Annotated in this window: 50 protein-coding genes, 1 tRNA gene and 2 pseudogenes (2 of these 53 running past the window's edge); 23 read left to right on the top strand and 30 right to left on the bottom strand. The window is 66.9% G+C overall.

Annotation, left to right across the window (positions count from 1 at the left end; translation table 11 throughout):
- From CLV01_RS02050 to CLV01_RS02040, 3 genes are all read left to right on the top strand, one after another.
- Positions 1-378, top strand: the end of a protein-coding gene (locus CLV01_RS02050; RefSeq protein WP_099732476.1) for an ABC transporter permease. 378 nt of this gene lie to the left of the window's left edge; only the last 378 of its 756 coding nucleotides appear in the window; the start codon falls outside the window, past its left edge; its stop codon occupies positions 376-378.
- Between the two features lie 72 nt (positions 379-450).
- Entirely contained in the window at positions 451-1,326 is an 876-nt protein-coding gene (locus tag CLV01_RS02045; protein WP_016448570.1) for a TauD/TfdA dioxygenase family protein, read from the top strand.
- A gap of 23 nt (positions 1,327-1,349) precedes the next feature.
- Positions 1,350-2,807 carry an aldehyde dehydrogenase family protein gene (locus CLV01_RS02040; RefSeq protein WP_099732477.1) on the top strand — a complete coding sequence of 486 codons (1,458 nt, stop codon included), beginning with the start codon at positions 1,350-1,352 and terminating at the stop codon, positions 2,805-2,807.
- Between the two features lie 10 nt (positions 2,808-2,817).
- Here the strand turns inward: CLV01_RS02040 and CLV01_RS02035 are convergent, their stop codons facing one another.
- The 3 genes from CLV01_RS02035 to CLV01_RS02025 form a co-directional block, all read right to left on the bottom strand.
- Positions 2,818-3,720: a M48 family metallopeptidase gene (locus CLV01_RS02035; RefSeq protein ID WP_013800201.1), complete on the bottom strand. Its 903-nt coding sequence runs from the start codon at positions 3,718-3,720 to the stop codon at positions 2,818-2,820.
- Positions 3,721-3,780: 60 nt separating this feature from the next.
- The gene (locus CLV01_RS02030; RefSeq protein WP_099732478.1) at positions 3,781-4,752 is read right to left on the bottom strand and encodes a DMT family transporter; all 972 of its coding nucleotides are present in this window, start codon (positions 4,750-4,752) and stop codon (positions 3,781-3,783) included.
- A gap of 72 nt (positions 4,753-4,824) precedes the next feature.
- Positions 4,825-5,553, bottom strand: coding sequence for a helix-turn-helix domain-containing protein (locus CLV01_RS02025; protein WP_013800199.1), 729 nt, complete (start codon positions 5,551-5,553; stop codon positions 4,825-4,827).
- Between the two features lie 86 nt (positions 5,554-5,639).
- Here CLV01_RS02025 and CLV01_RS02020 point away from each other — a divergent pair, with 86 nt between their 5' ends.
- From CLV01_RS02020 to CLV01_RS02010, 3 genes are all read left to right on the top strand, one after another.
- Positions 5,640-7,010 carry an AmpG family muropeptide MFS transporter gene (locus CLV01_RS02020; RefSeq protein WP_096914310.1) on the top strand — a complete coding sequence of 457 codons (1,371 nt, stop codon included), beginning with the start codon at positions 5,640-5,642 and terminating at the stop codon, positions 7,008-7,010.
- Between the two features lie 104 nt (positions 7,011-7,114).
- Positions 7,115-7,876, top strand: a complete 762-nt coding sequence (locus CLV01_RS02015; RefSeq protein ID WP_099732479.1) for a response regulator transcription factor — start codon at positions 7,115-7,117, stop codon at positions 7,874-7,876.
- Positions 7,877-7,884: 8 nt separating this feature from the next.
- The gene (locus tag CLV01_RS02010) at positions 7,885-9,111 is read left to right on the top strand and encodes an ATP-binding protein (RefSeq protein WP_063327723.1); all 1,227 of its coding nucleotides are present in this window, start codon (positions 7,885-7,887) and stop codon (positions 9,109-9,111) included.
- 15 nt (positions 9,112-9,126) lie between these two features.
- On the opposite strand, the gene CLV01_RS02005 is transcribed toward CLV01_RS02010, so the two are convergent.
- From CLV01_RS02005 to CLV01_RS01980, 6 genes are all read right to left on the bottom strand, one after another.
- Entirely contained in the window at positions 9,127-9,564 is a 438-nt protein-coding gene (locus CLV01_RS02005) for a hypothetical protein (RefSeq protein WP_099732480.1), read from the bottom strand.
- Positions 9,565-9,996: 432 nt separating this feature from the next.
- Positions 9,997-10,413 carry a GNAT family N-acetyltransferase gene (locus CLV01_RS02000; protein ID WP_099735003.1) on the bottom strand — a complete coding sequence of 139 codons (417 nt, stop codon included), beginning with the start codon at positions 10,411-10,413 and terminating at the stop codon, positions 9,997-9,999.
- A 103-nt stretch (positions 10,414-10,516) separates the two neighbouring features.
- Entirely contained in the window at positions 10,517-11,470 is a 954-nt protein-coding gene (locus CLV01_RS01995; protein ID WP_099732481.1) for a glycosyltransferase family 32 protein, read from the bottom strand.
- The gene (locus CLV01_RS01990; RefSeq protein ID WP_099732482.1) at positions 11,467-12,504 is read right to left on the bottom strand and encodes a glycosyltransferase family 2 protein; all 1,038 of its coding nucleotides are present in this window, start codon (positions 12,502-12,504) and stop codon (positions 11,467-11,469) included. The genes CLV01_RS01995 and CLV01_RS01990 overlap by 4 nt, the downstream gene beginning before the upstream one ends.
- On the bottom strand, positions 12,501-13,622 hold the full coding sequence (locus tag CLV01_RS01985) for a glycosyltransferase (RefSeq protein WP_013800191.1): 1,122 nt from the start codon (positions 13,620-13,622) through the stop codon (positions 12,501-12,503). Before CLV01_RS01985 ends, CLV01_RS01990 begins: the two co-directional genes overlap by 4 nt.
- Positions 13,619-14,887, bottom strand: coding sequence for an O-antigen ligase family protein (locus CLV01_RS01980; protein ID WP_099732483.1), 1,269 nt, complete (start codon positions 14,885-14,887; stop codon positions 13,619-13,621). Before CLV01_RS01980 ends, CLV01_RS01985 begins: the two co-directional genes overlap by 4 nt.
- A gap of 131 nt (positions 14,888-15,018) precedes the next feature.
- Here CLV01_RS01980 and CLV01_RS01975 point away from each other — a divergent pair, with 131 nt between their 5' ends.
- Positions 15,019-15,891 carry a glycosyltransferase family 32 protein gene (locus CLV01_RS01975; protein ID WP_099735005.1) on the top strand — a complete coding sequence of 291 codons (873 nt, stop codon included), beginning with the start codon at positions 15,019-15,021 and terminating at the stop codon, positions 15,889-15,891.
- A gap of 31 nt (positions 15,892-15,922) precedes the next feature.
- Here CLV01_RS01975 and CLV01_RS01970 read toward each other — a convergent pair whose 3' ends face one another.
- From CLV01_RS01970 to radA, 4 genes are all read right to left on the bottom strand, one after another.
- Positions 15,923-16,132: a zinc-finger domain-containing protein gene (locus CLV01_RS01970; RefSeq protein ID WP_012202256.1), complete on the bottom strand. Its 210-nt coding sequence runs from the start codon at positions 16,130-16,132 to the stop codon at positions 15,923-15,925.
- Positions 16,133-16,167: 35 nt separating this feature from the next.
- Complete coding sequence (locus tag CLV01_RS01965) at positions 16,168-17,106, bottom strand: branched-chain amino acid transaminase (RefSeq protein ID WP_034397818.1); 939 nt, start codon at positions 17,104-17,106, stop codon at positions 16,168-16,170.
- A gap of 42 nt (positions 17,107-17,148) precedes the next feature.
- A complete protein-coding gene (locus tag CLV01_RS01960) occupies positions 17,149-17,580 on the bottom strand; it encodes a glycerate kinase (protein ID WP_099732484.1) in 432 nt (143 codons plus the stop codon).
- A gap of 78 nt (positions 17,581-17,658) precedes the next feature.
- Positions 17,659-19,044, bottom strand: a complete 1,386-nt coding sequence (gene radA, locus CLV01_RS01955; protein ID WP_043821911.1) for a DNA repair protein RadA — start codon at positions 19,042-19,044, stop codon at positions 17,659-17,661.
- A gap of 143 nt (positions 19,045-19,187) precedes the next feature.
- Between radA and CLV01_RS01950 the strand changes: the two genes are divergently transcribed.
- A tRNA-Met gene (locus tag CLV01_RS01950) sits at positions 19,188-19,264 on the top strand.
- Between the two features lie 66 nt (positions 19,265-19,330).
- On the opposite strand, the gene CLV01_RS01945 is transcribed toward CLV01_RS01950, so the two are convergent.
- Entirely contained in the window at positions 19,331-20,143 is an 813-nt protein-coding gene (locus CLV01_RS01945) for a siderophore-interacting protein (protein WP_099732485.1), read from the bottom strand.
- 96 nt (positions 20,144-20,239) lie between these two features.
- On the opposite strand from CLV01_RS01945, the gene CLV01_RS01940 reads away from it, so the two are divergent.
- The gene (locus tag CLV01_RS01940) at positions 20,240-20,680 is read left to right on the top strand and encodes a MarR family winged helix-turn-helix transcriptional regulator (protein ID WP_012202251.1); all 441 of its coding nucleotides are present in this window, start codon (positions 20,240-20,242) and stop codon (positions 20,678-20,680) included.
- On the opposite strand, the gene alr is transcribed toward CLV01_RS01940, so the two are convergent.
- A complete protein-coding gene (gene alr / locus CLV01_RS01935) occupies positions 20,681-21,784 on the bottom strand; it encodes an alanine racemase (protein ID WP_034397810.1) in 1,104 nt (367 codons plus the stop codon). It abuts the gene before it with no gap.
- A 134-nt stretch (positions 21,785-21,918) separates the two neighbouring features.
- On the opposite strand from alr, the gene lplT reads away from it, so the two are divergent.
- Positions 21,919-23,220 carry a lysophospholipid transporter LplT gene (gene lplT, locus CLV01_RS01930; RefSeq protein WP_013800185.1) on the top strand — a complete coding sequence of 434 codons (1,302 nt, stop codon included), beginning with the start codon at positions 21,919-21,921 and terminating at the stop codon, positions 23,218-23,220.
- A gap of 196 nt (positions 23,221-23,416) precedes the next feature.
- The gene (locus CLV01_RS01925) at positions 23,417-24,316 is read left to right on the top strand and encodes a DMT family transporter (protein ID WP_034397804.1); all 900 of its coding nucleotides are present in this window, start codon (positions 23,417-23,419) and stop codon (positions 24,314-24,316) included.
- A 27-nt stretch (positions 24,317-24,343) separates the two neighbouring features.
- On the opposite strand, the gene CLV01_RS01920 is transcribed toward CLV01_RS01925, so the two are convergent.
- From CLV01_RS01920 to glcE, 5 genes are all read right to left on the bottom strand, one after another.
- Positions 24,344-24,862, bottom strand: a complete 519-nt coding sequence (locus CLV01_RS01920; protein ID WP_013800183.1) for an AmiS/UreI family transporter — start codon at positions 24,860-24,862, stop codon at positions 24,344-24,346.
- Between the two features lie 294 nt (positions 24,863-25,156).
- On the bottom strand, positions 25,157-26,023 hold the full coding sequence (locus CLV01_RS01915; protein ID WP_034397802.1) for a ProQ/FinO family protein: 867 nt from the start codon (positions 26,021-26,023) through the stop codon (positions 25,157-25,159).
- 84 nt (positions 26,024-26,107) lie between these two features.
- Positions 26,108-27,358, bottom strand: a complete 1,251-nt coding sequence (gene glcF, locus CLV01_RS01910; RefSeq protein ID WP_099735006.1) for a glycolate oxidase subunit GlcF — start codon at positions 27,356-27,358, stop codon at positions 26,108-26,110.
- Positions 27,359-27,419: 61 nt separating this feature from the next.
- Entirely contained in the window at positions 27,420-28,202 is a 783-nt protein-coding gene (locus CLV01_RS01905) for a YoaK family protein (protein ID WP_012202244.1), read from the bottom strand.
- Positions 28,203-28,227: 25 nt separating this feature from the next.
- The gene (gene glcE, locus CLV01_RS01900) at positions 28,228-29,370 is read right to left on the bottom strand and encodes a glycolate oxidase subunit GlcE (RefSeq protein ID WP_099732486.1); all 1,143 of its coding nucleotides are present in this window, start codon (positions 29,368-29,370) and stop codon (positions 28,228-28,230) included.
- 38 nt (positions 29,371-29,408) lie between these two features.
- Here glcE and CLV01_RS29035 point away from each other — a divergent pair, with 38 nt between their 5' ends.
- A complete protein-coding gene (locus CLV01_RS29035; protein ID WP_156179898.1) occupies positions 29,409-29,546 on the top strand; it encodes a hypothetical protein in 138 nt (45 codons plus the stop codon).
- A 16-nt stretch (positions 29,547-29,562) separates the two neighbouring features.
- On the opposite strand, the gene amt is transcribed toward CLV01_RS29035, so the two are convergent.
- From amt to CLV01_RS01885, 3 genes are read right to left on the bottom strand one after another with little or no spacing between them, the layout of a single operon-like run.
- A complete protein-coding gene (amt, locus tag CLV01_RS01895) occupies positions 29,563-30,936 on the bottom strand; it encodes an ammonium transporter (protein ID WP_170962109.1) in 1,374 nt (457 codons plus the stop codon).
- 31 nt (positions 30,937-30,967) lie between these two features.
- Positions 30,968-31,306, bottom strand: a complete 339-nt coding sequence (locus CLV01_RS01890) for a P-II family nitrogen regulator (RefSeq protein ID WP_012202241.1) — start codon at positions 31,304-31,306, stop codon at positions 30,968-30,970.
- 23 nt (positions 31,307-31,329) lie between these two features.
- A complete protein-coding gene (locus tag CLV01_RS01885) occupies positions 31,330-32,061 on the bottom strand; it encodes a TorF family putative porin (RefSeq protein ID WP_099732487.1) in 732 nt (243 codons plus the stop codon).
- A gap of 473 nt (positions 32,062-32,534) precedes the next feature.
- Here CLV01_RS01885 and tssI point away from each other — a divergent pair, with 473 nt between their 5' ends.
- The 5 genes and pseudogenes from tssI to CLV01_RS01865 all read left to right on the top strand — a co-directional run bounded on the left by tssI (position 32,535) and on the right by CLV01_RS01865 (position 42,194).
- The gene (gene tssI, locus CLV01_RS01880; RefSeq protein WP_099732488.1) at positions 32,535-34,883 is read left to right on the top strand and encodes a type VI secretion system Vgr family protein; all 2,349 of its coding nucleotides are present in this window, start codon (positions 32,535-32,537) and stop codon (positions 34,881-34,883) included.
- 78 nt (positions 34,884-34,961) lie between these two features.
- Positions 34,962-39,091 (top strand): annotated as a pseudogene (locus CLV01_RS01875) (RHS repeat-associated core domain-containing protein); the annotation flags it as partial.
- 411 nt (positions 39,092-39,502) lie between these two features.
- Positions 39,503-39,856: a hypothetical protein gene (locus CLV01_RS28610; RefSeq protein WP_143289993.1), complete on the top strand. Its 354-nt coding sequence runs from the start codon at positions 39,503-39,505 to the stop codon at positions 39,854-39,856.
- Positions 39,857-39,977: 121 nt separating this feature from the next.
- Positions 39,978-40,247: pseudogene (locus CLV01_RS29865) on the top strand (RHS repeat-associated core domain-containing protein); the annotation flags it as partial.
- Positions 40,248-41,330: 1,083 nt separating this feature from the next.
- On the top strand, positions 41,331-42,194 hold the full coding sequence (locus tag CLV01_RS01865; RefSeq protein ID WP_099732490.1) for a DUF4034 domain-containing protein: 864 nt from the start codon (positions 41,331-41,333) through the stop codon (positions 42,192-42,194).
- Positions 42,195-42,262: 68 nt separating this feature from the next.
- Here the strand turns inward: CLV01_RS01865 and CLV01_RS01860 are convergent, their stop codons facing one another.
- On the bottom strand, positions 42,263-43,591 hold the full coding sequence (locus CLV01_RS01860; RefSeq protein WP_012202235.1) for a sulfatase family protein: 1,329 nt from the start codon (positions 43,589-43,591) through the stop codon (positions 42,263-42,265).
- An 85-nt stretch (positions 43,592-43,676) separates the two neighbouring features.
- Positions 43,677-44,654: a tripartite tricarboxylate transporter substrate binding protein gene (locus CLV01_RS01855; RefSeq protein ID WP_013800171.1), complete on the bottom strand. Its 978-nt coding sequence runs from the start codon at positions 44,652-44,654 to the stop codon at positions 43,677-43,679.
- A 102-nt stretch (positions 44,655-44,756) separates the two neighbouring features.
- Between CLV01_RS01855 and CLV01_RS01850 the strand changes: the two genes are divergently transcribed.
- Positions 44,757-45,272, top strand: coding sequence for a MarR family winged helix-turn-helix transcriptional regulator (locus CLV01_RS01850; protein WP_013800170.1), 516 nt, complete (start codon positions 44,757-44,759; stop codon positions 45,270-45,272).
- A 21-nt stretch (positions 45,273-45,293) separates the two neighbouring features.
- On the opposite strand, the gene aldA is transcribed toward CLV01_RS01850, so the two are convergent.
- From aldA to CLV01_RS01830, 4 genes are read right to left on the bottom strand one after another with little or no spacing between them, the layout of a single operon-like run.
- Positions 45,294-46,727: an aldehyde dehydrogenase gene (gene aldA / locus CLV01_RS01845; RefSeq protein WP_099732491.1), complete on the bottom strand. Its 1,434-nt coding sequence runs from the start codon at positions 46,725-46,727 to the stop codon at positions 45,294-45,296.
- A 16-nt stretch (positions 46,728-46,743) separates the two neighbouring features.
- Positions 46,744-47,553 carry an HpcH/HpaI aldolase family protein gene (locus tag CLV01_RS01840; RefSeq protein ID WP_099735007.1) on the bottom strand — a complete coding sequence of 270 codons (810 nt, stop codon included), beginning with the start codon at positions 47,551-47,553 and terminating at the stop codon, positions 46,744-46,746.
- 11 nt (positions 47,554-47,564) lie between these two features.
- A complete protein-coding gene (gene rhmD, locus CLV01_RS01835; protein WP_016452099.1) occupies positions 47,565-48,752 on the bottom strand; it encodes an L-rhamnonate dehydratase in 1,188 nt (395 codons plus the stop codon).
- Positions 48,753-48,781: 29 nt separating this feature from the next.
- Positions 48,782-50,077 carry an MFS transporter gene (locus CLV01_RS01830; RefSeq protein WP_099732492.1) on the bottom strand — a complete coding sequence of 432 codons (1,296 nt, stop codon included), beginning with the start codon at positions 50,075-50,077 and terminating at the stop codon, positions 48,782-48,784.
- A 250-nt stretch (positions 50,078-50,327) separates the two neighbouring features.
- Between CLV01_RS01830 and CLV01_RS01825 the strand changes: the two genes are divergently transcribed.
- Positions 50,328-51,302, top strand: coding sequence for a LysR family transcriptional regulator (locus CLV01_RS01825; RefSeq protein ID WP_180288349.1), 975 nt, complete (start codon positions 50,328-50,330; stop codon positions 51,300-51,302).
- On the opposite strand, the gene CLV01_RS01820 is transcribed toward CLV01_RS01825, so the two are convergent.
- On the bottom strand, positions 51,290-52,696 hold the full coding sequence (locus CLV01_RS01820) for an aminotransferase-like domain-containing protein (RefSeq protein WP_013800164.1): 1,407 nt from the start codon (positions 52,694-52,696) through the stop codon (positions 51,290-51,292). The two genes, CLV01_RS01825 and CLV01_RS01820, sit on opposite strands and share 13 nt — an antisense overlap.
- Before the next feature lie 118 nt (positions 52,697-52,814).
- On the opposite strand from CLV01_RS01820, the gene CLV01_RS01815 reads away from it, so the two are divergent.
- The 4 genes from CLV01_RS01815 to CLV01_RS01800 form a co-directional block, all read left to right on the top strand.
- Positions 52,815-54,104: a hydroxymethylglutaryl-CoA reductase, degradative gene (locus tag CLV01_RS01815; RefSeq protein ID WP_099735008.1), complete on the top strand. Its 1,290-nt coding sequence runs from the start codon at positions 52,815-52,817 to the stop codon at positions 54,102-54,104.
- A 41-nt stretch (positions 54,105-54,145) separates the two neighbouring features.
- Positions 54,146-54,571, top strand: coding sequence for a hypothetical protein (locus CLV01_RS01810; protein WP_099732494.1), 426 nt, complete (start codon positions 54,146-54,148; stop codon positions 54,569-54,571).
- A gap of 1 nt (position 54,572) precedes the next feature.
- Positions 54,573-55,955: a tripartite tricarboxylate transporter permease gene (locus CLV01_RS01805; protein WP_017405458.1), complete on the top strand. Its 1,383-nt coding sequence runs from the start codon at positions 54,573-54,575 to the stop codon at positions 55,953-55,955.
- A gap of 178 nt (positions 55,956-56,133) precedes the next feature.
- Positions 56,134-56,156: the beginning of a YifB family Mg chelatase-like AAA ATPase gene (locus CLV01_RS01800; protein ID WP_099732495.1), read on the top strand. It continues 1,618 nt past the right edge of the window; only the first 23 of its 1,641 coding nucleotides appear in the window; the start codon lies at positions 56,134-56,136; the stop codon falls past the right edge of the window.

Below are 56,156 nucleotides of genomic sequence, written 5' to 3'. Positions count from 1 at the left end.
GCCGTGGGCTGCTCGCTGACCTTCTTCATCGTGCTGTCGGCCACGGTGGCAGGCATGCGGGGCGTCAGCCAGGACCATGTGACGCTGTGCCGCACGCTGGGCGCCAGCGCCGCCACCACCTTCTTCGAGGTCACGCTGCCCGGCGCCGTCCCGGTGATCTTCTCGGGCCTGCGCCTGGGATTGATCTATGCCCTGCTGGGCGTGGTGGGCACCGAGATCATCGCCAGCGAGAAGGGCCTGGGCCAGACCCTGGCCTACCTGGGCTCCACCTTCGACATCAATGGCGTCATGGCGCTGCTGCTGGTGCTGGCCCTGCTGGGCGTGGGCATGGTGCGCTTCATGTCCTGGGCCGAGAGGCGGCTGCTGCACTGGCAGTGAGCCCGCCAGCCCTCTCTCCCCATCTTCCTCCCTCTTCCTCCCCTTCCATCCGTTCCTTCAAGGAGTACCCCCATGGCCAATGCCGCCCCCATGCAGCTGATCGACATCGACGCCCGCTACCACCACATCCGCCCCGTGCCGCGCATGCCCAACTTCGCGGCCTGGATCGAGGGCGTGGACCTGACCCGGCCCCTGTCCCCCGAGGTGCAGGCGGAACTGCGACAGGCCCTGTACGACTTCGAGGTCATCTTCTTCCGGCCCCAGGCCATCACGGCCGAGCAGCATGTGGCGCTGGCGCAGGTGTTCGGCCCGCTGTCCAAGGGCTCGTACTTCGAGCGCAAGAGCGGCATGCCCGACGTGGAGATGATCATCTCCGACAAGGACCGCCCGCCCGCCATAGACAACTGGCACACCGACATCAGCTGGAAGCAGCAGCCGCCGCTGGGCACCGTGATCCAGATCGTGACCACGCCGCCGGCCGGCGGCAACACCTGCTGGACCAGCACCAGCAAGGCCTATGACTGGCTCTCGCCCGGCATGCAGCAGTACCTGGAAGGCCTGCAGGCGGTCCATACCTGGGAGGAATCGGGCTTCCGGGAATACCTGGGCCGCAAGGGCGAGGAGGCGCTGTTCGAGGCGCTGCGCCAGTTCAAGCCCGTGACGCATCCCGTGGTGCGCACCAACCCCGATTCAGGCCGCAAGTGCATCTTCGTCAATGCCGATTTCACGCGCCACATCACGGGCGTGGACCGGCACGAGGCGCGCGGCGTGCTCGCCTTCCTGCTGGACTGGCTGAAGAAGCCGGAGTTCATGGTGCATCATCAATGGGACGCGGGCGGCATCGCCATCTGGGACAACCGCAGCACGCAGCACTATGCTGTAGCCGACTACTGGCCCCACTACCGCGTGAACCAGCGCGTCACCTTCGACACCCCTTCCACCCAATGACAACGAGACACGGAGACAGCTTCATGAGCACGCAAGAGCACCTGCAGTTCTATATCGACGGCCAATGGGTTCCCCCGGCCGTGCCGCGCACGCTGGATGTGATCAATCCGTCCACCGAGGAGGTGGCGGCCCGCATCAGCATGGGCTCGGCCGCCGATGTCGATGCAGCCGTGGCCGCCGCACGCCGCGCGTTCGACGGCTTCTCGCAGACCACGCGCGACGAGCGGCTGGCCCTGCTGGACAAGGTGCTGGCGGTCTACATGCGCCGCATCGACGAGGTGGCGCAGACCATCTCGCTGGAGATGGGCGCGCCGCTGTGGCTGTCGCGCGCGGCCCAGGCCACCGTGGGCGCAGGGCACCTGAAGCAGACCCTGCAGGTGCTCAGGGACTTCGAGTTCGAGAGCGTGCGCGGCACCACCGGCATCGTGCATGAGCCCGTGGGCGTGGTGGGCATGATCACGCCCTGGAACTGGCCCATCAACCAGATCATGTGCAAGGTGGCACCGGCCCTGGCGGCGGGCTGCACCATGGTGCTCAAGCCCTCGGAGATCGCGCCGCTCAATGCCATCCTGGTGGCCGAGATCCTGCACGAAGCGGGCGTGCCGGCCGGCGTGTTCAACCTGGTCAACGGCGACGGCCCCTCGGTGGGCGAGGCCATGTCCGTGCACCCCGGCATCGACATGATGACCTTCACGGGCTCCACGCGCGCGGGCATTGCCGTGGCCAAGGCCTCGGCCGATACCGTCAAGCGCGTGACGCAGGAGCTGGGCGGCAAGTCGGCCAACATCGTGCTGGACGACGCCGACATCGAAAAAGCCGTTGCCCAGGGCGTGAACGCCTGCTTCACCAACTCCGGCCAGAGCTGCAACGCGCCCACGCGCATGTTCGTGCCGCGCGCCCTGCATGCGCGCGCCGTGGCCGCGGCCAAGGCCGCTGCCGAGGGCGTGAAGGTAGGCGATGCATTGGCCGACACCGGCGCCATGCACATGGGGCCCGTGGTCAGCGAGGCGCAGTTCCGCAAGATCCAGGGCCTGATCGAGGCCGGCATCGCCGAAGGCGCCACCCTGGTGGCCGGCGGCACGGGCCGCCCCGAGGGCCTTGCGCGCGGCTACTTCGTGCGGCCCACGGTGTTTGCCGACGTGCGCAACGACATGACCATTGCGCGCGAGGAAATCTTCGGCCCCGTGCTGGTCATCCTGCCCTACGACACGGAGGAGGAGGCCATCGCCCAGGCCAACGACACGCCCTACGGCCTGTCGGGCTATGTGCAGTCCGGCAGCCTGGAGCGCGCGCGCCGTGTGGCCTCGCGCCTGCGCACCGGCATGGTCCACCTCAACGGTGCAGGACCGGACTTCGGCGCGCCGTTCGGCGGCTACAAGCAGTCGGGCACGGGCCGGGAATGGGGCGAGCATGGCTTCAAGGAGTACCTTGAAGTCAAGGCCGTCATGGGCTACCAACCCAAGCAAAAAGCCGCCGCCTGAAGGCGGCTGCCTACCCGCGCCGTGCGGCCTCGTAGAGGCCTTCCACGCGCGGGATGTTGCGTTCCAGCTCGCGGATGCGCTCGGGGCCTGCGGGGTGGGTGGACAGGAATTCCAGGCCGCCGCGGTCGCCCGTGGCCTGGCCCATCTTGCGCCACAGCGAGACCGAGGCCTGGGGGTTGTAGCCGGCACGCGCGGCCAGTTCCAGGCCCACGAGGTCGGCCTCGCTCTCGTCGCCCCGGCTGAATTTCAGCGACAGCAACTGGCCGCCCAGGCGGGCCGCCGCATTGCCCAGGTCGCCCAGGCCCAGCAATTGGGCGCCCAGCGAGATGCCGATGCTGGTGGCCTGGTTCTTGGCCAACTGCTCGCGCGAGTGCTCGCGCAGCGCATGGGCCATTTCGTGGCCCATGATCATGGCGATCTCGTCGTCGGTGAGCTGCAGTTGCTCGATGATGCCCGTGTAGAAGGCGATCTTGCCGCCCGGCATGCAAAAGGCGTTGATCTCCTTGCTGCCGATCAGGTTCACCTCCCAGCGCCAGGCATTGGCACGCGGGTTCCATTGGGCGGTATACGGAATCAGCCGCCGGGCAATGGCGCGCAGCCGCTGCAGCTGGGGGTTGCTGTCGCCAGCCAGTGCGCCCTGGGCGCGGGCCTTGGCCAGCAGTTGCTGGTACTGGTCGGTGGCGGCGCCTTCCAGCGTCTCGGCCGGCACCAGCTTGCGCAGGCCCGAGGCACCGCCCACCTGCACCTGTGCCGCCACCGGCGCCGTGGCCAGGCCCATGGCCGCCGCGCTGCCGGCCAGCAGAAAACCGCGACGCGCGCGCCAGGGCGCGCAGGCACAGCCCCAGGCGGACGGGGCACAGGGTTCGGAGGAGAGATGGGATGGCTGCTGCATGCCGCCAAGTCTAGCGGCCATGCATGCCTGAAACATGCGGAGAACAGCGCATCGTGAAGAGCGGCGCCGGCCTACAAAGAGTTACACCATCTGCGCGGCCATCACGGCCCGTTGCGCCCGCATCTCGGCGCCGATCACCAGCATCAGCCCCGCCAGCACGGCCAGCAGCCCCAGCCACGATTGCAGCGGCTGCCGCTCGCCCACGACCCACACCGCCAGCACGAAGGCCGCCACGGGCTCGATCAGGCTCAGCGTCACGCCCGTGGGGCCGGAGATGCTGCGCAGCCCGATGGAAAACAGCATGTGCGCCAGGCCCGACACCACCACTCCCAGGTAGACCACCACCAGCACGGCCGCCAGGCTCCACTGCGGCAGGCCGCTTTGCACCAGCGCAATCGGCACCGCCATGCAGGCCGCCCCGGTGAAGACATAGAAATTCACCACGCGCGGCGACATGTGGGTGACCAGGCGCTTGTTGATCAGCGCATAGCCCGCGTACGACAGCCCCGCCAGCAGGCACAGGGCCAGGCCGCTCCAGGACAGCGTGGCGCCGCCCCGTGCCATCACCATGGCCGCACCTCCCGCCACGCTCACCAGCGTGCCGGCCCACCACAGGGCCGACAGGGGCGCGCGCAGCACCAGCGCCTGCATCAGCCCGGCCCAGATGGGGCCGCTGCCAATGGCCACGGCCGTGCCCACGGCCACGCCCGTGAGCGTCACGCCCTCGTAGAAAAAGATGCTGTAGCCGCCGATTCCCATGGATGCCAGCACGAACCAGGCCGGGCGCAGTCCCAGGTGCACCGGGTTGGGCAGCAGCGGCTGGACGGGCGCCACGCCCTGCCCGGCCCGCTCGCGCAGCCTCCAATGGGAAACCGCCAGCAGCGCCCCCAGAAACAGGCTGGAGACGGCCAGCTGCGCGGCGCCCACCCAGAACGGCGACAGCCCGCCTGCGCCCAGGCTTTGCGCCGTGCCCGTCGTGCCCCAGAGCACGGCAGCCACCGAAACGAAGGCGATGCCGACGGCCGAGGAAGAAGCGGAAGAATTGCGAACCATGGCGCCATGTTGCGCCGGGCGCGGCCGGGCATTTGTCGAGAAACGCTCGTAGTCCGGAGGACTGTGAACGGGCTAGCCGCGCAGCTGCCGCGCCGTCACGCCCCGGTCGCGCCGCAGCGCATAGGCCAGCGCGCTGGCCGAGGCATAGCCGCAGCGCAGCGCCGTGGCCTCCAGGGGCAGGCCCCGCGCCAGCCCGCGCTCGGCCGCATCCAGGCGCAGGCCGCGCAGCCAGGCCTGGGGCGGCTGGCCTGCCAGCTCCACGAAGCGCGCGTGAAAGCGCTGGGCGCTCATGTGGCACAGGGCGGCCAGCCGGGCCGTGGGCCAGTCCTCGTGCAGCGCGGCCTGCACCTGCGCGGCCAGCCCTTGCAGGTCCAGCCCCCGGCGCGCCAGCAGGCCGGGCGCCTGCAGCACCTGGGCCAGCTGCTCGGCGGCCGGGCCTTCCGACTCCCGGCCGCGCAGGGCCGGTGGCACGGAAAAGCGCCGCATCCGGTCCAGCCCCGGGCCGCTGGGCGCATCGATGACGAACACGCGCGAGCGCGGCGCCGCAAGGTAGCCGTGGTCCACGCCGGCGGGGATGAGCATGCCGCTGACGGCGTCCACAAAGGCGCTGCGCCCGCCCACCTCCAGCTCCATGCGGCCCTGCAGCGCATAGAGGATCTGCGCATGGCCGTGGGCATGGGCCTGGTGCTCGCCGCTGTAGCTGCGCACCGAGCTGTGCGGCGCGAAGGCGGTATCGGTGGCATCGGCCGCGCCGTCTTGCGCGGCGGCATCGCTGTGGAGGGAAGAGAGGGTGTAGGCCATGGCGGCATCCTGTGCCCGCGATGGTAGCGCGCGCCAGTCCGCGCCACCATGGGCCCGATAATGGCCGCAGCCTGCCGCAGCACAACATGACCGAGCCGTCCACCACCACCCCCTCCGCCCCCTCCACCGCCGCCGAAACGCCCCGCCGCAGCTGGGGCCAGACCCTGCGCGTCTATGCCGAGCCGGCCAGCCTGCGCATGCTGGCCCTGGGTTTTTCGGCAGGCCTGCCGCTGCTGCTGGTGCTGGGCACACTGTCGTTCTGGCTGCGCGAGGCCGGCGTGGACCGCACCACCATCGGCTACCTGAGCTGGGTGGGCCTGGCCTATGCCTTCAAGTGGGTCTGGTCGCCGCTGGTGGACCGCATGCCGCTGCCGCTGCTCACGCGCTGGCTGGGGCGGCGGCGCGGCTGGCTGCTGTTCGCGCAGATGCTCATCGTCGCCGGGCTGTGCGGCATGGCATTCAACGATCCGCGCGTCTCTCTCACGCCGCTGGTGTGGTGCGCGCTGGCCGTGGCCTTCGGCTCGGCCACGCAGGACATTGCGCTGGACGCCTACCGCATCGAATCTGCCGACACCGAGCGCCAGGCCGCGCTGGCCGCCACCTACCAGACCGGCTACCGGCTGGCCATGATCTGGGCCGGCGCCGGCGTGCTGTGGCTGGCCGCCCGCGCCGAGGTGGCGGGCACGGCGGGCTACCAGAGCGGCGCCTGGCAGGTGGCCTACCTGGCCATGGCCGCCTCCATGGCCGTGGGCATGCTGACCGTGCTGCTCTCGCCGGAACCGGTGCCGCGCCCGCTGGCGCCTGCCCGCAACGCGGCCGAGTGGCTGCACAGCGCGCTGGTCGAGCCCTTTGCCGACTTCCTGGGCCGCTACCGCTGGCAGGCGCTGCTGGTGCTGGGCCTGATCGCCATCTACCGCATCAGCGACGTGGTCATGGGCATCATGGCCAACCCCTTCTACGTGGACATGGGCTTCACCAAGGACGAGGTGGCCGCCGTGACGAAGGTGTACGGCGTGATCATGACGCTGGCGGGCGCCTTCCTGGGCGGGGCGCTGGCCATGCGCTGGGGCGTGATGCGCGTGCTGATGCTGGGCGCCGCGCTGTCGGCCGCCACCAACCTGCTGTTCGCCTGGCTGGCCACGCGCGGCCATGACGTGAACGCGCTGGTCTGGGTGGTGAGCGCGGACAACCTGGCCGGCGGCATCGCCTCGGCGGCCTTCATCGCCTACCTGTCGGGGCTGACCAATGTGCAGTACTCGGCCACGCAGTACGCGCTGTTCAGCTCCATGATGCTGCTGGCGCCCAAGTGGCTGGCCGGCTTCTCGGGCGCCTTTGTCGATGCGCACGGCTACGTGAGCTTCTTCCAGGCCACGGCCCTGCTGGGCCTGCCCGTGCTGGTGCTGATCGCGCTGGCCTCGCGCGTGCATGCGGTGCGGCCCGCGCAACGCGGCAGTTGAGCGGCTGGCCGCAGGCTGCGCTGTTTTACCGAACTTTACGCAAGCGACAAGCACGGCTGACGGGGCGCTGCGAGCATCGTCGCAATACGACGCCAGGCCCCAGCATGAATACACTGCCCTCCATGAGTACGCACCATCTTCTGATGATCGAAGACGACACCCGCCTCGCGCAGATGGTGGGTGACTACCTGGGCAACAACGGCCTGCAGGTCACGCACATGGGTGATGCCCGCAGCGGCCTGGAGCAGCTGCAGCCCGCCGACGGCGTGGCCGGCGCCGACCTGCCCGACCTCGTCATCCTCGACCTCATGCTGCCCGACATGGACGGCCTGGAGGTCTGCCGGCGCATCCGCGCCCTGCCCGGCCCCGCAGCCCAGGTGCCGGTGCTGATGCTCACGGCCAAGGGAGACCCCATGGACCGCATCATCGGCCTGGAGATCGGCGCCGACGACTACCTGCCCAAGCCCTTCGAGCCGCGCGAGCTGCTGGCGCGCATCCGCGCCATCCTGCGCCGGCGCGGCGGCGGCGGCGAGGGCTCGGCCGCAGGCCAGCCGACCACGGCACTGCGCTTCGGCAGCCTGGAGATCGACCGCGACGCGCGCAGCGTCACCGTGGCGGGCCAGCCCTGCGAGCTGACCTCCTACCAGTTCGACCTGCTGGTCACGCTGGCCGAGCGCGCGGGCCGCGTGCTCACGCGCGACCAGATCATGGAGGCCGTGCGCGGCCGCGAGCTGGAGGCCTTCGACCGCTCCATCGACGTGCACATGGGCCGCATCCGAGCCGCCATCGAGGCCGACCCCAAGGCGCCCAAGCGCATCCTGACCGTGCGCGGCGTGGGCTACGTCTTCGCCAAACAACAAGACTAGCCAAGCGAATGAAGCTGCTGTCCCTCTTCTCCCAGCGCCTGTACCTGCGCATTTGGCTGGCCGTGGTGGGCGGCGTGGCCGTGCTCACGCTGACGGTGGCATGGGCCTGGCAGATCGCGGCCGAGCAGAACGCGCAGAACGTGCAAAGCGCCAGCTCGCCGCCCTCGCGCGACGTGGCCATGCGCGACGGCCAGGGCAACGTGATCGCCCAGGGCCGTGCGCGGCGCCTGCCCGGCCCGCCCGAGGAGGGCCTGCGCTTCGAGATCGAAGGCACGGACGGCCAGACCTACATGCTGCACATGGCGCCGCGCCCGCCGCGCGGCGACCGCCCGCCGCACGACGGCGCAGCCGCCTTCTGGCTGCGCCCGCCCTTCGGCTTTCTGTGGCTGCTGGGCCTGGTGGGCGTGGCCGTGGCAGTGGGCGTGTTCCCCATCATCCGCCGCCTGCTCAAGCGGCTGGAGAACCTGCAGCGCGGCGTCAAGCGCTTTGGCGAGGGCGACCTGTCGGTGCGCGTGCCCGAGCACGGCAGCGACGAGGTGGCCGACCTGGCCCACCAGTTCAACGCCGCCGCCGCGCGCATCGAGACCCTGGTGACCTCGCACAAATCGCTGCTGGCCAATGCCTCGCACGAGCTGCGCTCGCCGCTGACGCGCATCCGCATGGGCCTGGAATTCATGGGCGACGACCCGGCCAGCGCCCGCGCGCGCGCCGAGATCCAGCGCAACATCAGCGAGCTGGACCAGCTGGTGGACGAGATCCTGCTGGCCAGCCGGCTGGAGACCTATGAGGGCGACGTGGGCACGATCGAGCCCGTGGACCTGATCGGCCTGGCCGCCGAGGAATGCGCGCGCGTGGATGCCGACCTGGACCTGCAGTCCACCGACGCGCTGGAAGTGCCCGGCATCTCCAAGCTGCTGCGCCGCGCCGTGCGCAACCTGCTGGAGAACGCGCGCCGCTACAGCCAGGGCGCCATCACGCTGGAGCTGGCGCGCCAGGACGCCATGGCCGAGATCCGCATCTGCGACCATGGTCCCGGCGTGGCGCCGGCCCACCGCGAGCGCATCTTCGAGAAGTTCTTCCGCCTGCCCGGCGCCAGCGAGCGCTCGGGCGGCGTGGGCCTGGGCCTGGCCCTGGTGCGCTCCATCGCCCAGCGCCACGGCGGCAGCGTGCACTGCGAAGGCCGTGCCGACGGCCAGCCGGGCGCCTGCTTCGTGCTGCGGCTGCCGCTGGCCTGAGCTGCCGCCTGCGGCTCAGCCGCGCCGGTGCTGCCACTCCACACGTTCCACCAGATCCCTGAGCAGGTCGAAATGCCAGCGGGTGCGCTTGAGCAGGCGGCCGTAGCGCGAGCGGGGGAAGCGGTAGGCGCCATCGGCCAGCTCGATGACGCAGGAGGCCAGGTGCCACTGCTGCTCGAACGCCTGGTGACTGTCCGGCGGGTCGGCGCGCATGCGGCGTATGTGCGCCAGCGCCAGCTCCACCGCGCATTCCACGTCGAACTGGCGGGCCTTGCGGTCGGGCTTTTTGCCACAGACCTCGGCCAGGGTGACCAGCCGCCCCTCGATGACGACCAGACAGACATGCATGGCCTGCCAGGCGCTGGGCCAGTCGGAGGGCCTTGCGGCTGGCGGCCGCAACGGCAACGGCTGCGCCTGCACTGCCGCGCCGGCAGTGTTTTTGCGGGATGTCATGGGGTCAGCCCTCCTGATAGAGAAGAGGGCTGGAAGGGGCAAGCGCAGCGCTGGGGCTGGCAAGGATGGGGAGGGTCATGGTCTGTTTTCCTACGAGATCACAGAAAACCACCGGTTGAGTTTCTACGCACAACAGGTGGGCGTGGTGGTTAGAAACACGTCCGTAGCCGTGCGGGCGTCCTTGCGGATAGCCCCCACCACGCCCGAAACCATGCGGACAGGCGCAAGCAAATGCGCCAATCCGACGAGATAAGGCATGACAAAGCCCCGCTTTAAGGTGGGGGCTGCAACCTCACGGAAGGTGTTTCTACGCACCGGGCCTTTCGGCTTGCGGCCAGTTTAACGGGGCCAGGGCGGGCCGGCCAGCCGAGCCCTGGCAGCCATACCCGTTTGATCGCTGGCCGTGCGGTGCGTGCAGTGCTCGGCGGCGGGTCAGCCAAGCGTTTTTGTCCTCGAGTACACCCTCAGATTCCGGCTTTCGCCAAACCCATGCCGCTCCAAAAGCTGGGCAGCCTGAGGATTGAGGGCCTCTGCATAAATGGTGGTGTGGCCAATATCCTGCAGGAATTTCTGCATGAGGAGCCTGCCGATGCCCCGCCGCTGCAGCCCGGGGTCCACGACGATTGCACTGAGGTGCGTGACCATGGCGCCGTCGGTGAAGCCGCGCAGGAAGCCGACAGCACCGCTGGTGGTCGTCGCCAGCAGGTAGTAGGAGGCACTGAACATCTGACGAAGCAGGCCTTCCGGATAGCTGCTGCCCCAGCCATTGGAGACGTATATCTTCTCTATATCTTTGAAATACGCATCGATATTGTCCTGGCGCTTCAGGATGGCGTAGTCCTGGTGCATATGCATCTCCCCCATTCAAACGCAATCCCACGATGATGGTGCACCGGATCGGGCACATCGTCGCAGACAGCTCTGGCTCGCCATGGAAGGCGATGAGCGGGATTCAGCCCCGCAGGTAGCGGTCGGCGATGCTGCCGGGCACGTAGAGGCCGCGCTCCAGGTAGAAGTCCAGCTTCTTGCGGTCGGGGGCGCGCAGCTTGATCAGCGGCACGGGCGCCTGTTCGGTGCGGGAGAACATCAGGCGGATCTTGAGCGGGGTGCGGCCCCAGTTACCCTGCACGTGCAGGAAGAAGGGGCCGTCCTCGGCCTTGGCCAGCCGCAGGCGGTAGCTGCCGCCGGCGCGCAGCACGCGCTGCATGGCCAGGTGCATGCTGAGGTAGGCGGGCATGTCGATGCCCTGGCGCAGTTGCTCGTATTCGCCGGCCTGCTGGAGCTGGGCGATATAGGCCTCGCCCGTCTGCGGCAGGACCTGCTCCACGTATTCCTTGTGCAAGGCCGCGATGAAGGCGCTGCCCGGGGGCGCAGCCATGAGCCAGTTCTCGACCACGGGCACCTGCGGGTCGCGGGTGTAGCGCTCCAGGTAGTAGGCAACGAGGTCGGCGCCGCTGCGCTGCTGCTGCTCCAGCAGCCAGTCCAGCGGCTCGGTGAGGATGGTGCTGGCATCCAGCCAGATGCCGCCATGGCGGTGCAGCAATTCCAGGCGCAGCCAGTCCGAGCGCTTGGCCACGGGCAGCTGCTGCAGGTTGCCGGGCAGTTGCGGCACGTACTGCGGCAGTTGCGCGTCGTTGAGGATGCGCAGGCTGTAGCCGGGGTTCAGGCGGGCCCAGTTGTCAAAGCAGCGCTGTATGAGCAGGGGCACCGAGTCGCCGTTCCAGTAGGCCCAGATGATGCGGGGAATGGGCGTGGAGACGGGCACGGGCGCCGCAGGCCCGATGTCATGGCTGCGGAAGTCGGGCGCGGGGCCCTGCTCCAGGCGGCGTGGGAAGGTGGCGTAGAAGCGGCGCATGCCGGCCGCCAGCCACAGCTCGCCCCGGGTTTTCAGTTTCAGGCCGCTCATGCAGGGGCTCCCGGTGTTCCCAGTTGCTGCGCGCGGCGCTCCCAGTTGCGCAGCTTCCATGCGCGCAGCCACCCGCCGCGCCGCAGATAGACCTGGCGCAGGGCGGGCAGGGACAGCGGGGAGATGCGGCCGAAGTCCGCCAGGAACTGCTGGGCCAGTGCCTGCCGCTGCGCGGGCGGCATGTCCCGCTGCCGGTCGAGAAAGCGCAGGGCGCCGATGAGGTTGCGCGCGGCCTGGTGCGCCCAGGCGAAGTGCAGGCGCCCGTCGTTGCGCAGCGCATCATCCTGCAGGGCTTGCACGGCCTGCGCCAGCGGCCACAGGGCGGCGGACTGGTCTGCCGCCTTGGCAGGCGTCATGGACGCAAGGATGGAGTTGGCACGCTGCCGGTAGGCCACCCAGGGCTGGGGGTGGTAGTAGAAGCTGCTGCAGCGCAGCGCCATCTGCGGCATGGTCATCATGTCTTCGAAGTAGCGGCCCGCAGGAAAGCGCAGGCCCGCATCCCACAGGCTGCGGCGCGAGATCTTGGACCAGGCATGCAGCTGGCCCCTGCGCAGCAGGCCGGCCAGCAGGGCACCCCGGTCCTGCGAGCGCTGCAGCGTGGGGCCCTGGAAGCTGTGCCGGTGCGCCTCGCCGCGCAGGCGGTGCTTGAGGCGCGGGGCCTCGCGCCAGACGGAGAAGTCGCAGAGCACGGCATCGGGCGCATGTTGTTTCACGATGGCCGACAGCCCGGCAATCGCGCCGGGCAGCAGCTTGTCGTCGGAGTCCAGGAACCACAGGTAGTCGCCCGTGGCCGCATCGATCATGGTGTTGCGCGCCGCGCTCAGGCCGGCGTTGCGCTCGTGCTGCATGAGCTGCAGGCGGCCGGGCCAGCGCTGGTCCAGCTGCTGCATCAGGGCCCAGGAGCCATCGGTGGAGCAGTCGTCCAGCACCAGCACCTGCACGCCGGCATCGGACTGGTCCATGACGGACTGCAGGCATTCCTCCAGGTAGGGCAGCACGTTGTAGACGGGCACCAGGATGCTGAGCCAGGTCACGGACGCTCCCCCTGCAGCAGGCGGGCGAACAGGTCTTCGTACTGGCCGGTCATGCGCTGCAGGCTGTAGTGCGACAGGGCTTCCTGCCGCGCGGTGGCGGCCATGCGCACGGCGGCCTCGTCATCCTGCAGCGCCTGCTGCAGGGCGTCGGCCAGCGATTCAGGGTCGGCGTGCGCGGCCAGCAGGCCGTTGTCGCCGGGCCGCACCACTTCCTGCACGCCCACCACGCGGCTGCCCACCACCACGCAGCCCGCCGCCATGCCTTCCAGCAGGGACAGGGGCATGCCCTCGTAGTGCGTGGACAGCACGCAGACGCGGTGCGCACGCAGCAGGCCGGGCACGTCGTTGCACATGCCGATGAATTGCACCTGGTCCTGCAGGCCCAGTTCGGCGCTGAGCCGCTGCGCCGCCTGCTGGGCGCGCGCCTTGCCGCCGCCGGCCAGGGTCAGCGTGGGCTTGAGGCCGCGCTGGCGCAGCACGGCCAGCGCGCGCAGCAAGGTGGCATGGTCCTTTTGCCGCGCAAAGCGCGCGGCCATGACGATGTCCGGGCGGCGCTGCAGCAAGGGGGGTGGCTCCTGCAGATAGGGCTCGGGCCGGATGCCGTTGCTGATGGCCATGAGCTTGGCCGCAGGAAATCCACGGTCCTGCAGGCTCTGGCGCACGCCCTCGGAGCAGCCGACGATGGCGGCCGTGCGCTCGGTCAGCCACAGGGCCTGCGCCAGCCGCCAGCGCGTGTAGCGCTCGCGCGAGTTGTGTTCCACATGCACCAGGCAGGGCACGCCGGCCCACAGCGCGGCAAAGCGGCCCCAGAGGTGGTCGCTGAACCCATGGGCGACCACGATGTCCGGCCGAAAGTCCAGGCAGATGCGGCGCAGTTGCCAGACGGTGGCGGCATGGGACCAGCCGGCCACCACGTCGACATCGATGCCGCCGTCGCGCAGCTTCTGCACGCGTTCATCGGAGGTATTGCGCTTGCGCCGCAGCACCAGCCTGGCGTCGAAGCGGCCCGACGCGCGGTGCGCCGACACCAGATCCACCGCCACCTGGGTGGCACCCGAGAAGCCGCCCGTCACGAAGTGCAGCACCCGGGGCCGGGCCGTGGTGGCGCGCTCCGTCACCGCACGGCTCCGCTGGCCCTTTCCAGGCCATGCAGCGATGACCACAGGGCCACCACGAGGAAGACGAAGAAGACGATGCCGCTGTTGTGCACGAAAAATTGCTGTGACATGCCGAACGCCAGGTACATGGCTGGCATCAGGCTGCCCAGGATACGCAGCAGTAGGGCCTCGCGCCAGGGGGTGCTGTCCGCAGGCCACAGCGCCATGCGCCGCCGCGAGGGCCAGAACAGCCACAGCAGCGAGATGAATAGTGCCGCCTGCAGCAGCACGCCCGGCACGCCGAGCTTGACCCAGATGTCCAGGAAGTCGTTGTGGATGAAGTTGTATTCGCGGATGGACTGGCCATAGCTGCCGGCGTCCACGCGCCGGTGCATCTCGTCCACATAGCCCTGCATGCCCCAGCCCAGCAGCGGCTTCTCGCCGATCATCTGCACGGCCAGCCGGTACTGCTCCAGCCGGGTGCCCAGCGAGGTGTTGGAGTTGCCGGCATGAAGGTAGGTGCTCACATCCAGGTAGACCTCATCCACGCGCTCGCTGACGCGCGGGATGAAGGCCATCACGGTGGCCAGCGCCACCACAATTGCAGCGCAGCCCAGCAACAGGCGCCCGAAGTACTGCGGGCGGTACATGCGCACCAGGACCATCAGCATGAAGAACATGGGCAACAGCGCCAGCCACCCGCCGCGCGAGCCCGACAGCAGCGAAGCCAGCGCCCCCAGCGCGGCAGCCGCCAGCACCAGCAGGCGCCAAAGCAGGGAGCGCTGGTGCCAGAAGGACACGGAATAGATGCAGGAGAAGCAGCCCAGCAGCAAGGCCATGTTGCCCCACTGGATGGCATTGGTGTAACCCGTGGCCCGTTCCATGCCCAGCACGCAGACCTGCCACAGGGCCATGAAGCCCGCGCCTGCGCTGCCCAGCGGAATGCCCCACAGGAAGATCCGCGCCGTGGGCGGATAGCACATGGCGAACAGCAGGCTGACCGCGCCCAGGATGAATTTCACGGGCCGGTCGAACTGCCCGGTGCCCCCGTCCAGCACGGACAGGAAGTACCACATCACCGCCATGCCCAGGAACAGCGCGACCAGCAGCCAGGTGCCGTTGGACTGCCGGTATCTGACCCAGCGATGCAGAAAACACAGGGCGCCCAGGACCATGAGGCCGGCGCCATAGGAATAGCCCGAGCGCAGCCACAAGGCCAGCCCGGGCACCAAAATAGCGGCCAGGGTCGTGAGGAGCCCTGGCAGCTTCGACTTGTCAAATCTCATCAAGACCGCAACTTTCTGCCCCAAAATGCGGGCATTCCGCTTTCCATCCGCTCATGAAAAAAATTCCTGCGGTCTTATTCAGGCTGCTCCATCGCTGGGCGGCGCCTTCCAAAATCGGCGCAGATTACACCATGCCTGCGCCCTTGCAGCTGCCCCCATCGCCCCCGGCAGCCGATGGTCTTGCAGCGGAAATTCCGAAGACGATCTGGACGTACTGGAATCACCCGGAGCCCGATGCCTTCGTGCTGTCCTGCATCCAGAGCTGGCGTGTGAACTGCCCCGGATATGCAGTCCATCTGGTACATCCGGGGAACCGGGGTCAGCACGTTCCAGAAGAGGCGCTGCCCGAAAATTTCGCGCGATTATCCCCCACCAAGCAAGCCGACTGGATCCGCTTGTATCTGGTTGCACGCCATGGAGGCTTCTGGCTGGATGCCAGCATTTTGCTGACCCGCTCGCTGGACTGGATGTTGCCTGCCCGAGGTCCGGCCGAGTTCGTCGGCTTTTATCTGGAAGGTTTCACCCAGGACCCTGAATACCCAGTGATTGAAAACTGGCTGTTTGGCGCGCCAGCAGGTTCGTCCTTCGTGACAGCCTGGCAGCAGGAGTTCCACCAAGCGCTGGTCATTGAGGGTACGCAGAAGTACCTGGAACGTGCCCAGGCAGACCCGAGTTGGGAAGCCACTCGACAGGGGATCCCCGACCCAGACTACTTGCTATGCCATATCGCGGCCCAGCAGGTGCTGCGCCGTCAGACCCATGGCCAACTGGTGCTGTACAAGGCCGAAGACACGGCCTTCATCTACCACCGAGCCCTCCGCTGGAAATGGTATTTGCTCTACCCGCAACTGTGCCTGGTGCCAGCAGCTGCCAGCGTTGCCCCTCTGGTCAAGCTGCGTGGAGGCGAACGCCGTCACTTTGCCGAGATGCAGGCACTGCATGGCGGTGCTGTTCCAGGCAGTCTTTGGGACCAGGCTTTGCAATTGCGGCCGGCAGCATCCTGAAACAAAAAAGGCGGGCCGAGGCCCGCTTTGTTCAATGCCCGCCTGCGAAGACTTCGCCGGCTTTCAGGCGGTACAGCGTGCCGCAGTAGGGGCACTTGGCTTCGCCGGTGTGGGCCACGTCCAGGTAGACCTTGGGATGGCTGTTCCACAGCTTCATGTCGGCCTTGGGGCTGGGGCAGAACACGCCGCCCTGGGCGTTGAGGTCCTTGGCCGCCAGTTCGACGGTGGCATTCGTTGTCATGCTTGCTTATCTCTTTCGTGGGTCTCTAGGGATGTTCAGACCCGAGTCAGCCAATGGGCGTACTTGGGGTTGCGGCCGTTGACGATGTCAAAGAAGGCCTGCTGGATCTTTTCGGTGAGAGGGCCGCGGCTGCCCGCGCCGATCTCGATGCGGTCCACCTCGCGGATGGGCGTGACTTCGGCGGCCGTGCCGGTGAAGAAGACTTCATCGGCGATGTACAGCTCGTCGCGCGTGATGCGCTTTTGCACCACTTCCAGGCCCAGGTCCTTGCAGATGTGCATCACGGTATTGCGCGTGATGCCGTTGAGCGCGCCGGCCGACAGGTCGGGCGTGTAGACCACGCCGTCCTTGATGACGAAGATGTTCTCGCCCGAGCCTTCGGAGACGAAGCCCGAGGCGTCCAGCAGGATGGCCTCGTCGTAGCCGTCGTCCAGCGCCTCGGTGTTGGCCAGGATGGAGTTGGTGTAGTTGCTCACCGCCTTGGCCTGGCTCATGGTGATGTTCACATGGTGGCGCGTGAAGCTGGAGATCTTCACGCGGATGCCGCGCTGCATGCCTTCTTCGCCCAGGTAGGCGCCCCAGGCCCAGGCCGCGACCATCAGGTGGATGGTGTTGCCCTTGGGGGAGACGCCCAGCTTGCGGTCGCCGATCCAGGTCAGCGGGCGCAGGTAGCACGATTCCAGCTGGTTGGCGCGCACGACCTCGACCTGTGCCTGGTTCACCGCTTCCTGGGTGAACGGGATCTGCATGCGCAGGATCTTGGCGCTGTTGAACAGGCGCTTGGTGTGGTCTTCCAGGCGGAAGATGGCCGTGCCCTGCTCGGACTTGTAGGCCCGCACGCCCTCGAATGCGCCGCAGCCGTAGTGCAGCGTGTGGGTCAGCACATGGATCTTGGCATCGCGCCAGTCCACCAGCTGGCCATCCATCCAGATCTTGCCGTCACGGTCGGCCATCGAGGGAACAACGGGGCTCATAGGAACATCCTTGGGGTATTGAACAGAACACCAACCGGTATTTTAGGGCGCAGGGGCTGCCTCGGGGGCCGCAGACGCCGGCTCGGGCGTGGGGCGTACCAGGGTCCACTTCATGAGACGGCCACTCTTGAACTCGCAGGTCACATGCGACTGCGTGCCGTCGGTCCAGCGGTAGATCTCGGGCTGCTGGCCCTCCTCGGACAGGCGCTCGCCCAGGGAGCGCGTCATGGCCACCACGTGCATCAGCGACACCTTGGGCTTGAGCTTGACGTTGAGCATGACGGCGCTGCCCACATAGCCCATGGGCCGGTCCGAGGCCTTCCTCATGATGGACATCAGCCGCGTGAAATGCAGCAACAGCCACATCATGATGCCGCCGCCCACGGCGACCACACCCATCCAGCCATAGGACTGGTGCGCAGCCACCAGCAGTACGAGCAGGCCCAGAGGAATCAGGATATTGCGCAAATTCATGGCGCCGATTGTCTTAGGAGGCGCCGCAGGGCCGCTGCGGACAGTGCGTATGCCCCCGCAATGCGCTCGGCAAGCGCGTCAGCCCATCCCTCGGACGATGTTCATGGCCTCGTCCACGCGTTCGACGGCATGAACGGTCAGACCAGGGATGGCCTTCTTGGGCGCATTGGCCTTGGGTACCACGGCCATGGTGAAGCCCAGCTTGGCCGCTTCCTTCAGGCGCTCCTGGCCGCGCGGCGCGGGGCGCACTTCGCCGGCCAGGCCCACTTCGCCAAAGGCGAGGAATCCCTTGGGCAGGGCGCGGCCACGCAGGCTGGAAGTGATGGACAGCATGACGGCCAGGTCGGCCGCAGGCTCGCTGATGCGCACGCCGCCCACGGCGTTGACGAACACATCCTGGTCCGCGCAGGCCACGCCCGCGTGGCGGCTGAGCACGGCCAGCAGCATGGCCAGCCGGTCGCGGTCCAGGCCCACGGACAGGCGACGCGGCGCGGGGCCGCCCTGATCGACGAGGGCCTGTATCTCCACCAGCATGGGGCGCGTGCCCTCCAGCGTGACCAGCACGCAGGAGCCGGGCACGGGCTCGCTGTGCTGGGACAGGAAGATGGCGCTGGGGTTGGTCACGCCCTTGAGGCCCTTCTCCGTCATGGCGAAGACGCCGATCTCGTTGACGGCGCCAAAGCGGTTCTTGATGGCGCGCACCAGGCGGAAGTTGCTGTGCGTATCGCCCTCGAAGTACAGCACCGTGTCCACCATGTGCTCCAGCACGCGCGGTCCGGCCAGTGCGCCTTCCTTGGTCACGTGGCCGACCAGGATCACGGTGATGCCCGTGGTCTTGGCCGCGCGCGTGAGGTGGGCCGCGCATTCGCGCACCTGGGCCACCGAGCCCGGCGCCGAGGACAGCTGGTCCGAGTACACGGTCTGTATGGAGTCGATGACGACCACGGCCGGCTGGGTGGCCTCCATGGTGGCGAGGATTTTCTCCAGCTGGATCTCGGCCAGCACGTTGACCTGGCTGGCCTCCAGCCCCAGGCGGCGCGAGCGCAGCGCGACCTGGGCACCGCTTTCCTCGCCCGTGACATACAGCGTGGGCAGGCCGACGCGGTGCAGCGCGTCCATGGCCTGCAGCAGCAGGGTGGACTTGCCGATGCCGGGATCGCCACCAATCAGTACCACGCCGCCTTCGACAATGCCGCCGCCCAGCACGCGGTCCAGCTCCTCGATGCCGCTGGGCGTGCGCGCCACGTCCTGGGCCTCGATGGCCGACAGCGGCATCACGGCCTGGACATTGGCCAGGCCCGCATAGCCCTGGGGCTGGCTGAGCCGGTTCTTGCCCGCGCTCGCAGGCTCGGCAACGGCCTCGATCAGCGAGTTCCAGGCCCCGCAGGCCGGGCATTTGCCCAGCCAGCGCGGGCTGGTGCCTCCGCAGGCATTGCAGATGAACGTGGTTTTGTCTTTGGCCATGGGGTGAGCACTATACCGAGCAGTGGCTGCCGCCCTGGCACGCATGTTTCGCGCCTATCGCAGTTGCGTGACGGAAAGATATCGGTTATAGTTCACTTCTTCGCTGCAGAAAATGCAGTGAAAACGAAATTACTGCGGATTACCGCGCGATGGAGCAGTCTGGTAGCTCGTTGGGCTCATAACCCAAAGGTCGGAGGTTCAAATCCTTCTCGCGCAACCACCACGAAAAAAGCCCACTTCGGTGGGCTTTTTTTCGTCTGTACTTCCGTTCTTTTCTCCAGGCAGGTCAGCTGGGATCGTTCAGGTCTTCATGGTGGTCAGCCGTGCCCTGCTTCCAGTAAGAGGCCACGCGCATGCGCTTGGGCGATGCGCCCTTGGCCAGCAGCAGGCGACGCAGCTCGGCCATGGCGCTGTGCTCGCCCGCCGCCCAGATGTAGCCGTCGTCCTGGGGCAGCTCCAGCGCCTGAACGGCGTCGGCCAGCGATTCGACCCAATCGCAGTCCAGCCGGGCCGTGCTGCTCCACTGGCGGCGGTCGGCCGGGTTGCGCAGCTGCACGCGCACCACGGCGCGGCTGCCGGCGGGCAGTTCGGCCAGGCGCCGCTCGATGGCGGGCATGGCGGTCTCGTCGCCGAACAGCCAATGCCATGGCAGGTTGGCCGAGATCACCAGGCTGCCGCGCGGACCGGCCAGGCCCACCCACTGGCCCAGCGGGGCGGTCACGGCCCATTCGGTGGCGGGGCCGGCATCGTGCAGCGCGAAATCCATGATGAGGTTCTGGCGCGCGGCGTCGTAGCGCAGCGGCGTGTAGTCGCGCAACGTGGGGCGCTCGTCCTCCACGAAGGTCGGGCGGCCATCGAGCAGCACGGGAAGCGCGGGCAGTTCGCGCCCGGCCTGCGGCAGGATGAGCTTGACGTGGTCGTCAAAACCGGCGCTCACGAAGTCCTCCAGATCGGGGCCGCCCAGGGTCAGGCGGACAAAGCCGGGGCTGGGCTGCTCGCGCGAGAGCAATTGCACATGGCGGGCGCGGAAGGAATGGCGGACACGGTGGACGACGGGGGCCGGTGTCACGGCAGAGGTGGCTGGATTGGGCAAGTTCATTGGCGAAACGGCCTGCGACGGCCTAGAATGTTGATTTAGTCCACCAATTCTCTGTCATCCGTTGACTTTGTCAACGTATTTCCACAAGACCCTGCCATGAATGCCTCCCTGCCCGCCGATATCTTCGAGGCCATGCACGAGCTGCTGCACCTGTTCCGCTCGCGCATGCGCGAGGACATGGAGTCCATGGAGCCCGGGCTGACGCCCAACGAGGTGCGCGTGCTGATGTACGTGGGCCGGCACCCGGGCCGCACGCAAAGGGATCTGGTCGACCACAGCCACATGGACAAGGCCCAGCTCGCGCGCATGCTGGCGCAGCTGCAGGAGCAGGGATGGCTGGACCGCGAACCGGACGCCCGCGACCGCCGCGTGCGCTGCCTGAGCCTCAGCCCGCAGGGACAGGCCCTGTTCGACCGGCTGCGCCAGTCACGCCAGGCGCTGGCGGCCCGGCTGCTCAAGGATTGGGAGCCCGCCGCGCAACAGCAGTTGATGGCGCTGCTGGAGCGGGCCAGGGACAGCGTGGAGGCTGCGCCCTGATCAATCGACGGTCTTGTTCACGCGCGGCGCGACGGCGCACATGAGTTCATAGCCCAGCGTGCCTGCGGCCTCGGCCACCTCGTCGATGGGCAGCACCGCGCCGTTGCTGGCACGGCCCCACAGCGTGACTTCGCTGCCCATGCCGGCATCGGGCACGGGCGTCAGGTCCACGGCCAGCATGTCCATGCTCACGCGTCCCAGGGTGCGGGTGCGCACGCCGTTCACCAGCACGGGCGTGCCCGTGCCGCAGTGGCGTGGATAGCCGTCGGCATAGCCGCAGGCCACGGTGCCCAGGCGCAGGGGGCCGTCGGCCGTGAAGCGCGATCCATAGCCCACGCTCTGCCCCTCGGTCAGTTGCTGCACGCCGATGATGCGCGAGCTCAGTGTCTGCGTGGGCTGCAGGCCCCAGTGGGCCGCCGTGTGCTGCGGATAGTCGGGGGCGCTGCCGTAGAGCACGATGCCCGGCCGCACCCAGTCGCAGCGCACCAGCGCGTCGTCGCCCTGGCGCAGCGTGGCTGCGCTGTTGCCCACGCTGCGCTCGCCGGGCAGGTCGCGCGTGGCGTCATGAAAGCGCTGCAGCTGTGCCGAGATTCCGGGCTGTCCGGCCCCTGCGTCGGCATCGCTGAAATGGGTCATGAACGAGATTTCCTCCACCTGGGGCAAGGCGTTCAGCCGGGCCCAGGCCGCGCGGTATCGCTCGGGCGTGAAGCCCAGGCGGTTCATGCCGGAGTTCATCTTGAGGAAGACGCGGTGGCCGTTCTGCGTCTTGTGCGCGGCCAGCCAGTCGATCTGGGCGTCGCAGTGCACGGCATGCCAGATGGACAGGCGCGAGCACAGCTCCAGGTCGCGCGGCTCGAAGACCCCTTCCAGCAGCAGGATGGGGCCGCGCCAGCCCAGCTGGCGCACGCGTTCGGCCTCGGCCAGGTCCAGCATGGCGAAGCCGTCGGCGCCGCGCAGGGCCTCGAACACGTTCTCGATACCGTGGCCATAGGCGTTGGCTTTGACCACGGCCCACAATTTGGCATCGGGGACCGCCTGCCGCACCCGCTCCAGGTTGTGGCGAAGCGCGGCGGAATGGATGGTGGCAAGAATGGGACGCGGCATGGTTTTCACTCAGTCAGAAGCTTGGGATTCTGGCACTGCCAGCCAAAGGCCGCGTGATATAACCGCCAGTCACTTGCCACGGGGTCCTTATTTAACCGGTCAGCAGCCCTGCAGCTGACCCCATCTGCCTATCCATGAAGCGCGGTTTCTACACCATCATGTCAGCGCAGTTCTTCAGCTCGCTGGCAGACAACGCCCTGTTCGTGACCGCCGTGGAACTGCTGCGCACCAATGGCGCCCCCGAGTGGCAGCGCGCCGCCCTGGTGCCCATGTTCGCGCTGTTCTACGTGATCCTGGCCCCCTTCGTCGGCGCCTTTGCCGACGCCCTGCCCAAGGGGCGTGTGATGTTCATCAGCAATGCGATCAAGATCGTGGGCTGCCTGATGATGCTGTTCGGCAACCACCCGCTGCTGGCCTACGCCGTGGTGGGCCTGGGCGCAGCGGCCTACTCGCCGGCCAAGTACGGCATCCTCACCGAATTGCTGCCCGCCTCCCAGCTGGTCAAGGCCAATGGCTGGATCGAGGGGCTGACCATCACCTCCATCATCCTGGGCGTGCTCGTGGGCGGGCAGTTGCTGAGCCCGGGCATCTCGGCCCATCTGCTGGACTTTGACCTGCCGCTGCTGGACACGGGCGTGGACACGGCCGCCGAAGCGGCGATTGCCGTGCTGGTCGGCGTCTATGCGCTGGCCGCCTGGTTCAACCTGCGCATTCCGCTGACCGACACCATCCTGCGCCCGCTGCGCCAGGACCCCAGCAAGAGCCTGCTGGCCAACACCCTGGCCCTGCTGCCCGACTTCTGGACCTGCAGCCAGCGGCTGTGGGGGGACAAGTTGGGCCAGATCTCGCTGTCCACGACCACGCTGTTCTGGGGCGTGTCGGGCAACCTGCGCTACATCGTGCTGGCCTGGGGCGCGGCGGCCCTGGGCTACGGCACCTCCCAGGCATCGGCCCTGGTGGGCGTGGTGGCCATCGGCACGGCCGCAGGCGCCATCCTCGCGTCCATGCGCATGCGGCTGGACAACGCCACGCGCGTGATTCCGCTGGGCATCACCATGGGCCTGCTGGTGATCGCCATGATCTTCATCAAGAGCGTGTGGGTGGCCATTCCCTTCCTGATCCTGCTGGGCGGCCTGGGCGGCTTCCTGGTCGTGCCCATGAATGCGCTGCTGCAGCACCGCGGCCACAACCTCATGGGAGCGGGCCGCTCGATTGCCGTGCAGAACTTCAACGAGCAGGCCTGCATCCTGGCGCTGGGCGCCTTCTATGCGCTGTCCACCAAGTTCGGACTGTCGGCTTTCGGCGCCATCACGGTGTTCGGCCTGGTGGTGGCCGGCATCATGTGGCTGATCGGCCGCTGGCACGTCAGCAACGTGCGCAACCATCCCGAGGAAGTCGAGCGCCTGCTGGTGATTGCCCGCAAGGATTGTCATTGAGACTACCCCTGAGGCGCTTCGCGCCTTCCCCCAGGGGGACGACACCCTCGCGGCGGGGCGGCCCTGGCTCGGTGTCTCTCGCTTTGGGCCTCGCCAGTTCCATAGGGCGCTATCGATTGATAGGCCTGGTCTAAATGGTCTTCTCGTATTGTGTTCGGTGCGGGCTTTGCCTGACCGGGCACTTTTTCGTGGTTTTATGCATAGCCCGCTGCCCGTTCTCGCCCTGCTGTTCAACACCCTGGTCTGGGGTCTGGCCTGGTGGCCGTTTCGCGCCATGCACGAGGCTGGCCTGCATCCGCTGTGGGCCACGGCGCTGATGTATGCCCTGGTGCTGGCGGGGCTGGTGGCGCTGCGCCCGGCCAGCCTGCGCCAGGCGCTGCAGTACCCGGCGCTGATCCTGCTGGGCGCCTGCGCGGGCAGCAACAACATCGCATTCAACTGGGCCGTGACCATTGGCGATGTGGTGCGCGTGGTGCTGCTGTTCTATCTGATGCCGGCGTGGTCCGTGCTGCTGGCCTGGAAGATCCTGGGCGAGCGGCCCACGCCGGCCGCGCTGACGCGGCTGCTGCTGGCCTTTGGCGGGGTGGCGCTGGTGCTGGTGCCCGAGGGCACATTCAGCGGCGGCTCGCCCGGGCTGCTGCGCGGTCTGTCGCTGGCCGACGGCCTGGCACTGTTCGGCGGCTTCACCTTTGCGCTGACCAACGTGCTGCTGCGCCGCCTGCAGGCCGTGCCGGCGCAGGCGCGCATGCTGGCCATGTTCAGCGGCTGCATGGCCATGGGGCTGGCCAGCGCCTTCGCGGGCAGCAGCGTGGGGCTGGTGCCGCCCATGCCTGCGCCGCAGGCCGGCTGGATGCTGATTGCCGCCGGCCTGGCCGTGCTGCTGATGCTGGGCAACTGGGCGCTGCAGTTCGGCGCCGCGCGCCTGCCGGCCGGCGTGACCGCCGTGGTCATGCTGGCCGAGGTGGTGTTTGCCAGCGTCTCCTCGGTGTTGATTGCAGGCGAGGTGCTGACGCCGCGCACGCTGCTGGGCGGCGCCTGCATCATCGCGGCCGCGCTGCTGTCTGCACTGGCGCATGCACGGCGGCGGGGGGCTTGACGCCCCGCCCGTACTCACGCTGCGCAATCAGCCCGTGAGCTGCCCGGCCAGCAGCAGGTAGCCAGGCAGCCAGCCTGTGAGCACGCCCTGCGCAATGCACAGGGCGCCCGTCACGCGGCCGATGTTGCGGCCCAGGGCCAGCAGCACGAAGAACATGGCCCACAGCACGGCCCAGGCCGCCCAGTTGGCCGCCATCCACCAGTCGATGGCGGTGCGCGCGCCCAGCAGGGTGTCAATGGCCACGGGCACGGCGGTGATGGCCACGAACAGGCTGAACCAGCCCAGGCCCCGGCCATCGGCGCCCGTGAAGCGGTTGATGGCCACCCACAGGTAGGTGAAGGCGAACAGCAGGGTCAGCGCGCCGGTCTTGACCGAAGCCGCATCGGGCTCGGGCCCGAAGGCGGAGGCCAGGCCGATGATCAGCGAGACCAGGCCCGCGAACACGTTGATGACCCAGATCTCCCGGTCGGCGATGCGCCCCAGCATCCACAGGCCGTTCAGGCACAGCACGGCGCCCACGTAGAACAACGACAAACCCAGCCACATCGCAAGTCTCCTTTTGCTTTTTTGCTTTGAAGTGCCTTGCGCGCCGTGTTCATTTCCCGGAACGAGCGCGCACGGCAAGGCGCCGCCGCCCCGTGGCCGGGTGCAGCGGCGTCCGTGAAACAGTTCATCCCCGGGCCCGCCCCTGGTGGGCATCTGCGTGCTGGCGGAAGGGTCCGCTGCAGAGATGCCGCCTGTGATCCAGGGCAGGTGCACCGGCGCGGCCCTTGCCGGGCACGCGGCGGTGGAGTGTGCCGGCAGGCGGTGCTGCCGGTCTTTGGCGCCGGTCCTTGTGCCTCAGGCCGCCTGCGTCTGCAGGCGGCGGCGGGCGCGTTCCAGCTGCTGCGCCACCTGGCGCGGGTTCATGCCGTACATGTCGGCAAAGCCGGCTTCTGAGGTCTGGCCGCTGGCCTCGAAGGCGCGCAGCAGCGCCTCGTCGCGTGCGGTGCGCGCATCGGCCTCGGCCAGTGCCTCGGCCACCAGGGTGTTGGTGGCCTCGTCACGGCCTTGCACGCGCGCCGCGTAGTCGTCGCGCGACAGGCCCGATGCCTCGTAGGCCGCGATGATGCGGTTGCGCAGCTTGGGCGCCAGATCTTCGGGCGAGCGGTGCTGGCGGCGGCGGAAGACTTCGATCAGCGCATGGTGCACATGCTCGGGCGCCATGGCCTCGACCGACTGGCCCTGCAGGTCATGCCGGGCCTGGCCGCTGGCCACCACGGTGAGGTAGCGGCTCGAGCGCGTGTGCTGGGACAGGGCCAGCTTGAGCTGGTCGCGGTCAATGGCTTCAGGATGGGCGGCCAGCAGGTCTTCGAAGATGCCGCGCTTGAGCGGCAGCGGCTGCTCGCCGAACAGGTTCGGATGCCATTGGGCCAGTTGCGCCAGCAGCGGGTGCTGGGTGCGCACGGGCCTGGAAGCGTTGGCCTCGGCACTGGCGGCCGTGCCGGATGCGGCGTCGGCGGCAGGCTCGGTGGCCTTGCCCTTGTTGCGGCCACGTCCGCCACGGCGCGAGCGCTTGCGGCCCTGGCCATCGGCGCTGGCTGCAGCCTGCGGCTCGGTGCCGGCAGCGGCGTCCGCCGGCAGCGCGGCGCTCTGTTCTTGCGGTTCAGACACGGATTCAGTCATGGCGGAGCACGTGGGCTTGGAGAAAACGAAACCCCGCATCATGCCAGCATTGCAAAGTCTTGCGCGGGCATAGGCCCCACGGCGTCGCGCTGGAGGCACAGATGCGCAGTCGGTACGCGGCGGGTCTCAGGCCAGCAGGGCCTCGTCCAGCACCTCGATCCAGTGGCGCACGGGCAGGTCCGTGCCGTTTTGCAGGTGGACGATGCAGCCCATGTTGGCCGAGAGGATGGCGGCGGGCCGCCGGGCATCGAAGCCTTCGGTCAGCGCACCGATCTTGCGGTCGCGCAACTGGTGCGAGAGTTCAGGCTGCAGCACCGAGTAGGTTCCCGCCGAGCCGCAGCACAGGTGCGACTCGGTGCGCGCCACGCGCAGCTCGAAGCCCAGCCTGGCCAGATGGGTTTCCACGCCGCCGCGCAGCTTTTGTCCGTGCTGCAGCGTGCAGGGCGGGTGGTAGGCCATGGGCGCGGCCGGTGCGCGCACCCTGCCCTGCAGGCGCTCGGCCAGCTCGGGCAGGAGCTCAGGCAGCAGCTCGCTCAGGTCGCGCGTGAGGGCGCTGATGCGGGCTGCCTTGTCCGCGTACTGCGCATCGTCCTTGAGCAGATGGCCGTATTCCTTGACGGTGACGCCGCAGCCCGAGGCATTCATGACAATGGCCTCCACCGCGCCGCTGTCCACCTGCGGCCACCAGGCGTCGATATTGGCGCGCATCTGCGCCTTGCCGCCTTCCTGGTCGTTGAGGTGGAATTTCACGGCGCCGCAGCAACCGGCCTTGGGCGCGATCACGGTCTGTATGCCGGCCGCATCCAGCACGCGCGCGGTGGCGAAGTTGATGCGCGGCATCATGGCCGGCTGCACGCATCCGGCCAGCAGCAGCACCTTGCGCGCATGCTCGCGCACGGGCCAGGCGCCCGCATCCTGGGGCTGGGGCACTTTCTCGGCCAGGACTTCGGGCAGCAGGCCGCGCACGGCCTGGCCCAGCTTCAGGGCCGGGGCGAACAGCGGCGAGTTCAGCCCCTCCTTGAGCGCCCAGCGCCTGGCGCGCTCGCCGAAGGGGCGCGGCACCTGTTCCTCGACGATCTTGCGGCCTATGTCCACCAGGTGGCCGTACTGCACGCCGCTGGGGCAGGTACTTTCGCAGTTGCGGCAGGTCAGGCAGCGGTCCAGGTGCTGCTGGGTGGCGCGCGTGGGCGTCTCGCCCTCCAGTACCTGCTTGATCAGGTAGATGCGGCCACGCGGCCCGTCCAGCTCGTCGCCCAGCAATTGGTAGGTCGGGCAGGTGGCCGTGCAAAAGCCGCAGTGCACGCACTTGCGCAGAATGGCTTCGGCCTCCTGGCCCTCGGGCGTGGCGCGGTACTGGGGAGCGAGTTGGGTCTGCATGGTGGGGCTCTTGTTGTATGGGTATCGGGGAACGGTCAGGCACGGCAGCCGGACGCGGCGGTCACGCGCGAGGCGCGGCCCGCCGGCCCAGCAGCAGGGGCAGCCGCGCACGGTCGGCCCACAGCGGCGGCAGGGACAGCAGGCACAGCACCACGGCCAGCGGCACGACGAACACAAAGCCCAGGTGCCGGAAACCCAGCGCACCCGCAATGCCGCCCAGCAGGAACATGGACAGCAGCCCTGCGAACAGCCGCAGCCGCACATGGTTGGCGTGGACCCGGTGCTCGGGCGGGCTGCCATGGCGGTTCCAGTAGAGCGCGCGGCCCAGCTCCATGCCCAGGTCGGTGATCACGCCCGTCATGTGCGTGGTGCGGATCTGCGAGGACGACATCTTGGTCACCGTGGCGTTCTGCAATCCCATGATGAAGGACAGCAGCAGCACGGCCAGCGGCACGGCGAACGGCGTGGGCCAGGCCAGCATGGCCGCGCCCAGCACGCCGAAGAGCAGCATCAGCGCGGCTTCCAGCAGCAGCGGCAGCGCATAGCTGCTGCGCAGCCGGTGGTGGCGCGCCCAGTTGACCAGCAGCGACGTCGCGGCCGCGCCGCACAGAAAGGCCAGCAGCGCGCCGCAGGCACTGAGCACCAGCGCCGTATTGCCCAGCACGAGGTTGTCGGCCAGCAGCGAGACAAAGCCCGTCATGTGCGAGGTATAGGAGTGCACCAGCAAAAAGCCGCCCGCATTCACCGCACCCGCGTTGAAGGCCAGCAGCAGGCCCAGCGTGCGGTTGCTGGCCACCGTGCGGTGCCGGTCCGTGAGCAGGTGCAGGTGGTGGCGCATGCGCATGGGCGGAGCCAGGCGTTGGCCCGGCCTACCAGGCGGCGGCCAACCGGCCGCGGTTGAAGATGCCCGCAGGATCGAAGGCCTGCTTGAGCCGCGCATGCAGCGCGGCCGTGGCATCGGCCGCCTGGGCGTCGAAATCGGGCTCGGCGCCGGGCTGTTCTGCGGCATCGGAGCGGAACAAGGTGGCCGATCCGCCCGCTGCTTTTGCCAGCGCGCGCAGCGCATGGCCCAGCGCACGCGGCGCCTGTACCCAGCGCAGTGCGCCGTGCCATTCGATCAGCGGCCCCGTGCAGCCGTCCGGCAGCGCCAGGGCCGGAGCCGTCTGCGGCACGGACAGGCGCCACAGCGCATGGCCCGGCGCGCGTGCGGTGAACCAGGGCAGCTGCTGCTCGCGGCAGGCCTGCCAGTCGGCCGCAGCACTGTGCATGCGCTCGCCACCCAGGCGCTCGCAGGCCGCCTGCACGGCGGCACGCGCGCCGCGCAGGCGCAGGTACAGCACGCCCTGGGCTGCGCCGTCTTCCTGCAGCCAGCAACTGGCATTGAGCGGCAGCGGCTGCCCGCCCCAGGCATTGAGCCAGTCCAGCGCCTGCTGCTGAGTGCATTCGAAGCGCAGCGTGGCCTCGGCAGGCGCCACGGGCAGCACCTTGAGGCTGACCTCGGTGATCAGGCCCAGCGCGCCCCAGGAGCCCGCCATCAGCCGCGAGACGTCGTAGCCCGCCACGTTCTTCATGACCTGCCCGCCGTAGCGCAGCAGCTCTCCCTGGCCGTTGATCATCTCCAGCCCCAGCACGAAGTCGCGCACGGCGCCCACGCTGGCACGCGAAGGCCCGGACAGGCCGGCCGCCACCATGCCGCCCACGGTGGCGCGGCCTGCGTCTTGGCCATCGAAATGCGGAGGCTCGAAGGCCAGGCACTGCCCCTGTGCGGCCAGCAGGGCCTCGACCTCGGCCAGCGGCGTGCCGGCGCGCACGGTCACGACCAGCTCGCTGGGCTCATAGCTGACCACGCCGGCCAGCGCCCGCGTGTCCAGCAGCTCGCCCTGCAGGGCCAGGCCGTGAAAATCCTTGGTGCCGCCGCCGCGTATGCGCAGCGGCGTGGCGTCGGCCGCAGCAGCGCGCACGCGCTGGGCGATCTGGAGGAGGTGGCTTTGGGCTGAATCCATGGCCTGCATCGTAGCGGCTGGGCCCTTTTGCGCCTCGGTGCGGACCCGTGAATTTTTTGAACGGTGCGCTTGAAGTTCTGCGGGCGGCGCAAAACAGCCGGGACGAAAAAGCAAAGACGCCATCTCTGCAGCGGCTCCAAAGCAAAAAAGGCCCCGGTGCAAGCACCGAGGCCAATCCGCAATGAACTCTCTGGAAACCGATCAGCGGTAGTACGCCACCTCGCCGTGCGTGGTGATGTCCAGACCCTGGCGTTCGGACTCTTCGCTGACGCGCAGGCCGACGACCAGGTCGCAGATCTTGTAGGAGATGCCAGCCACCACGCCGGACCAGACGATGGTCAGCAGCACGCTCTTGACCTGCACCCACACTTGATGGCCCATGTTGAAGTCTGCGGGCTCGATGCCGCCCAGGCTGGAGGCGCAGAACACGCCGGTCAGGATGGCACCCAGGATGCCGCCCACACCGTGCACGCCGAACACGTCGCAGACGTCATCGACCTTGAGCAGCTTCTTGAGGCCCGACACACCCCACAGGCAGACGGGACCGGCGATCAGACCCATGACGATGGCGCCCATGGGGCCCACGAGGCCGGCCGCCGGGGTGATGACCACCAGGCCGCCCACGGCGCCCGAGGCGGCGCCCAGCATCGAGGCCTTGCCCTTGTGCAGGGCTTCGGCAGCCAGCCAGGAGATGGTGGCGGCGCCCGTGGCGACGATGGTGTTGATGAAGGCCAGGCCGGCAATGCCGTTGGCAGCACCTGCCGAGCCGGCGTTGAAGCCGAACCAGCCCACCCACAGCAGCGAGGCACCGACCATGGTCAGCGTCAGGCTGTGCGGAGGCAGTGCCTCGCGGCCGAAGCCGATGCGCTTGCCCAGCATGTAGGAGCCCACCAGACCGGCGATACCGGCGTTGATGTGCACCACGGTGCCGCCGGCGAAGTCCAGCGCGCCGTCCTTGCCCAGCAGGCCGCCACCCCAGACCATGTGGGCCATGGGGATGTAGCTGAAGGTGAACCACAGCACCGAGAACAGGATCACGGCCGAGAACTTGATGCGCTCGGCGAAGGCGCCGACGATCAGGGCCACGGTGATGGCGGCGAACGTGGACTGGAAGGCCACGAACACGTACTCGGGAATGGTCGGCAGCGCGCCGGCCAGCGTGTCGGGTGCAATGCCCTTGAGGAAGATCTTGCTGAAGCCGCCGAAGAAGTTGCCTTCGCCGGCAAAGGTCAGCGAGTAGCCGTAGACGGCCCACAGCAGCGTGATCAGCGAGAAGATCACGAACACCTGGCAGAGCACGGACAGCATGTTCTTCGTGCGCACCAGGCCGCCGTAGAACAGTGCCAGGCCCGGGATCACCATCAGGATCACCAGCATGGTCGAGGTCAGCATCCAGGCCGTGTCACCGGCGCTGAGTGCGGGGGCCGGCGCCTCGGCTGCGGCCGCGGCGGCGGGGGCTGCTGCAGCGGCTGCATCGGCAACGGCTGCAGCGGCGGCGGGCTCCTGTGCCAGGGCAGCGGCGCCTGCGGCCAGCAGGCCCAGCCCCAGGCCCATGGAAAGAAGTCGTTTGGTCATGGCAGTCTTTCGGGAAACGAGGGGTTGAAACTCACAGTGCGCTGTCGCCGGTCTCGCCGGTACGGATGCGGACGGCCTGCTCGATGGGCAGCACGAAGATCTTGCCGTCACCGATCTTGCCGGTGCGCGCAGCGGCCTCGATGGCATCGATCACCTGGTCCACCAGCGCGTCGGGCACGGCGGCCTCCAGGCGCAGCTTGGGCAGGAAATCGACCACGTATTCCGCGCCGCGATACAGCTCGGTATGGCCCTTTTGGCGGCCGAAGCCCTTGACTTCGGTCACGGTGATGCCCTGCACGCCGATGTCGGAGAGCGCCTCGCGCACCTCGTCGAGCTTGAAGGGCTTGATGATGGCGGTCACCAGTTTCATGATGCTTTGCTCCTCAGGTCCGGTTACAGGGTCTTGGTCAGCGTCACGATCAGGCGCGCCTTGTTGACGTCACCGAAGTACGACTTCTTGTTCGCACCCGTCACGGCCGCGCCCAGCGACACGCCGTCGCCGAAATCGTAGGCACCGCCCACGCTGTAGTCCATATAGTTGGGCACGCCCAGGCCCTTGATGTCGCTGGCAAAGCGGGTGAAGCCCAGCGATGCCTTGACCGTCACCTTGGGTATCACTTCCTGGGTGAAGCCCAGCCACAGGTAGCCGGTGTTGCGGCCCGACAGTCCCGAGCCGGCCTTCTCGCCGGCCCAGCCGAAGTAGTCCTTGGACACGGTGTGCGAGTACTTGGCCGTGAACGGTCCATAGGTGGCCGCGCCATACAGCTCAGTGGTGTTGCCACTGGAATTGCCCGAGTACAGGTACTGCAGCGCGCCGAAGTCCAGGTCCACCTCGCCGGCCTTGAACTTGTAGCCGCCGTAGAAATCGGTTTCCAGCGAATTGCGGGGGAGCCAGTCCACGCTGGAGTTCCAGTTGCCGATGTACCAGCCGCTGTCGCCGAAGGTGTAGTCGAAACCGCCTTGCAGGGCAGGCTTGACGGCCTTGTTGCGTCCCGTGTCCTGGTCCTGTCCGCGGAACTTGTAGTTCGTCGTCAGGGACACATTGGCCGTGAGCTGGGCGTGGGCCCAGAGCGGAGCGATGGCGACACAGGCGATGGCGAGCGACTTGAGGCTGGCACGGGACATGGGATCCTCCGGTTTGAAAAATTTCGTGACAACCGGGTTAAGCACGGACCGTGCCAGTCTTTTGATGCCGGGGCGTGCGCCTTTCCGGCTCCCCAATGCGGCGCTGCAACACACAGCGATGCACCGGCTTTGTGCAAAAAATGTGCACCGATGCGGCGATAGCGGGCACTCACATGGCGCATCATCAAAAATGCACCAAGATAGTGCATATCACATTGCAATCCTGCTTGCTCTGCCCTAAGAGGCCTGGTATTGCTAGAACGCACTGTAAGCAGGGACTCTCAAAACGCCTGCATCGGGGTATTCCGATATCGATGATTTTCCAAATAAACACCACCTTGCATCCCAGATAAGGCAATTGCTTACATATCCAGGATATTTCCGACCCCTCATTTGATTGCCCTATGGCCATCGGCTTGTCTATGATCCCCGCTCACCAAGAGCAGGGAGGCCGCCCCAGGGCGGCGCGCACTATGACACGCCGAGTCACCATACACACGCCATTGGGCGAGCAGCTGCATTTCCGTGAATTGCGCGGCCAGGAAAACATCAGCCAGCTCTTCAGCCTCGATGTGGAAATGCTCAGCGAAAGCGAAAGCATCGATCCCAAGGCCCTATTGGGCAAAAACGCCACCATCCAAATAGAAACCCAGGGCGGTGGCAGGCGCTTCATCGACGGCATCGTCACCCGCTTTGGCATGCAGGGCCAGGACCATCGCCACTACGCCTACAAGGCCCGCCTGAGCCCCTGGCTGTGGCTGGCCACGCGCAAGAGCGACTTTCGCATCTTCCAGAACCAGACCGTGCCCGACATCATCGAGCAGGTATTGGGCGTCTATGGCCATCCGCTGCAAAAGAAACTCACGCGTGCCTATCGCAGCTGGGACTACTGCGTTCAATACAACGAAAGCGATTGCGACTTTGTCTCGCGATTGATGGAGCACGAAGGCATTTACTACTTCTTCGAGCATGCCTCGGGCCAGCACACCCTGGTGCTGTGCGACGACATCATTGCCTCGCACAGCGTATTGCCCGGGGGCGCCTCCATTCCCTTTTATCCCCCGGAAAAAGCCGCTGCAGGCGATCAGGAAAACATCCACGCCTGGCAGCTGGAGCAGGAAATCAAATCGGGCCGCCATTACAGCGACGACTACGACTTCAAGAAACCCCGGGCCGACCTCACCCACCTGCGGCGCGACCCGCCGGGCCACGCCCATGACGGCCACGAAATCTACGAATGGCCAGGCGGCTACACCCAGCTGAGCGACGGCGAGGACTACATCCGCGTGCGCCTGAAGGAAAGCCTCACGGGCCAAAGCCGGGTGCGGGGCCAGTCCTGCCACCGGGCGCTGGCCACGGGCTACACATTCAGCCTCTACAACTACCCGCGCGGCGACCAGAACCAGCAGTACCTGATCACGGGCCTGAGCTACCACCTCAAGGAAAACCCCCGCGTCAGTGCCGTGGCCCCGGGCGCCAAGGGCAGCGCCGCGGAGGACGGCTCCTTCCAGCGCTACGAGTTGCAGGCCCAGCCCACGAGTCTTGCCTACACGCCACAGCGCACCACGCCCAAGCCGCGCACCACGGGCCCGCAGACCGCCGTCGTCGTGGGCCCGGCCGGAGAAGAAATCTGGACCGACGAATACGGCCGCATCAAGGTGCAGTTCCACTGGGACCGGCTGGGCGGCATGAACGAGAACTCCAGCTGCTGGATCCGCGTGGCCACGAACTGGGCGGGCCCGGGGTTCGGGGCCATCTCCATTCCGCGCATAGGGCATGAAGTCGTCGTCGACTTCCTCAACGGCGACCCTGACTACCCGCTGGTCACGGGCTGCGTCTACAACGCGGCCAACATGCCGCCCTGGGCGCTGCCGGCCAACGCCACGCAATCGGGCATCAAGACCAGATCGAGCAAGGGCGGCGCCGCAGGCGCGGGCCTGAAGAACGGACCGGGCGACGCCAACGCCATCCGCTTCGAGGACAAGGCCGGTCAAGAACAGCTGTGGCTGCACGCGCAAAAGGACCAGCTCACCGAAGTCGAGAACGACGAGGACAAATGGGTCGGCAACGACCGGCGCAAGACGGTGGACCGGGACGAGACCAGCGTCATCCACCGCGACCGCACGGAGACCGTGGACCGCGACGAGACCATCACCGTGCACAACAACCGCACGGAGCGGGTGGACCACAACGAGAAGGTCAGCATTGGCGACAACCGCAACGAAGATGTTGGCATCGACGAGAACATCTCGATCGGCAAGAACCGCAGCAAGACCATCGGCAAGACCGAGACCGACAAGATAGGCCAGAACTGGCACGTCACGGTCGGCCTGCTCAAGACACAGACCATAGGCATGGCCTACATGCAGAACGTGGGTGTGATGAAGATGATGAACATCGGCGTCAACTACATGGAGAACATCGGTGTGGCCATGCAGACCACGGTCGGCATGAGCCAGAACCTCACCGTGGGGCAGGAGCGCCAAGTCAAGGTCGGCAGCAAGCAAAGCACGGAAGTGGGCTCGCAGTACTCGCTGACCGTGGGCGGTGGTGGCGGTGGCGGTGGCGCGGGAGCCGGTGGCGGCATGGCCATGAACATCACGGCGCCCGGTGGCGGTGGCGGTGGTGGCGGCGGCAGCGGTGGAGGCGGAGGTGGCAAGGCCTCCCAGCTCACCATGGATGGGCAAAGCATTGAGCTCAACGCCGCCAAGATCCGGCTCGAAGCCCAGCAGGAAATCCTGCTGACCTGCGGCAAAAGCACCATCCGCATCACGCCCGGCGACATCCAGATTCTCTCGCCCACGGACCGGCTCAACTGCTGAGGCCCGCATGTCCTGCAGCCCCTGCATTCCCCGCATCCGCCGTCCCGTTCTCTCTCACCTCTCCAGGAGCAGCCTCGCATGAGTGGCCAACCCGCAGCCCGTATCACCGACAGCGTCGTCAAGGGCAAGATCGTCACCGGCTCGCTCACCGTGCTCATCGGCAGCCAGGGCGGCCTGGCCTGCTCCGTCTGCCCAGGTGGCATCACCGTCAGCTCCCCCGTCAACCCCCAGCTGGGCGCCAAGGTCCTGCTGGGCGCACAAGACCTGGACTTTGCCCTGCCGTCGGCCGCGCTGCCTGTGGCCTGGCAGCGCCAGTACAGCAGCTACGTCAACCCCGAGCACGGCGCTGCCTGCGGCCTGCTGGGCCATGGCTGGCACCTGCTGCAGGAGCTCAGCATCCGCCTGCAGGACGAGGCCACCTTGCTGCTGGACGCCAGCGGCCGCGTCATCACCTTCGACCAGCCCCTGGTGCCGGGCGGCCAGCTGCACAGTGCCAGCGAAGACATCTGGCTGCTGCGCGGCGGCAGCACGGAGCCGGACGGCGGTACTGCGCCCTGGGCCGCCAATCCTCGCTGGTCGCATGTGGAGCAGGCACTGGTGCGCAACCCGCAAGCCATCCTTGCGGTCAGCGGTGATGGGGACACGCTCTGGGGCTTTGGTCCTGCGCCCGGTGAACCTGCCCGGGATTGTGCACAGAGTCCCTGGCGCCTCATGGCCCAGATCGACCGCTTCGGGCGCCGCCAGCTCTACCACTACAGCGACGGCACCACACCCGAGGCCGGCCACAGTGCGAGCAAGGACCTCATCCCCGCAGGCCGCCTGGTCTCGCTGAGCGACGGCACAGGCCGGCGCTACCGGCTGCTGCACCAGCGCATCCATGGCGGCAAGGACGCGCAGGGACTGAACGGACTGTGGGGCGCCGACGACGGCTGGCGGGTCACAGGCGTGGATCTGGTGCAAGACCCGATGCATCCCCTGTCCGCGCCCATCGCCCTCGTGCGCTACGGCTACAGCAGCGCAGGCGACCTCATCACCGTCCACGACCGCGCAGGCCAGCTCGTGCGCGAATTCGAATGGGACCACCACCGCATCAGCGCCCACCGCCATGCCAGCGGACCCTGGCACCGCTACCGCTACGAGAGCGCCCAGCCCGGTGCCCGCGTCATCGAGCACAGCAACCAGGAAGGCCTCAGCTACCGCTTCGACTACCTGGCCCAACCGCCGGGCCCGGACGGCCAGCCGCGTGCCGCCACCCGCGTCAGCGACAGCCTGGATCGCATCGAGACCTACTACTTCGAAGGCGCAGCGGGCCTGTCGCGCCTCATCGCCCACCACAAGGCCGATGGCAGCCGCTGGCTGCAGGCCTACGACAGCTTCGGCCGCCTGGCCTCGCGCACCGACCCGCTGGGGCGCAGCGTGCACCTCAGGCGTGATGGCCAGGGCCGGCTCATCGGCGTGCAACTGCCCGACGGGCGCAGCACCCAGCAGGAACACGACGAAGCCACCGGCCGCCTGCTGCAAAGCACTGACACCGCAGGGGCCACCACCGGCTACCAATACGACGCCTGGGGCCGCCTCACCCAGATCACCCAGGCCGATGGCAGCACCGAGCGCTACCACTACCCCGATCCCCAGGAAGCGCCGCTCACCTGCGACAGCCCCCGGCGCATCGAAGACGCGCAGGGCGGCAGCAAACAGCTGGCCTGGAGCGACGCGGGCCAACTGCTCAGCTACACCGACTGCTCGGGCCACAGCACGCACTACCACTACGACCGCTGGGGGGCGCTCATCGAAGTGGACAACGCCCTGGGCCAGCGCCAACGCCACCAGCGCGACGGCCAGGGCCGCATCGTGGCCAGCGAACTGCCCAACGGCCAGATCGAGCGCTACCACTACGACAGCGCAGGCCACCTCACGCGCATCGATCCGGCCCAGCCTGCGGGCACCTCCAGCGAAACCCAGACCGCCGACCCCAGCATCCACCTGCGCTACGACCTCTGGGGCAGGCTGGTCCAGCGAACACATGGTGGCCTGAGCCTGTCCTTCGAATACGACAACGCTGGCCGCCTTCTGCGCCTCGTCAACGAGAACGGGGCGCAAAGCCGCTTTGCCTGGGACGCGCTGGACCGGCTCGTGCAGGAAGAAGGGTTTGACCAACGGCTGCAGCGCTACCGCTGGGACGCGGCAGGCCAGCTCATGGAAGCCACGGACGGCAACGCCGCGCAGCAAAGCAGCAGCCACTACCGCTGGGACGAAGGCGGGCGCCTCGCCGAACGCCAGCTGCCCGCCACGCCCCATGCGCCCGCACAAACCCACCGCTACGAATGGGATGCCGCCGGGCGCCTCACGGCGGCCAGCGTATGGCAGCACACCGGCGAGAACACCGCAGAGAACACCATCCAACTGCAAAGCCGCATAGCACTGGAGCGCGACGCCCTGGGCCGCATCACCGCAGAAGTGCAGCAGCTGTACCGGCCTGGCAAGGACGGCAACAGGAACGGGAGCGCAGACCAGATCGAATACGAACACCGCATCGCCCACACCCTGGACCCCCTGGGCGCACGCCAGCACAGCCAGCTGCAAGGCCTGGGAGAGATCGCCTGGCTCACCTACGGCTCAGGGCATGTGCATGGACTGCAGCTCAACGGAGCCAGCCTCATCGACTTCGAGCGCGACAACCTGCACCGCGAAGTCCGCCGCAGCCTGCACCCACCCACCGCCGCAGCAGATGCGCAAAACTCCCTGCAGGTGCAACGCCAATGGGACAGCCTGGGCCGCCTCACGGCCCTGGGCACCACGGGCCTGCAAGCGCTGCAGCACACTGACCTGACAGACACCGGCGCCCAGGTCCACACCCTCATAGGCCAGATCCTCGGCCGTCGCTACCACTACGACAGCCTGGGCCAGCTCGTTGCCATCGAACAGGCCGGCGCCCCGGGCCAGGCCGCGCAGCTGCTGCGCTACGGCTACGACAGCGCAGGACGCCTCAGAGCGGCCACCGACAGCCAGGAGCCCCAGACCACCACCCGCTGGCAGATCGACCCTGCCGGCAACCGCCTGCCAGCACCCAGCGCTCCGGGCCAGACGAACACCCAGGACAACTGGGCTGCCCAGGTCCACGCGCACTGGCGGCACACCGACTTCAACCTCATGGGCCTGGCCCACCTTGCAGGCCAGCGGCAAGGCCCGTGCAGCGCTGGGAAGACAACCGCATAGGCTTCACCGAAGACCGCGTCTGGCGCTACGACCCCTGCGGCAACCGCATCGCGCAAATGCAGGCGGACCACAGCCAGCAGCAACTGCACTACGACGGAGCCCACCAGCTCATAGCGGTGCGCAGCAGCCAGATCCAGGGCAACGCCGAGCAACTGCGCCACCACAGCCGCTACACCTACGACGCCCTGGGCAGGCGCCTGAAGCAGCAGGTCGAAAGCGCGGACTCCACAGAATCCACCCGCACCCACTACTACGGCTGGGACGGCGACCGCCTCATCCACACCGAACGCCAGCAGCATGGCGACGACACCCGCCACATAGAACACACCATCTACGAACCCGGCAGCTTCACACCCCTGGTGCGCCTGAGCACCACGGCCAGCGGCGACCCGCAAAGCGAGCCCCACCTCCTGGTGCAAGCCATCACCGCAGGCCTGCCCGACCAGGACGACCCCAACCACACGCCGGCCCTGGCCCTCATGCAAACCATGCTCAGCGCCATGCCGCGCGACATGCAGCAAGACGCCGCCCGCCACCTGCGCCACACCCTGGAGCACGGCCTGCCGCCCAGCGCCCAGGCCATGCTGGGCGAACAGGCAGACAGCACTACACGCCTGCTCAGCGGCATGCAGGCCCAACTGCAGAAACAGGAAAAAGAACAGCACGCCCGCATCGCCATCCACCACTACCACTGCGACCATCTGGGCACGCCCATGGCCCTGACGGACCAGACCGGCCAGGTGGCCTGGGCCGCAAAGCTGGACCCCTGGGGCAATGTGCTGCGGGAGTACAACCCGCAGGGCCTGCACCAGGCGATCCGGCTGCCGGGGCAGCACCATGACAGGGAAACGGGGCTGTATTACAACCGGCATCGGTATTACGATCCGGTGGTGGGGAGTTATGTGAATCAGGATCCGATTGGGTTGACTGGAGGTGCAAATATGAGCAGCTACCCAACAAATCCTGTGGATTGGATTGACCCACTGGGATTAAATAAGATGGGGAGAGGTAAAAGTGGTTTTTATGGGCAAAAGCCTAAACCTCCGGTAAAGCCAGATCCAACATCAACGGGGAAAATTGCTGAAGGCTGGAATCAGACGAAACAGAAAGTTTCCGATGTGACGGATTCATTTGCAGAATTGATGAACAAACTCTCAGGCAAGGATGATATGCAGAAGAGGACTGACGAAGCAATTGTTTGCACGAAACAGGAGAATAAAGAAACCAAAGAAGCTTCAATTCCCTCAGACATCATTACCCCGGACTCTAGAGGTGTTGGAGTGATAAGACCTCCATCTCCATCCGAAATCGGAGTTGGGGAAAAATGCATTAGCCAAAGGCTAAGAGTCATGCAGTCAGGGCCAATCCCAGGTTTGTCAGCGCCTGGTCAATAAAATATTTGTATGAGAAAATATATATATAAAGCAACAGTCATTGCTATATCAGTTTATGCAGGATATTGGCTGGGTATCTATAAAAACAATCAATACACTATGGAGTATATGAATTTCTTAAATAGTCAGTATATTGCAATAAGAGCAGCCAATGGAATTCATGGCATATCAAATATGAAAAATCATATTATGAATAAAAATCTTTTACTTTGCGAAATGAAAAAGGAAGTTTCTCGTCTTTCAGAAGATTGGATGGATTGCAAATCTGATAAAGCTTGTTCAAAAGAGGTTGAGGGTGGGTTTTTTTCAAAAATCGATGGAATAATATCTGAATTTAAAAATGAAACCTGCGAAGATAACTAATTACCAAAATACCATCAAATTCAATACTATATTAGCGAGCAGCATGCAATCCTAACTGTAAGCACAATACAAATAACAAGCAGATCATCCCTATCCACTACCAACAAAGCGCCCCCAAAAACAGAGGGGCCAGGTGGCCTGGGCCGCCAAGCTGGACCCCTGGGGCAATGTGCTGCAGGAGTACAACCCGCAGGGCATCCACCAGGCGATCCGGCTGCCGGGGCAGCACCATGACAGGGAAACGGGGCTGTATTACAACCGGCATCGGTATTACGATCCGGTGCTGGGGAGTTATATCAATCAGGATCCGATTGGTTTGATGGGTGGATGGAACTTATCTGGATATTCAGAAGGTTCTCCCTTGAATTATTTCGATCCAGTCGGACTCGCCACAAAGGAGCAAGTTGATACAGCGGTTAACGTGCTGAAGGGGCAATTCCCCGAAATACTAAAAACACCGAAATCAGTTACTGGCGTTGTAGGTTTATCTGGAACGCTTGGGCAAGTTCTTGCCGGCAGAACAGATCTTAGTGGGAATATTCAATACAACGCAGATATTTATGACGAAGACGGCGTTTCCATGTGTGATAGTAAATTAGATGATTTTCTTCAAACAATGGCGCATGAAATGCAGCATTTAAACGAGAGTGTTTTTGATAGAATTGGATTAAGTACGGGTCAGCTACTGAACAGAATTTCGCCAAAATTTTCTAGCATCGAAGATATTATTGATCATAATGCAGATATTATGTATCAATCCACCATAAATAAATACAAAAGCATTATAAATGGTGAAAAATAAATTGATTATTAGAGTAATAATATATATAGCTCTAGCATTGTGTATATTATTATTGATACTTGGAGATTTTAGCCGTGGAATATAAATAAACTTCGTGATCAATGATATTGCAGATGGAACAAAATAAATTACGTTTTCCTATAAAAATAGGGCATGCCTACTGGAAAAATTTGCATTCCCCCTAGGACATAGAAATGAATATGCAAAAAAAAAGGGGCAAGCAATTTTACTTCAGGCTTTGTTGGACGAAATAAGAGGCAGTGGCATTATTTACATCAACAGCAAAGACAAGTCAGTTAGAAGAAAAATTTCCGAGGATTTGAAAAATATCCAGATTCATCTGCTACTGAGTAAAAAGCCCTTTACTCCAGGAGCGAGCAGGGGAAAGATGTTCTTTTTTCGAACATGCCCACGCATGGCAGGATGACCATGCAAACTCCGGATGAATCGCAGTCATACAGTTGCTTTGAGAAAATTTATTATCAGAATAATGCTCAATAAACTTCCCAAATAATCTCATTGCAGTGTTATTATAAAGATTTTTTATGGATTTCAACATTTACTATTTAATGATGAACTTTTATTGAAAGGAGTTTTCTGGAAATAATCAAATATATTTGTCAATTTATTCTGGCAATTCTGAATAACACATTCCATTTCCAAGAGGGACACATGACCGCAAAAACCACCCAAACCCTGATCCGCATCCTGCTCGCCACCCTGTCTCTCTCCGCAGCCATTGCCACCTACGCCGCGCAGTGCCCGCTGATTCCCGATGGCAATGCCACTCTGGAAGAGTCCGAGAGAGCTGCACTGCTCAGCGAGTTCAAGTTCGAGGCGCTGGACAAGGAACTGGCCCGCAGGCACAAGAAGAATCTTTCTTCCTCGGGCGGGGACTTGTTGACCATGCGGGATCTGCTGGGAATGCAGCAACTGAGCCTGCAGGAAGAGAACGTGATGCGCATGTGGGCGGATCAGCAGCCCAAGTCGTTCTTTGCCCAGCTCAATGCGGGCCTCTATTACGGCAACAAGGCATTTGGCGCCCGCGGCAACGCGCCGGCTTCCAGTGTGACGGGCAGCCAGTGGAACAGTGTCAAGCAGCTCAGCGCGAAGGCCCAGCCGTATCTGCAAAAGGCCATGGCGCTGGATGCCCGCTCGGCCTTGCCGCAGACGATGCTGATTGGATTGGCCGCGATGGAAAACCAGGTGGGCGGACGTACTGCGGCGCAGTGGCTGCAGGCGGCCGATCAGGCCGATCCCAAGAACCTGGCGGCCCGCGTCAATGCCCTCAATTACCTGAGCCCGCGCTGGGGCGGGTCCTTGGAGGGCCTGGACCAAATGGTGTCACAGGCCGTGAAGTCGCTGCCTTCGGCCAGCGCCAGCTATCTCCAATACAACCTGGTGCTTGCCAAGGCCAGCCATTACGAAGTCATGGAGAAGGACAAGAGCAAGGCCCAGGCCCTCTACAAACAGGCCAAGGACATGTGCGAAAACTCGGAGGCCGCACGGGCGGGCATGGTCAGGACGTACCAGTAATCAGGAAACAAGGCAGGCCCAAAGGCCTGCCTTGTTTTATCGCCCACAGCCTGCGGGCACACACACCCTCAAAACGTCGCCGAAGGCAGATCCTGCCGACTGAACACCAGCGACACCTTGGCTTCTTCCGGAATGGGCGGCAGTGAAGCATCCCATTGCTGCCAGGCTGCGCGTAGCTCGGCCAGGCGCTGGGGCTCGCGGTCGCGCAGGTTGGCGCGTTCGCGCGGGTCCTGGGCCACGTTGAAGAGGTATTCCACGCCTTCGATCTGCAGGTATTTCCAGTCGCCGCGCACCAGGGCGCGCTGGGCGCGGTGCTTCATGCGCCAGCACAGGTCGCGCTCGGGGTTCCAGGCGCCATCGTCCATCAGGGGCAGCAGGCTGATGCCGTCCAGCGGGTAGTCGGCGTGGCCGTGCACGCCGGCGGCGGCCAGGAAGGTGGCCGACCAGTCCATGGTCAGGTTGGGGGTGTCGCTGACGGCGCCTGCCGGCATGCGGTCAGGCCAGCGAGCCACCAGGGGCACGCGGATGCCGCCTTCGAGCAGGTCCATCTTCTGGCCGATGAAGGGCCAGTTGTTGGAAAAGCGTTCGCCGCCGTTGTCGCTGGTGAAGACGATGAGCGTGTTCTCGGCCATGCCCTTTTTCTCGAGCGCGTCCAGCACCCAGCCAATGCCTTCGTCCATGTGGTGGATCATGCGCTGGTAGGTCTCGATGGTGCCGCCGTCGGTGTGCTTGCCGAAGCCGCCGATGCGCCGCGATTCCTCCAGGTCGTCGCGCGTGAGCCAGGGCCAGTGCGGGGCGCTGTAGTGCAGGGACAGGTAGAAGGGCTTGTCGGCCGTCTGGCGCTCGACGAAGTCCACGGCGCGGCGGCTCAGCAGGTCGGTGAGATAGCCCTCTTCCTCGTGCGGCTCCTCGTTGATCCAGAAATCGGGGCGGCCGCGCGGGTCGCAGTGGGCGAAGTAGTCGGCGCCGCCTGCGTGAAAGCCGTAGAACTCCTCGTAGCCCGACATGCGCGGGCCGAAATGCGGCGGGTAGCCCAAGTGCCATTTGCCGACCAGGGCGGTGGCGTAGCCGGCGTCGCGCAGCAGCGAGGCCACGGTGGGATGGTCGGGCGGCAGGCCCAGCACTTTGTCGCCGTGGACGCTGGCAATCGGCTCCTCGGCCGCGCCGCGCAGGCGGTACTGCCAGCGGCCCGTGGCCAGGGCAAAGCGCGTGGGCGAGCACACGGCCGAGTTGGAATAGCCACGCGTGAAGCGCATGCCCTGCGCGGCCATGGCGTCCAGGCGGGGCGAGACATCGGTGGCGCGGCTGTGCGCATCGCGCGCGCCCGTGCAGCCGAGGTCGGCGTAGCCGAGGTCATCGGCCAGGATGAAGATCAGATTGGGGCGCTGGGTTGCCATGGGAGCCAGGAGACAGTGGATGCGTTGGGAAAGGGAGTATCGCCAAAACGGCGGTGCCTCAGGGCCACAGGCCCTAGTGGCGGCTTCAGTCGTTGGTCAGGTGGATGCGCTTGACCAGGGCGGCCCACTGCGCGGACTGTCCCTTGGCGCGCGCCTGGGCCTCGGCCACGGTGGAGCCGACCATCTCGATGTCCAGGGCCTTGGCGCGTTCCTTTTGCTCGGGCGCGCGGATGGCCTCGTTCATGGCATCGACAAAGCGCTTTTGCACAGCGGGCGGCACGCCCTTGGGTGCGGCCAGCAGGATCCAGAAGGTGCCGTCGAACTCGGGAAAGCCCGACTCGGCAATGGTCGGCAGCTCGGGCGCCAGTGCCGAGCGCGTCTTGCCCGAGGTGGCCAGGGCGATCAACTTGCCGCTCTGGACCTGGGGGAAGACCGTGGGGCCGGCCAGGAAGCCGCAGTCCACCTGGCCGCCCAGCAGGTCCTGCATGGCCGGCGCCGGTCCCTTGTAGGGTACGTGGACCATCTTGGCGCCCGAAGTGGCCAGCAGCGATTCCATGACCAGGTGGCCCGGCGAGCCCGCCCCGCCCGAGGCATAGGTCAGCTCGCGCGTCTTGCTGGCGGCCACCATGTCCTTGACGGACTTGAAGCCCGTGCCCGGGCCGCACACCAGGGTCTGCGAGAAGCGCGCGGCCACGACCAGGGTTTCCAGCGCGTCGGCCTTGTAGCCCATGTTCTTGTAGACATGGGGGTTGACGGTAAGCACGGGGTCCATGGCCCACAGCCAGGTGTAGCCATCGGGCGCGGAGCGTGCGACCTCGGCCGCGCCGATGTTGCCATTGGCGCCGGGCTTGTTGTCCACGACCACGGCCTGGCCCAGCGCCGCCTGCATGGCGGCGGCCACGGGGCGCAGAGAGATGTCGGACGGGCCGGCCGGCGGATTGGGCACGACGATGCGGATGGGCCTGGCCTTGGGCCATTCCTGGGCCAGGGCGGGCGCCGCGCACAGCACGGCGGCGGTCAGGGCCACGGCGGCACGCGCCAGGGCTGCGAGGGGGCTGGGCATACTTGTCTCCTTGTCGTTGTCTTGCGGCCAATGTACGCAGGCCGCAGACAATGCATCTAATCCATCATCCCTAGCGTAAACCCGAAACCGGCCCGCGAGTCCATGACCGACCTCCACCGCTGGCGCCACCCCGCCGTGCTCGACGACATGTTCCTCTACCACCTGGCGCGGCTGCAGGCGGCCGCTGGCAGCCGCGTGGTGCGCCTGTGCGAGGGCCGCTACGGCATTACGCGGCGCGAGTGGCGCATGCTCTGCCTGCTGGCCGAGGCCGGGCAGCTGCAGCCCTCGCAGCTGGCCGAGCAGGCGCAGCTGGACCGCACGCGCACCTCGCGCGCGGTCACGGCGCTGCTGGCCAAGGGGCTGTTGTGGAAAGAGAGCCAGGTGGGCGATGCGCGCCGCGCGCTGCTGCGCCTGAGCGACACGGGCCGCGCCCTGCATGCCGAGCTGTTCCCGCAGGTGCAGGCCATCAACCGCGAGCTCATGGACGCCGTGCCCGAGCCCGAGCTGCAGGCCATGGCCAGCGCCTTTGCCCGCATCCGTACCCGGGCGCGGGAGCTGGAGGCCAGCAGCCCGCCGCCCAAGGCGCCGCGCAACCGCAAGAAACCGGCAGCGCCCTGACGCCAAGGCCCAGGAGGTCAATCACCCCTGCAGGTACACCACATGCGTGTGCGTGTACTCGTACAGGCCGTGCTTGCCGTCGGCCCCGCCCACGCCGGACTTGCGCACGCCCGCATGGAAGCCCTGCATGGCCTCGAAGTTCTCGCGGTTGATGTAGGTCTCGCCGAAGTCGATTTCGCGCATGGCCTGCATGGCCTTGGACAGGTCGCGCGTGTACAGCGACGAGGTCAGGCCGTACTCGCAATCATTGGCCAGGGCGATGGCCTCGTCCAGGTCCTCCACCACCTGGATGGGCAGTACGGGGCCGAAGATTTCCTTGCGCATGATCTCCATGCCGGCATGGCAGCCGGCCAGCACCGTGGGCTGGAAGTGAAAGCCCGCGCCCAGGTCTGCGGCCTGCCCGCCCGTGACCAGTTGCGCGCCGTCGGCGATGGCCTGGCGCACCTTGGCCTGCACGCTGTCCAGGCCCTTTTGGTTGATCAGCGGGCCCATTTCCACGTCGGGCCGCGCAATCGGGTCGCCATAGCGCGTGGCGGCCATGGCCTGGGCAATGCGGGCCGTGAACTCCTCGGCCACCTGGCGCTGCACGTAGACGCGTTCGGCGCAGTTGCAGACCTGGCCGGTGTTGATGATGCGCGAGTCGCGGATGGCGCGCACGGCCAGGTCCAGGTCGGCATCTGCCAGCACGATGGCCGGGGCCTTGCCGCCCAGCTCCAGGTTGAGCTTGGTGATGTGGGGCGCGGCGGCAGCCGCGATGCGCTCGCCCGTGGCCACGCTGCCCGTGAAGCTGACCATGTCCACGCCCGCATGGCCGGCCAGCGCAGCGCCCGTGCCACCCTGGCCATAGACCACGTTGAACACGCCGGCCGGCAGCTCGCACTGGGCCAGCAGCTCGGTGAAGGCATGGCAGTTGATGGGCGTTTCCTCGCTGGGCTTGATGACGATGGTGTTGCCCGTGAGCAGGGCCGGCGCCATCTTGCGGGCGATCAGGAAGAAGGGAAAGTTCCAGGGCAGGATGCCCGCGACCACGCCCAGCGGCTTGCGCAGCAAAAAGATCTGCTCGTTGGCCCGGTCGCTGGTGATGACCTCGCCCTCGATGCGGCGCGCCCATTCGGCCATGTAGTCCAGGTAGTCGGCGGTGAAGTTCACCTCCACCTCGGCCAGGCCCAGGACCTTGCCCTGCTCCTCGGTGATGGTGCGCGCAATGCGCGCGGCGTTGTCGCGGATGCGGGCCGCCACGCGGCGCAGGTACTGCGCGCGCTCCACGGCCGGGCGGCGCGCCCAGGCCTTGTGGGCGCCACGCGCGGCGGCGATGGCGCGGTCCACATCGGCCTGGCTGGACAGGGGCGAGCGCGCCAGCACCGCGCCCGTGGCGGGGTTGGTCACCTCATGCAGTTCGGCGCTGTCGGTGAAGCTGCCGGCGATGAAATTGCGCAGCACGGTAGGGGATGCCATGGAGTTCTCCTTGGGTTCAGTAGGTGCGGGATGCAGCGGCCGCCTGGTCCGTGGCTTGCGTGGCGCGATAGCGACCCAGGTTGGCCAGCGCGGCCTGGCGCAGCAGGCTGATGTCGATGCCCACGGCGATGAAGCGGCAGCCCCAGTCCGCATAGCGGCGCGCATCTTCCTCGCGCGGCGCGAGGATGCCGCAGGCCTTGCCGGCAGCCAGCGTGGCCTCGACGGTGCGGCGTATGGCCTCCTGCACCTCGCCCTGGCTGGCGTCGCCCGCATGGCCCATGCCCGTGGACAGGTCGGCGGGGCCGATGAAGACGGCGTCCACGCCATCGACGGCCGCGATCTCGGCCGCATTGGCCACGCCCCGGGGCGACTCGATCTGCACGATCAGGCACAGCTGTTCATGCGCTGTGCGGATGTAGTCGGACACGGCATCCCAGCGCGTGGCCCGCGTCAGGCCGCCGCCCACCCCGCGCACGCCGTGGGGCGGGTAGCGCATGGCGCGCACCAGTTCGCGCGCCTGTTCGGCCGTCTCCACCATGGGCACCATCAGCGTCTGCACGCCCACGTCCAGCAGCTGCTTGATGAGCACGGTGTCGCCCTGCACGGCGCGCACCACCGGGTGCGTGGCGTAGGGCGCCACGGCCTGCAGCTGGCCCAGCAGCGTGGGCACGGTGTTGGGGGCATGCTCGCCATCGACCAGCATCCAGTCATAGCCCGTGGTGGCGATGATCTCGGCCGCATAGGGCGTGGCAAAGCCGGCCCAGATGCCGTACAGCGGCTCGGCGCGCCGCAGCGCGGCCTTGAAGGGGTTGGCAGGCAGTTGCATGGCGGGCTCCTTCAGTGCGTGTACGGGCGGTGCAGGGCGCACTCGGGATTGAGCTCCACGCCGAAGCCAGGCCTGTCCAGCGCCGACAGGCGCATGCGGCCGTTGACGGGCACGGGCTCGCCCAGCAGTTGCGGATGGAACATGGGCACGACCTCGTCGGCCTTGGGGGCCATCATCAGGAACTCGGCAAACGGGCTGTTGTGGCGCGTGGCCACGAAGTGGTAGCTGTAGACGCTGGAGCCATGCGGGATGACCAGGGCCTGGTGGGCATCGGCCAGGGCCGAGATCTTGAGCAGCTCGGTGATGCCGCCGCACCAGCCCACGTCGGGCTGGATGATGTCGCAGCAGCCCATCTCCAGCAGCTGGCGAAAGCCCCAGCGCGTGGCCTCGTGCTCGCCCGTGGTCACCAGCATGCCGGTGGGCACGTTCTTGCGCAGGGCCGCGTAGCCCCAGTAGTCGTCGGGCGGCAGGGCCTCCTCGATCCACTTGAGGCCATGGGCCTGCGCACCCTGGGCCAGGCGCGTGGCGTAGTTCACGTCCAGGCTCATCCAGCAGTCCAGCATGAGCCAGAAGTCCGGGCCCACGCGCTCGCGCATGGTGGCCAGCTCCTGCAGGTTGCGGCGCAGGCCCTCCTCCCCTTCGGCCGGGCCGTGGTGCAGCGGCATCTTGCCGCCGATGAAGCCCATCTTCTGCGCCAGGTCGGGCCGCGCGCCCGTGGCGTAGAACTGCAGCTCGTCGCGCACGGCGCCGCCCAGCAGCTGGTGCACGGGCTCGCCGCGCACCTTGCCCAGCAGGTCCCACAGCGCCAGGTCCACGCCCGAGATGGTGTTGATGACGATGCCCTTGCGGCCGTAGTACAGCGTGGACAGGTACATCTGGTCCCAGATGCGCTCGATGTCGGTGACCCGGGCGCCTTCGAGAAAGCGCGCCAGGTGCTTTTCGACGATGTAGGCCGCAGGCTCGCCGCCCGTGGTCACGGCAAAGCCCACGCGTCCGGCGCTGTCCTCGATCTCCACCACCAGCGTGCCCAGCACGTTGATGCCGAAGCTGCGGCGGCTTTGCCGGTACTCGGGATACTTGGCCATGGGCGTGGCGATGTGGTCGTCGATCCAGTGGCCGTCAGACTGGTCGTGGTAGTCGGCGCCGCCGCCCTTGAGCGTGAAGGCGCGCACCTGCTTGATGGTGGGGATCTGTGTCATGTGTTGGTTCTGCTCCGTGTGCAAGTGGTTCAGGCGGCGGACGGTGCGGCCAGGGCCGGCGCCAGGCGTGCGCGCACGCCCAGCACCAGGGCCGCAGCCAGCAGCGTGGTGCCGGCCAGCAGGTACAGGCCGGCCGCCGGGGAGTGGAAAAAGCCCTCGGCCCAGTTCTTGACGATGGGGGCGATGAAGCCGCCCACGGCGCCGAGGGAGTTGATGAAGGCGATGCCGCCAGCGGCCGCAGCGCCGGCCAGCGTGTTGGCGGGAAAGGTCCAGAACACGGGCTGCACGGCGATGAAACCGGCCGCCGCCAGGCACAGCGCGGCCACACCCAGCAGGGGGCTGGAGAAACTCACCGATGCAGCCATGCCCACGGCAGCCATCACCAGCGTCAGGCTGGCGATGCCGCGCGGCTGGCCTGTTCGCTCGGCATGGCCCGGAATCCACCAGGCGGCCAGCAGCGCGCACAGCCAGGGAATGGCCGAGACCACGCCCACCAGCAGGCCCACCTTGGTGCCCAGCAGGCCCGCCACCTGGCTGGGCAGGTAGAACACCACGCCATAGACGCTGGCCTGGATCAGCAGGTAGATCAGCGCCAGGTAGAGCACGCGCGGCTGGCACAGCGCGGCCAGCAGGCTGTGGCCGTGGCTGCCCTTGGCGCGCTCTTCGCTGTCGAGAATGTCCTGCAGCAGCGCCTTGTCCTCGCGGCTGAGCCAGGTGGCGTCGGCGGGGCGGTTGTCCAGGTGGAAATACGCCCAGATGCCCACGGCCACCGCCATCAGCCCCTCCACCGCAAACAGCCACTGCCAGCCGTGCCAGCCGCCCATGCCGTCCAGCTCCAGCAGCAGGCCCGACAGCGGGCTGCCGAAGATGAAGGCCAGCGGCGCGCCGAAGTAGAAAAAGCCCATGGCCTGCGCGCGGTGCGCTACCGGGAACCAGTAGGTCAGATACAGGATGACGCCGGGGAAGAACCCCGCCTCGGCCACGCCCAGCAAAAAGCGCAGCACGTAGAACGTGGTCTGGTCGTGGGCGAACATCATGGCCGCCGACACCAGGCCCCAGGTGACCATGATCCGGCACATCCACATGCGGGCGCCCACGCGGTGCATGATCAGATTGCTGGGCACCTCCAGCAGCGCATAGCCTGCGAAGAACACGCCCGCGCCAAAGGCGAAGGCCGCATCGCTGATGCCGGTATCGGCCTGGAAGGCCACCTTGGCAAAGCCCACGTTGGCACGGTCCAGGAAGGCCATGATGTACATGAGCAGAAGAAAGGGCAGCAGGCGCCAGGAGATCCTGGCGAGCAGGGGAGCGGGGAGTTTTTTCATGACGGTCCTGAAGGCGATGGAGAGCCATCACGCCCGCAAAAATGGGGGCGCTGAAGGCGTGCTTTTTCGGAAGGCGAGAGGCGGCTGCGGCTTGGGTGCCGGTCGCATCAGCGCGTCATGAAACAGGCGATGGGCTGTGCATGTCTTGTCTCCTGGATTGGGTCTGTTTTTTCTTGTCGCAGGGCCAATGTACGGCGCATGATCGATGCTCAACAAATCGAATTTCGGTCACATCCGATACCTTGCGCTTATGCCTGCGAACACGCCCGAATCCGCCCCGCCCGTGCTGCACCGCAGCCTGCTCAACCGTCTGCGCTACAAGCACCTACACATGCTGGTGGCGCTGGGATCGAGCCTGAACCTGCACCGCGCATCGCTGAGCCTGGCCATGTCCCAGCCTGCGGCCACGCGCATGCTGCGCGAGATCGAGGACATGTTCGGCTGCCAGCTGTTCGAGCGCCTGCCGCGCGGCATGCGGCCCACGGCGCTGGGCGCGCAGCTGGTGCGCTTTGCCGAGGCCTCGCTCAACAGCCTGGACCGCTGCGCCGAAGACCTGGCCGCGCGCCGCCAGGGCGGCTACGGCTACCTGTCCATCGGCACCATCATGGGCGCCGCACCCGACCTGGTGATGACGGCCGTGGCCCGCATGAAGACGCAAAGCCCGCAGCTGCGCCTGCGCATCATGGGCGACACCAGCGACCAGATCCTTCGCCTGCTGGACCAGCGGCGCATCGACATGGCCATTGCGCGGCGCAGCCCTGCAGCCCACAGCAGCAGCTACAGCTTCGAGGAACTGGGCAACGAGCGGCTGCTGGTCGTTGTGCGCAGCGGCCATCCGCTGACACGCCGGCGCAAGCTGGGCTGGCAAGAGCTTGTCGGCGACTGGCCCTGGATACTGCAGCCGACCACCAGCCCCGCGCGCATCGCGCTCGATCAGCTGCTGCAGCGCCTGGAGCTGCCCGTGCCGGCCGACATCATCGAATGCAGCTCGGTGTACTCCATGCAGCAGCTGGTGCAGCTGACCGACGCCGTGATGCTGCTGTCCGAATCCGCGCTCAAGGACTATCTGCGCATGGGCCTGGTCAGGGCGCTGCCGGTCTGCATCGACGTGCCCATGGCGCCCTTCGGCATCCTCACCCGCACCGATGACGCGCCCACGCAGGAGCAGCAGCGCTTTATCGCGCTGCTGCGTGCGCAGGCCCAGGGGCTGGCTCAGGCGGGTTGAGCCAGCACCTGCCCCATCGCGGCCTGGAACCTCGGATCCAGCATGGCGCTGACGTTGCACCGCGACCAGCGCGAGACGGCCGAGGGATCGACATGGAAGACACGGCCCGGCGCCATGCTGAGCTTGCGCGGCACCAGTTGCTCGGCCAGCCGCAGCGAGTCCTGCACACCTGGGAAGGCCACCCACAGGTACAGGCTTTGCGGGCTGCGCGCAAAGACTTCGCAGCCGTGGGCATCGAGCCAGCCCAGCGCCTGGGCCGTGGCCTGGCCCAGCTTGTGGCGCAGGCGCACCAGGTGGCGCTCGTAGTGGCCTTCGCGCAGCATCACGTCCACCATGCGCTCGCAGTACTCGGAGCCGCTGACGTGGATCAGCGCCTTGAGGTCGGCCAGGTCGCTGGCCAGCGCGTCGTTGCAGGCGATGAAGCCCACGCGCAGCGCGGCCGAGAAGGACTTGGAGAAGCTGCCGATGTAGATGGTGCGCTCCAGCTGGTCCAGCGTGGACAGGCGCACGGCCGAGGTGGGCTTGAAGTCGGCCAGCGGATCGTCCTCGACGATGAGCAGGTTGTGGCGCTCGGCCAGCTGCAGCACCTTGTAGGCCTTGGCGGCCGAGATGTCCGAGCCCGTGGGATTGTGGGCCAGCGACTGCGTGAAGAACAGGCGCGGCCGGTGCTGGGCCAGCAGTGACTCGAGTGCGGCCACGTCGGGCCCGTCGGCCAGGCGCGGCACGCCGACCACATGGGCGCCGGCCAGCCTGAGCTTGCCGAACAGCGGGTAGTAGCCGGGCTCGTCCACGAGCACGGTGGCCCCCGGCGGCACGAAGTAGCGGATGACCAGGTCCATGGCCTCGTTGGCGCCATGGGTCAGCACCAACTGGCCCGGCGTGGCCTGCAGGCCGAAGTCGCCCAGCTTGCGCACCAGGCTGTCGCGCAGCGGCGCATAGCCGTAGCGGCTGCCGTAGCGGAACAGCGATCCCAGCCCCGTGCGCACCACCTTCTGGTGGTAGCGGTCCAGCCGCATGTCGGCCAGCCATTCCACGGGCGGAAAGCCGTCGCCCACGCCCACGCAGTCGGGCTGGGTCTTGAGCTGCTCGCGCATCAGCCAGACGATGTCCATGGCGCGGCCCAGCTGGCCCGCGTCCTCATCGGTGCGCTGGGCACCGCGCCCCGTGCCCAGCACGTAAAAGCCCGAGCCCCGGCGCGGCTCCACGATGCCGCGCGAGACCAGCAGATCGAAGGCCGAGACCACGGTGTTCTTGGCATAGCGGTGCAGCTGCGCCAGCTCGCGCAGCGAGGGCAGCTTGTCGCCAGGGCGGTACACGCCGTCGGCGATCTGCTGGCCGATCAGGTCGGCCAGCTTCTCGGCAATGGGGGCCGAGCGCCCTCTGGTGTCTGCCATGCGCCCTCCGTTCATGTTGCAGTGCGATGGTACTGTTCCCCGAAACTGTACCTTTTGAAAGCGGTACAGTTTTCCTACAGTCCGGCGACCAGAGTTTTGATCCGAGGAGATGTCTTCCATGGTTGCCGATTCGCGCCTGCCCAATTTCCGTGCCCTCACACCGGCCCAGCGCCGGGATTTCCTGGCCGATGCCTGCGGCCTGTCCGATGCCGAGCGCGCCCTGCTCGCCGCCCCCGGCGCCCTGCCCCTGGCACTGGCCGACGGCATGATCGAGAACGTGTTCGGCAGCTTCGAGCTGCCGCTGGGCGTGGCGGGCAACTTCCGCGTCAACGGCCGCGACGTGCTGGTGCCTATGGCGGTGGAGGAGCCCTCGGTGGTGGCCGCCGCCTCGTACATGGCCAAGCTGGCGCGCGAGGACGGGGGCTTTCAGACCTCGAGCACGCTGCCGCTGATGCGCGCCCAGGTCCAGGTGCTGGGCGTGACCGATCCGCACGGCGCACGCCTGGCCGTGCTGCAGGCGCGTGCGCAGATCATCGAGCGCGCCAACAGCCGCGACAAGGTGCTGATCGGCCTGGGCGGCGGCTGCAAGGACATCGAGGTCCACGTCTTCCCCGACACGCCGCGCGGCCCCATGCTGGTGATCCACCTGATTGTGGACGTGCGCGACGCCATGGGCGCCAACACCGTCAACACCATGGCCGAATCGGTGGCGCCCCTGGTCGAGCAGATCACGGGCGGCAGCGTGCGGCTGCGCATCCTGTCCAACCTGGCCGACCTGCGGCTGGCCCGCGCCCGCGTGCGGCTCACGCCGCAGACCCTGGCCACGCAGGAGCGCAGCGGCGAGGAGATCATCGAAGGCGTGCTGGACGCCTATACCTTCGCGGCCATCGACCCCTACCGCGCGGCCACGCACAACAAGGGAATCATGAACGGCATCGACCCCGTCATCGTGGCCACGGGCAACGACTGGCGCGCGGTCGAGGCCGGCGCCCATGCCTATGCCAGCCGCAGCGGCAGCTACACCTCGCTGACGCGCTGGGAAAAGGATGCCGGCGGCGCCCTGGTCGGCAGCATCGAGCTGCCCATGCCGGTCGGCCTGGTCGGCGGCGCCACCAAGACCCATCCGCTGGCACGCCTGGCGCTGAAGATCATGGACCTGCAGTCCGCCCAGCAGCTGGGCGAGATCGCCGCCGCCGTGGGCCTGGCGCAGAACCTGGGCGCCCTGCGCGCCCTGGCCACCGAGGGCATTCAACGCGGCCACATGGCCCTGCATGCCCGCAACATCGCCCTGGTGGCCGGCGCCACGGGCGACGAGGTCGATGCCGTGGCGCGCCAGCTGGCCGCCGAGCACGACGTGCGCACCGACCGCGCGCTGGAAGTGCTGGCCGAGCTGCGCGCCAGGGCCTGACCAGCGCGCGGCCACACAAACAAAAACCCAAGGAGACACACATGACAAGCAAGGATCCCGCCGACTGGCGGCTGGCCGAGGTCTGGGGCGACACCGTGGACCTGCGCCACCTGGCCTGGGCGATTGCCATCGGCACCGGCATCAGCGTGCTGGGCTTCTACCTGGCCAGCCGCTGGCTGGCCACGGTGGTCGAGTCGCGCCAGCTGGCCCACGCCTACGCCATGCTCGCGGGCCTGGCAGGCTGCGTGATCGCCGGCGTGATCTGCGCACGCGCCTTTCCGCCCAAGCGGGAAGTGACCGAGCAGGACACCTCGAACGACCCCGAATGGCGCCGCGAAGTGCTGGAGGAACTGGCCCGCCAGCCCGGAGGCCTGGGCACGGTGCAGGACCTGCCGCCCGCCGTGGTGCAGGAACTCAAGGAGCTCAAGCTCTACGAGCTGTTCGCCGACAAGGCCGGGAGGGCATGAGATGGAAACCCTGCTGACCAATGACATCGCCGTCGCGGCCGCCATGGGACTGATAGGCGCCGTGGTGTTCGCCGCCATCGGCCTGGTCTCCGGCACGGACGAGACCACCACACTGGCCCCGCTCACCCTGCTGGTGGTGCTGCTGGGCGTGCCGCCCGCGGGCGTGTTCACCTTCTTCCTGGCCGGCGCCGTGGCCAAGCACATGACGCATGCCGTTCCCACGGCGCTGCTGGGCATTCCCGGCGACACGCTGGCCACGCCGCTGCTGCAGGACGCCAACATGCTGCGCAAGCTGGGCGTGCCACACATCGCGCTGCGCAAGATGGTCTCGGGCGGCATCGTCGCGGCCTTTGTCGCCGTGCCGCTGGCCGTGCTGTTCGCGGTGATGCTGGCGCCCTTCGGCAGCATGATCACCAAGACGGCGCCCTGGATCTTCCTGGCGGCGGCCCTCCTCATCGCCTACTTCTCGGCGGGGCGCTGGGCCTCGGTGATGCTGCTGATTCCGTTCGTGGTCGTCATCATTGCGCTGCAAAGCCTCACCGCCAAATACGAGGTCAAGCTCAGCATCAGCTACTTCCTGGGCATTGCCATCGGGCCGCTGATCGCCGACCTGTTCACCGTGATCTCGCCGGCCGGCCGCCAGCGCATGCTGCGCGACAAGGTGCGCCAGTTCAACCTGGCGCCCGACGTGAAGGGCTGGTCGGGCTACTTCCCCAACCCGCTCAAGGTGCTGGACCGCGTGCAGACGCGCTGGACGCTGGCCACGGCCACCATCTCCAGCGCCACCTTCGTCTTCAGCCCCGTGGCCATGACCGTGGTGCTGGGCGAGCTGGTGGGCTCGCGCATCAAGCATGCCTACCACCGCCTGACCACGGTGCTGAGCGCGCGCAACGGCGTGACCGAGGCCACCTACATCGCCGAGGCGCTGATCCCGCTGATCGCCTTCGGCCTGCCGCTGAGCCCCGTGGCCGCCGGCCCCGCCGCGCCGCTGTTCAACGCGCCGCCGCGCTTCACCGTCGATGCCGCCACGGGCCAGGTGAACAACCTGCACAACCTGCTCAGCCACTGGGAGTTCCTGGGCTACGGCATGCTGGCCGTGGTGCTGGCGGCCCTCGTGTCCTACCCCTTCGCCATGAACTTCGCGCGCAGCGCGGCGCTGTTCGTCTCGCGCCGGGTCAGCCACGAGGCCATCATCGCCACCTTCGTGGGCCTGATCATCGTCATCAGCGTCTGGGAAGGCCAGTTGCTGGGCCTGCTCGTGATCCTGACCATGGGCCTGCTCGGCGGCCTGCTGTCACGCGGCTTCGGCTTCAACACCGGCGTGCAGTTCATGGGCTACTACACGGCCGTGCTGAGCGTGCCGGCGCTGGTGAAGCTGTTCTGATTTTTGCGCCGCAAGGGTCAGAACATTCTGAGATTTGGGGGCAGCGCCGCACCCGCCGCCCACAAGGCCCAAGGCCGTTGCCATACTGGGTCACCGAGGCCGCCGCACCGCTGGCGGCCTCTTCCTTTGTGTCTGGCTTCGTGTCTGGCTTTGTGTCTGTCGTTCCTGCGAGGTGCCCATGGGTCTGGCCCTGGTTCAAAG

It is taken from the genome of Delftia sp. 60, from assembly GCF_002754395.1.
Taxonomy (GTDB): Bacteria; Pseudomonadota; Gammaproteobacteria; order Burkholderiales; family Burkholderiaceae_C; genus Comamonas; species Comamonas acidovorans.
Note: the sequence above shows the minus strand (reverse complement) of the source record. Positions and strands in the feature narration are given on the sequence as shown.

Coding starts and splice junctions, on each gene's coding strand:
- CLV01_RS02045 (WP_016448570.1), top strand. CDS start 451: ATGGCCAATGCCGCCCCCATGCAGCTGATCGACATCGACGCCCGCTAC.
- CLV01_RS02040 (WP_099732477.1), top strand. CDS start 1,350: ATGAGCACGCAAGAGCACCTGCAGTTCTATATCGACGGCCAATGGGTT.
- CLV01_RS02035 (WP_013800201.1), bottom strand. CDS start 3,720: ATGGCCGCTAGACTTGGCGGCATGCAGCAGCCATCCCATCTCTCCTCC.
- CLV01_RS02030 (WP_099732478.1), bottom strand. CDS start 4,752: ATGGTTCGCAATTCTTCCGCTTCTTCCTCGGCCGTCGGCATCGCCTTC.
- CLV01_RS02025 (WP_013800199.1), bottom strand. CDS start 5,553: ATGGCCTACACCCTCTCTTCCCTCCACAGCGATGCCGCCGCGCAAGAC.
- CLV01_RS02020 (WP_096914310.1), top strand. CDS start 5,640: ATGACCGAGCCGTCCACCACCACCCCCTCCGCCCCCTCCACCGCCGCC.
- CLV01_RS02015 (WP_099732479.1), top strand. CDS start 7,115: ATGAATACACTGCCCTCCATGAGTACGCACCATCTTCTGATGATCGAA.
- CLV01_RS02010 (WP_063327723.1), top strand. CDS start 7,885: ATGAAGCTGCTGTCCCTCTTCTCCCAGCGCCTGTACCTGCGCATTTGG.
- CLV01_RS02005 (WP_099732480.1), bottom strand. CDS start 9,564: ATGACATCCCGCAAAAACACTGCCGGCGCGGCAGTGCAGGCGCAGCCG.
- CLV01_RS02000 (WP_099735003.1), bottom strand. CDS start 10,413: ATGCACCAGGACTACGCCATCCTGAAGCGCCAGGACAATATCGATGCG.
- CLV01_RS01995 (WP_099732481.1), bottom strand. CDS start 11,470: ATGAGCGGCCTGAAACTGAAAACCCGGGGCGAGCTGTGGCTGGCGGCC.
- CLV01_RS01980 (WP_099732483.1), bottom strand. CDS start 14,887: ATGAGATTTGACAAGTCGAAGCTGCCAGGGCTCCTCACGACCCTGGCC.
- CLV01_RS01975 (WP_099735005.1), top strand. CDS start 15,019: ATGCCTGCGCCCTTGCAGCTGCCCCCATCGCCCCCGGCAGCCGATGGT.
- CLV01_RS01970 (WP_012202256.1), bottom strand. CDS start 16,132: ATGACAACGAATGCCACCGTCGAACTGGCGGCCAAGGACCTCAACGCC.
- CLV01_RS01965 (WP_034397818.1), bottom strand. CDS start 17,106: ATGAGCCCCGTTGTTCCCTCGATGGCCGACCGTGACGGCAAGATCTGG.
- CLV01_RS01960 (WP_099732484.1), bottom strand. CDS start 17,580: ATGAATTTGCGCAATATCCTGATTCCTCTGGGCCTGCTCGTACTGCTG.
- radA (WP_043821911.1), bottom strand. CDS start 19,044: ATGGCCAAAGACAAAACCACGTTCATCTGCAATGCCTGCGGAGGCACC.
- CLV01_RS01945 (WP_099732485.1), bottom strand. CDS start 20,143: ATGAACTTGCCCAATCCAGCCACCTCTGCCGTGACACCGGCCCCCGTC.
- CLV01_RS01940 (WP_012202251.1), top strand. CDS start 20,240: ATGAATGCCTCCCTGCCCGCCGATATCTTCGAGGCCATGCACGAGCTG.
- alr (WP_034397810.1), bottom strand. CDS start 21,784: ATGCCGCGTCCCATTCTTGCCACCATCCATTCCGCCGCGCTTCGCCAC.
- lplT (WP_013800185.1), top strand. CDS start 21,919: ATGAAGCGCGGTTTCTACACCATCATGTCAGCGCAGTTCTTCAGCTCG.
- CLV01_RS01925 (WP_034397804.1), top strand. CDS start 23,417: ATGCATAGCCCGCTGCCCGTTCTCGCCCTGCTGTTCAACACCCTGGTC.
- CLV01_RS01920 (WP_013800183.1), bottom strand. CDS start 24,862: ATGTGGCTGGGTTTGTCGTTGTTCTACGTGGGCGCCGTGCTGTGCCTG.
- CLV01_RS01915 (WP_034397802.1), bottom strand. CDS start 26,023: ATGATGCGGGGTTTCGTTTTCTCCAAGCCCACGTGCTCCGCCATGACT.
- glcF (WP_099735006.1), bottom strand. CDS start 27,358: ATGCAGACCCAACTCGCTCCCCAGTACCGCGCCACGCCCGAGGGCCAG.
- CLV01_RS01905 (WP_012202244.1), bottom strand. CDS start 28,202: ATGCGCATGCGCCACCACCTGCACCTGCTCACGGACCGGCACCGCACG.
- glcE (WP_099732486.1), bottom strand. CDS start 29,370: ATGCAGGCCATGGATTCAGCCCAAAGCCACCTCCTCCAGATCGCCCAG.
- amt (WP_170962109.1), bottom strand. CDS start 30,936: ATGACCAAACGACTTCTTTCCATGGGCCTGGGGCTGGGCCTGCTGGCC.
- CLV01_RS01890 (WP_012202241.1), bottom strand. CDS start 31,306: ATGAAACTGGTGACCGCCATCATCAAGCCCTTCAAGCTCGACGAGGTG.
- CLV01_RS01885 (WP_099732487.1), bottom strand. CDS start 32,061: ATGTCCCGTGCCAGCCTCAAGTCGCTCGCCATCGCCTGTGTCGCCATC.
- tssI (WP_099732488.1), top strand. CDS start 32,535: ATGACACGCCGAGTCACCATACACACGCCATTGGGCGAGCAGCTGCAT.
- CLV01_RS28610 (WP_143289993.1), top strand. CDS start 39,503: ATGAGAAAATATATATATAAAGCAACAGTCATTGCTATATCAGTTTAT.
- CLV01_RS01865 (WP_099732490.1), top strand. CDS start 41,331: ATGACCGCAAAAACCACCCAAACCCTGATCCGCATCCTGCTCGCCACC.
- CLV01_RS01860 (WP_012202235.1), bottom strand. CDS start 43,591: ATGGCAACCCAGCGCCCCAATCTGATCTTCATCCTGGCCGATGACCTC.
- CLV01_RS01855 (WP_013800171.1), bottom strand. CDS start 44,654: ATGCCCAGCCCCCTCGCAGCCCTGGCGCGTGCCGCCGTGGCCCTGACC.
- CLV01_RS01850 (WP_013800170.1), top strand. CDS start 44,757: ATGACCGACCTCCACCGCTGGCGCCACCCCGCCGTGCTCGACGACATG.
- aldA (WP_099732491.1), bottom strand. CDS start 46,727: ATGGCATCCCCTACCGTGCTGCGCAATTTCATCGCCGGCAGCTTCACC.
- CLV01_RS01840 (WP_099735007.1), bottom strand. CDS start 47,553: ATGCAACTGCCTGCCAACCCCTTCAAGGCCGCGCTGCGGCGCGCCGAG.
- rhmD (WP_016452099.1), bottom strand. CDS start 48,752: ATGACACAGATCCCCACCATCAAGCAGGTGCGCGCCTTCACGCTCAAG.
- CLV01_RS01830 (WP_099732492.1), bottom strand. CDS start 50,077: ATGAAAAAACTCCCCGCTCCCCTGCTCGCCAGGATCTCCTGGCGCCTG.
- CLV01_RS01825 (WP_180288349.1), top strand. CDS start 50,328: ATGCCTGCGAACACGCCCGAATCCGCCCCGCCCGTGCTGCACCGCAGC.
- CLV01_RS01820 (WP_013800164.1), bottom strand. CDS start 52,696: ATGGCAGACACCAGAGGGCGCTCGGCCCCCATTGCCGAGAAGCTGGCC.
- CLV01_RS01815 (WP_099735008.1), top strand. CDS start 52,815: ATGGTTGCCGATTCGCGCCTGCCCAATTTCCGTGCCCTCACACCGGCC.
- CLV01_RS01810 (WP_099732494.1), top strand. CDS start 54,146: ATGACAAGCAAGGATCCCGCCGACTGGCGGCTGGCCGAGGTCTGGGGC.
- CLV01_RS01805 (WP_017405458.1), top strand. CDS start 54,573: ATGGAAACCCTGCTGACCAATGACATCGCCGTCGCGGCCGCCATGGGA.